This is a genomic window from Chlorobium sp., assembly GCF_021740465.1.
In the GTDB taxonomy this organism is placed as follows: domain Bacteria; phylum Bacteroidota; class Chlorobiia; order Chlorobiales; family Chlorobiaceae; genus Chlorobium.
On record NZ_JAIOZR010000011.1, the window covers coordinates 1 to 55,619 of the forward strand.

Below are 55,619 nucleotides of genomic sequence, written 5' to 3' on the forward strand. Positions count from 1 at the left end.
GATTTTCTACCCATCCACAGCGAAAAACACAGCTTTCCAGGCTCTCCTTCACCGGCCAGACATTGCCCATGCATAGACCGCATTTGCTGCACAATGGCTCGTCGAAGCGAGGTGTCTGTATTTTTGATGGTTTAGTCATGGGAAGAGGTGAGGTTTTCAACGAAACAACAGAACGTTGCATCAAAATAGGTATTTTGTTTCGAGTGATCAAGAGGCATGAGTTAAGCCCTTATTGTATGGGAGGCTCTGCTACATGATGCTTATGTTGAGAATCAGACAGTGGGCAGACAAACTCTGTCTTGCCATTTTCCCTTTCTATTTCTTCCCCCCTTCGGCGGCAATTTCAGGCATAGAGCAGCAGATATCCGACTGAACCTGACAGAGCATGCTTTCGGTTGCCTGCTGCATGATTTTTGACATAATCATATCGCTCATGAATTTCAGTGCCGGTTCCGGCATGAGATTGAGCGGGAATGACAGTTTGAAATCCAGCGATATATTTGTTTCGAAATGCACGGCTGTCCGGTTGTCGGTCTGGTGAAGAAGGAAGATTTCTGAAAAAGTCTTGCCGATGAAGGTATGGTCGTTGCTGAAAAGCAGTTCCGGGGCCGACTCGACGGTTTCCCAGATTATTTTTTTTCCAGGAGTCTCTGTATCGATGGGAGCCCGGCTTTCACCGGCGTAGCGCTTGAAAACAGCACTGTCTGTCGGGATATGCTCTTCGGTCTGCCTGACAAAAAAGATGGCTACGATCGGGTTGTTTCGAGGATCGTCGACCTCGAAGGTCCATTGAAAAACGTCGAGATCCTCTATGTAGCGGACATATCTGCAGTAAGGATTGCATTTCAGGATTTTCTCGTGATTGGAGAAATATACAGTCGATTCCTGAAGGCATGACTCAAGAACCACTAATGCTTTGCTTTTTCCTACAACTTCCATGATTACACAAAAACGTTTCCTTCTCCTCGATGTTGTTTCATGCTCTTGTTTTTCTCAGGTCAGGCGCTGGAATTCGTTTTTTTTCGCGGGAGCCCGATTCAGCTCAGGATGAATGGGCATCTGCTGCCTGAGTGTTCCTGATAAACAGGTTTACTCGCCCAACAGTTCCTTACCTGAAGATTCCAGTATGACCTTAGAATGTAACCGTTCTTGCCACTCTTGCAAAAAACTATTAACCTGACTTCACCGACCCTTTTCATTATATTTTCAGAGAGCATTAACTTTCCCCCGATGTGAGCTTGAAAAACCAGTAAAACAATGTATGGCCATGCATGATGAGTTGCCGTTCAGGATTATTTTTGCCGGGATCTACGTCGCTGGTTTCCTGATGAGAGGCTTGTTTGTCCAGCGTTTGAAACCGCAAGGGGAGCCGATAATGCCTGAAACGGGAGATCCAGGCGAAATCAGCCGTTTCAGGGTTGTTTTCCAGAAGGTAATGTTTTTTTTATGGATAGCTATCGTGGCGAGTTACACATGGTATCCTCCATGGGTTGAGGCTTTGCATTTTACGTTTCCCATATGGTTCCGTTACGGGGGCGTTATTGCTGGTGCGGTATCTTTCCTTTTTCTTTTTCTGACCATGAAAGCGCTCGGAAGATACTGGAGTCCTTTGCCCAGGATGATGGAAGGGCATAAGCTTGTAACCTCAGGGCCCTATCGTTTTATCAGGCATCCCATGTATACCGCAATGATGGTGCTTTTTATGGCTTTTATACTTATTACGGCGAATGCGGCCGTTACGTTGTTTAGCCTGATTGCCATAGTTTTGACTGTCAAATGGGCTTTAAAGGAGGAGAAAATGCTGATCGGTTTTTTCGGGGACGAATACCGGGCGTATGTTAAGCGTACGGGGGCTTTTTTGCCAGCCCCCGGAAAGATGGTTCGGCAAATCTTTTTTAACCGGAACGACCAGCCATGAGTTTTGCTGATACAACAAGAGGGAAGATCTATTATGAAGACACCGGATGGGGTGTTGGCGACGATCGGGAAGTCGTTTTGTTTTTCAACGGCTGGTCCATTTCTGCGAGATACTGGATGCCGGTAATCGATCGGCTGTCTTCGCAGTACCGTTGTGTTTCCTTCGATCAAAGCGGAACGGGCCGAACCGTATGCAGCCATTCGTGTCTTTGCTTTTCCGTCGAGGGGTTTGCCGATGAGGCGTCGGAGTTGCTTGTCCGTCTTGGCCTTCTCGGCTCCAGAAAGCTGCATATTGTTGGCCATTCGATGGGAGGTATGATAGCGACTGAAATCTGCAACAGGCATCCTGAATCCCTTGTTTCGGCTACAATTGTCAATTGTGGTATTTTCGATGATGAACTGCTCAAATCTTTCCATCATGTTCTGGTCGGCGGTATGATCGATGTTGCCATGCTCTTCAAGTGGGTATTTATTTTTGAACCGTTCAAGTCGTTGTTCATCGATCGCACCATAGGCAGGCCCATCGAACAGAAGTACAGGACTGTTTTCGTCGAGGATTTTGTGACAAGCGACAGCCGGGCTGCGACCGCTGTCGGGAAATTTGCCATAGATCCTCAAATAATAGGGCGGTATACGTCTGAAGCTGTAAAGATCGGTGCGCCGCTTCTCTGTGTGGTCGGCATGGCCGACCGAACTATCCCGCCAGAAGGCATGAAAACCCTTTATAACAGACGAATCGAGCAGAGTGCCTTCTTAACCAGGCTGGCCAGGTTCGATAATGCAGGCCATCTGCCGATGCTCGAAGTGCTTCCGGAGTTTGAGCTGGCTCTTCGCAGCCATTTTTGTGCAGCAAGCAGACTCCTCGGATAAGCAGAGAGTGCAAGCTCTTTTTTTAGAAAAAAATATTTTATACATTACATACCCATACGGGGTATAGGTATGCGCCTTGGCTGTCTGTAAGTCCTGCAACTTGATGATAAAAATATGGATGATGTTATTCTGAGACTCAAGAAGGTAGCCGGTCAGGTTGAGGCTCTCGTCAGGATGATCGAGGGCTCGCAGGGATGCGACAAGGTCATCATCCAGTTTCAGGCGGCAAAAGCCGCTCTCGACAAGACCTATTCTCTCGTTCTCGACAGGAGCCTGAAAGAGTGCATGAGCCGGAATGACTCGGAAAATGTGGGACGGATTTTAAAACTCATATCAAAACATTAACACACCATGAAGGTATACCAGGTACTGACCGGTATCTGTCTGTTCGGAGCGCTTTTCTCTCCTGACCAGGCGGCGGCAGGCAGCAGAACCGTGCGGCTTTCGCTTGAAGATGCGGTGCGCATCGCTCGTGAAAACAATTACACGATAAGGGCTGCCCGCAGCCGGGTTGACCAGGCCCAGGCGAAAATTACCCAGACCCGCCAGTCCTATCTGCCGAAAGTCACGCTGTCGGAGACCTTTTTTGTGACCAACGATCCCGGTGCGGCATTGGTTTTGAAGCTGCAGCAGAACATTGTCGAGATGGCTGATTTCAATCCGGAAAAACTCAACAACGCAAATACGATCAACGATTTCAATACGTCGCTGCAGGTGATACAGCCGATATTCAACGCCGACGCGGCGATTGGCCGCAAGGTAGCCTCGACGGCAAAAAAAGCCCAGCAGCTTATGGTTGCCAGAACGGAGGAGTCCGTCGAGCTGCAGGTCAGCCGGGTTTATTACGGCCTGATCCTCGCCCGGAAGAACATCGAGGCCGTCGAGCAGTCTATTGCGACGATGAGCGGGCACAGTCGCGAGGCAGTGAAAGCCTACAATGTGGGGCTCCTGACAAAGTCCGACAAACTTTCCACCGATGTAAGGCTTGCCGAGCTCAACGAGCAGAAGCTCATGCTTCACGACGCAATAAAGAACGCTACCGATGCCTTGAAAGTGTTGCTGAATCTTGAGCAGAACGTCACAGTAATACCTACTGGCGATTTCGTTGTAGGCAAGGGGGTGCCTTCAGTCGATGAGGCAACCGTTCCCGAAAACCGGTCCGATCTCATGGCCATGCAGACCTACCGGGAGATCGCCGAACAGCAGGGAGAAATGGCAAGGGCTTCGAGGCTTCCGAGGGTAAACGGTTTTCTGAGAACCGACCTGCACAGTGAGGACCTTTTCAGTGGCGGGTCGAGCTGGTCGATGGGTGTGAACATGCAGTGGGATATTTTCGATGGTATGGCATCAGAAGGCCGCCTTCAGGAGGCAAAAGCCCAGGAACTCGAAGCCAGATACTCTTATGAGGCGGCCCGAAGCGGCAGTCTTGCTGAGATCAGAAAAGCCGCACGGGAAATGAAAACGGCCAAGGCGAGAATTGCCGTTGCCCAGCAGGCGCTTGAAGAGTCGCGGGTGAGTCTTGATTATATCGGAACCCAGTTCAAAACCGGTATGGCCATGACCTTCGAACTGCTGATGCGTGAAGGGGCATATACCTATGCGAAGCTGCGTCTCAACCAGGCACGTCATGATTTCTGCATAGCCAGAAGCGAGTTCGACTACTACTCGGGAAAATAACGTAACAGCAGGATATTAATCTTAATCTGACGGGAAACCGAATTGAGCATTATGGACGTAAGGATGATCAGGTTGTTTCTTTTTGCCGTAATCCTCGGTGTTGTGACGGGGTGCGGAAAAGAGAATACGGAGTCAGCGAAAAGCGGGAAACCGGGTACTCCGGTTCTGGTGGAGAGCATCGTTGCAGTAGGGGGACTTTCCGGGGGGGGCGAGGAGGAGGTGCTTGCGGTTCCTGAAGGGGCAGTGTTTCATCAGGGGGTGCTGTCAGGCGTTTATGTCGTTGACGACGAGGGTCGGCTCACTGTTCGCTGGGTACGTACCGGCAGGGCCGTAGACGGATCACTTGTCATTCTCGGGGGTCTCGATGCGGGAGAGAGGGTTTTAGGCAGGTATAACCGTTCGCTCCGGGAGGGAGTGACGGTGAAGCAACAGGTTTCAGAAACAAAAGAGATTCAGTCCAATGAATGAAGGTATTGCAGGCAGGCTCGCCAAGCAGTTCATCAACTCGAAGATAACGCCACTTCTGATGGTGGCGTCACTTCTTGTGGGTATTATCGCAACGTTCATGACGCCGAGGGAAGAGGAACCGCAGATTGTCGTTCCGATGGTTGATATCTACATCCCTTATCCCGGCGCGACTCCCTCCGAGGTCGAAGAGCGTGTCGCCAAGCCGTTCGAGCGTTCGCTGACCGAAATTCCCGGTGTTGATTATGTCTATTCCACCTCCATGCCGGATTTTGCGCTGGTGACGGTTCGCTATGATGTGGGCGAGAATACCGAGGAGAGCATGGTCAAGCTCTGGGCAACCCTTATGAAGAATATGGACAAGATGCCTCAGGGGGTCCAGATGCCGCTCATGAAAAAGGTGGCCATCGACGATGTTCCGGTGCTGAACCTGACCATGTGGAGCAAGAGCAAAGATCCCTATCAGCTCAGAAAGGCAGCTATGGATGTGGCAGATGAGCTGAAAAAGACCGAGAATATCGGCGATGTCGAGATCAAGGGGGGGCTCAAGCGACAGGTTCGGATTCTTCTGAACAAGCAGAAGCTGCTGCAGTACAACGTAAGCGCCCTGCAGATCGCCCGTCAGGTTCAGATGGCAAACAGCCAGATGCCTTCCGGAGATTTCAAGCAGCAGAACAGCGAAATTCTTGTTCGCTCGGGCAGCTTTCTTGAAAGTGCGTCTGATGTCGGCAACATCGTTGTTGGTATTTATGGTGCCTCGCCGGTTTATCTGAGCAGTGTCGCGCGAATTGTCGACGGTCCGGAAGAGGTGAACAACTACAACTTTTTCGGCTGGGGATCGGCATCGGAGTCGAAAGACCGCGGCGAATATCCGGCCGTCACCCTGACTGTGGCAAAACGCAAGGGCGCCGATGCTTCGGTGCTTGCCGAAAAGGTGATTGCCAAGGTCGATCAGCTCAAGGGATCGGTCATACCGTCCTCCATTACCGTTACGGAAACAAGGAACTACGGTGAGACCGCAACGGAGAAGGTGTTTACGTTGCTCGAACACCTCATCATCGCTATTGTTGCGGTGACGATCGTCGTCGGCATTTTCCTTGGATGGAGGGGTGCACTGGTGAATTTTGTGTCCGTGCCGATTACCTTCGCCCTGACCCTTCTGGTCTATTACCTGTTCGATTACTCCCTGAACCGGGTCACGCTTTTCGCCCTGATTTTTGTGACCGGTATCGTTGTTGACGACTCGATCATCATTGCCGAGAACATCCATCGCCATTTCGCCATGAAGCGTCAGCCGAAACTGCAGGCGGCCATAACGGCGGTCAGCGAGGTCGGCAATCCCACTATTCTGGCTACATTTACGGTTATCGCCGCCGTGCTGCCAATGGTGTTCGTTTCCGGCCTTATGGGCCCGTACATGAGTCCGATGCCGATCGGCGCTTCGCTGGCCATGATTTTTTCGCTTCTTATCGCACTTATTGTAACGCCGTGGCTTTCATACAGACTGCTGAAGGTCGAGGACGAAGGGCATGCGGAGTATGACATCACGAAGACCGGCTACTACAAGCTGTTTGAAAATATTCTCTCTCCTTTGCTCGACAACAGCTTCATGCGTCTCTTTGCATTTGCCGGAGTCGGCCTTCTGCTTGCCGGTGCTATCATCCTGATACCGCTGAAAGCCGTTCAGATGAAAATGCTGCCGTTCGACAACAAGAACGAATTCCAGGTTATCGTCGATATGCCGGAAGGTACCGCTCTTGAACGGACCGCAATGGTTACCAAGGAGATTTCATCATATCTGAAAACGGTGCCAGAGGTCAGCAGTTACCAGTACTATGTCGGCACCAGTGCACCGATCAATTTCAACGGCCTTGTACGTCATTACTATCTGCGCCAGGCCTCCAACATGGCAGATATTCAGGTCAACCTGGTTCATAAGGGAGAGCGCAAGGATCAGAGTCACGACATTGCCAAAAGGGTGCGTTCCGGCGTTCAGAAGATCGCCCTGAAGTACGGGGGAAATGCAAAAATCGTTGAGATTCCCCCGGGACCTCCGGTGCTCTCGACCATCGTGGCTGAAATCTACGGGCCTTCCCAGAAAGAGCAGATTGCGCTGGCAAAAGAGGTGAAGAGAGTTTTTTCCGAGACTCCGGGAGTGGTCGATGTGGACTGGCTTCTGGAGGACGACCAGAAAGTTTACAATCTGGTGGTCAACAAGGAGCGGGCGGCTTTCCGCGGCGTTTCCACCGAGCAGATAGCCCAGACGCTGCGCATGTCGCTCAGCGGCATGGATGTAGGTGTGCTGCATACGCAGAATGTCAAGGAGCCGGTCATGATACAGGTGCGGCTGCCTCAATCCGACCGTACCTCGCTCAGGGATCTTTCCGGTATATTTGTTCAGTCACAGGGGATGGGGTCTCTCACAACCCGTCTGCGAGCCGGGGAGATGATCCCTTTGTCGGAACTGGTGAAAGTTGAGGAAAAAATCCAGGACAAGAGCATCTACCGCAAGGATCTTCGTCGGGTGCTCTATGTTACTGCAGATGTTGCCGGTGCTACGGAAAGCCCGGTATATGCCATGCTCGATATGGACAAAAAAATACAGCATATCAAGGTTCCTGGCGGCTACAGCATCAACCCGCTCTATACTGCAAATCCGGCGGTCGAGGATAAACTTGCCATGAAGTGGGACGGGGAGTGGCAGATAACCTTCGAAGTGTTCAGGGATCTCGGTACGGCTTTCGCTGTGGTGCTGGTTATCATCTATCTCCTGATTGTGGGCTGGTTCCAGTCATTCAAGACTCCGCTCATCATGATGATCGCCATTCCGCTGAGCCTTGTGGGCATTATTCCCGGCCACTTCATTCACGGGGCGTTTTTTACCGCGACAAGCATGATCGGCATGATTGCCCTTGCCGGCATCATGGTGAGAAACTCCGTGCTCCTTATCGACTTTATCCAGATACGGCGTGAAGAGGGGACTGAACTTAAACAGGCGATTATCGAATCTGCGGCTGTGAGGACACGTCCGATCATTCTTACCTCCGGGGCTGTGGTTATCGGTTCGGTGATCATGCTTTTCGATCCGATATTTCAGGGCCTGGCAATTTCAATGATCTGGGGTGGGATACTCTCAACCGTCCTTACGCTTGTGGTTGTTCCTCTGGTCTATTATATCACGGAAAAGAAATCTGAAAAAAAGGTTCAGGAGGTGAAAAAACCATGAAATTCATAGCTATTATGGGTCATGAAGAGACCCGCCCGATGGTTCGGGCCCTGTTCAGGAAATTTCAGGTGCACATGTTCAGCAATGTCTCCATCCGCGGCTGCAACTGTGATCGCAAAGAGGGTGCCAAGCAGCCCTGGTGGCCTTCCGACGAAATGATCGGCACCTACTCGTCGCTCTGTTTCGCCGTGCTCGACGACGACAAGGCGGATGCTATCATGGAAGAGCTTGAAACGAATCCCCTTGCCGTAGACCGGGATTTTCCGGCAAGGGCTTTTCTCATGAATGTCGAAAAAACCGCCTGACTGGCTCCTTCTGCACACCAATGATTGTCAAACAGTTCCGTACGGGAGGCGACAGGAATTTCGGCTACCTTGCTGCCGATGAGCATTCGGGGGAGGCTCTGGTCGTGGATGCCTCCTGGGACCCCGGCTCCATTGCCGAATACGCAGTACAGGAAGGCTACCGAATCCGTTATGTTTTTTCCACCCACGCACATGCCGATCATACCAACGGCAACGCAGCGATGGCGCGACTGAGCGGTCTCAAGCCGCTTCTTTATGGAGATACCTGCCCGTTTACGGGCATCAGGGTTGAGGATGGCGCGGTTTTTCCGCTTGGATCTCTTCACGTTCATATTCTCCATACTCCCGGTCATACTCCGGACTCAATCTGTCTCCATGCAGGGGATTCACTCTTTACCGGTGATACGCTTTTTACCGGAAAGGTCGGGGGAACCTGTTCCGGGGAGGAAGCCGCTGCAGAATATGACTCGCTGCAACGGCTTCTGAAAGAGCTGCCGCCGGCCACCATGGTTTATCCTGGGCATGATTACGGGGAGCGGCCCATCACCACGCTCGGGGATGAAAAGCGTACGAATCCTTTTCTCCTGCAGCCCGATTTCAATGCATTTCTTGCGCTGAAAAATAATTGGGCAGCCTACAAAAAAGAGCACGGCATAAAATAATTTTTGCGTCCTTCCGGCTGATTTTCTATATTTGCAAGTTGCTTTTTTGCGTGCCGGGCCGTGTAGGCCTCCCTTCCTTTCCAGATTTTTCAGACATAGTTCCCGCACTCTTCGCGAGTTGCCTTTTTTCCAATAACAATGGGCGTTTTGTCCTTTTTTTAATCAGAGGAAATTTCTATGGATCAGCTTATAACACTGAGGACACTTCCGGTTTCGGCTTTGATGCAGAAAGATTTTAAGACGATCAAGGGCAGCTGCACGGTTGCCGAAGCGCTGCAGATCATGAAGCGTACCAAGCAGAGTGGCCTGGTTGTCGAGCCCCGCAATGAAGACGACTGTTACGGCATTGTTACCGAAAAGGATATTCTTGAAAAAGTTATCGATCCCGGTGAAGACGTGCATCGCGATCCATGGAACACCCCTGTTTTTCAGATCATGAGCAAGCCGATCATCAGTATCAACCCCGCCCTCAGAGTCAAGTACGCGCTCCGTCTGATGAAGAGAACCAATGTCAGGCGGCTTACCGTCATGGAAAACGACAAGGTACTCGGTGTGCTGAACATGACCGATGTCCTTCAGGCTGTCGAAGAGCTTCCCGTACATGACGACCATGTAGCGTTGTAACCGCTTTCCGTTGTCTTGCCGTCACTCCTCTTTACAGGAGACAAATCATTCAATCTGCAGGGTACTGCCCCGTCTGTAGCCCTTCTTACATTCACTGAATCTGTTCTGCAGCTTCATAACGAGATAAGAGCGTATGAAACCATTTGATATTGTTATCGTCGGAGGCGGAGGTGCCGGTTTGTATGCGGCCATGGAAGCCATGAAAACCAATCCGGCGCTCAATATTGCCGTATTGTCCAAAGTCTATCCGAACCGATCCCATACATCCGCCGCTCAGGGTGGAGCCAACGCTGCTCTTGCCAACAAGGCAAAGGACGATACGGTTGAGCTGCACATTTTCGACACCATCAAGGGCAGTGACTACCTTGCAGATCAGGATGCCGTCGAGATACTCTGTTCCGAGGCACCGAAGATCATCCGTGAGCTCGACAACATCGGGACTCCCTGGTCGCGGCTTGACGATAACACGATTGCTCAGCGACCTTTTGGCGGTGCAGGCCGACCTCGCTGCTGCTACTGCGCTGACAAAACCGGGCATACCATTCTGCAGACCCTCTACGAACAGTGTCTGAAAAAAGGGGTCTATTTCTTCAACGAGTATTTTGCCCTTCAGCTGTCGGTCAAAGACAGCCGAATGAAAGGCCTTATAGCCATGAACATCAAGACCGGAAAGGTCGAGGCGTTTCCGGCGAGGACGGTTGTTTTCGCTACCGGAGGCTATGCCAAAATGTACTGGAACCGTTCAAGCAACGCTGCCGGCAACACAGGAGATGGACAGGCCATTGCCTACCGCGCAGGTATTCCGCTCAAGGATATGGAATTCGTGCAGTTCCACCCCACCGGTCTGAGAAAGAGCGGTCTTCTGGTAACCGAAGGAGCCAGAGGAGAAGGGGGCTATCTGGTCAATGCAGGCGGCGAGCGCTTCATGTCGCGATATGCGCCTGAAAAAATGGAGCTTGGGCCAAGAGATCTTGTTTCCCGATCGATCGAGACCGAAATTTTGCAGGGAAGAGGCTTCGACAGCCCCGCAGGCAAATATGTCCATCTCGATCTGACCCATCTCGGGGCTGACCTTATCATGTCGAGGCTTCCGCAGATTCGTGAGATGTCGATGTATTTCGAGGGCGTGGATCCGATTGAAGAACCTATTCCGGTAAGGCCAACGGCTCACTACTCGATGGGTGGCATCGATACGGACAATTTCGGCAGAACCGTCATGGAGGGGGTCTATGCCGCCGGGGAGTGTGCCTGTGTTTCGGTGCACGGAGCCAACCGTCTCGGAGGGAACTCGCTGCTCGATATTCTCGTTTTCGGTCGCCTGGCAGGACGGACTGCCGCCGAAGAGGCGCGCAAATTCGAGCCTTCGCAGATCAGCCAGGAAGAGATCAAGGATACGGAAGCTTCGCTTCGGAGCTATATGCAGCCGTCAGGTCACTTCGAGCGTTACGGCGTTCTGCGCGAAGAGCTCGGTCAGACGCTTGGCATGAATGTCGGTATCTACCGTGAGGCATCGAAGATCCGGACAGGTATCGAAGACCTCAGCGCACTCAGGGAGCGCTTCAGGCATGTTCGTGTTTTCGATACCAGCGATGTATTCAATACCAACCTTCTTCAGGTTCTTGAACTGAAAAACATGCTCGATCTTGCTGAAACCGTTGCATCAGGAGCTCTTGCACGTGAAGAGAGCCGCGGTTCGCATACGCGCACCGATTTTCCGGTAAGGGATGACGAGAAATGGCACAAACATACCCTGGCGACGCTTGAACAGGATGGAATGAAACTGGGTGAAAAGCCGGTGTCCATGGGCAGGTATGAACTTCAGGAAAGAACCTATTAACAACTACTCGATATGACAGGAGCTTTAGAACTGCATACGGAAGAGAAAAGAGATATAACCCTCAGGGTGTTCCGCTTCAACCCGCAGGTAGACAGCAAGCCGTATTTTGACGACTATACGATACAGATTGAAAAAGGTATCACGGTTCTCCGTTCTCTTAACTATATCAAAGAGCATGTCGATGCCTCGGTGAGTTTCAGGGCCTTCTGCCAGGCGGGAATCTGCGGTTCCTGCGGCATGCGCATCAACGGGATTTCAAAACTCGCCTGTACCACCCAGGTGTGGGATGAGCTTTCGAAATGCAGGGAAGCGGGCATCATCAAGATCGAGCCCCTGCGCAACATGCCGCTGATCAAGGATCTCATCGTCGATATGGATCCTCTTGTCGACAAAATGAAGCATTACTCGAACTGGATCGAGACCAGAATGCCCGAATCGGAAATCGGCAAGAAGGAGTTTCTTGTATCGGAAGAGGAGTTCCGGAAATACGACAAGGCGACCGACTGCATTCTCTGCGCTTCGTGTGTTTCGGAATGCACCATTCTCAGGGCGCACAAGGAGTATGTCTCTCCTGCGGTTCTCCTGAAATCCTACCGGATGAACGTTGACACCCGTGACGCTATCCACGACGTGCGCCTTGGTGAGCTTGTCAAGGACCATGGGGTGTGGGACTGTACGCACTGTTACCGCTGCCAGGAGACCTGCGTGAAACATATCCCCATCATGGATGCCATTCACGGTATCCGTGAGGATGCGATCGAAGTCAGGGGTGCCAGGGATACCAGCGGAGCGAAACATGCCGAGGCATTCATGGAGGATATCGAAAAGAAAGGCAAGCTTGTCGAAGCCACCCTGCCCATTCGCACCAACGGCGTTGCATGGACGCTGCAGAACCTTCTTCCCATGGCGATGAAGATGATCATGAAGCGCAGAACTCCGCCGCCGCCGCCGCTGGTCAAGCCTGCAAAAGGGATGAAAAAATTCAGGGAGCTGTTCAGGGAGATGACCGAGCACGTCAAGGCCGAACAGAAATCCCATAAAAAATAACCGTGGAGAACCGCAGTATGAAGAGGTATGCTTACTATCTGAGCTGTATCAACGAATCCATGACTAAAGAGGTTGACCGTTCCATCGATCTGTGGCAGAAGGATCTCGGCCTCGAGTTTGTAAAGCTTCATGAAAGCACCTGTTGCGGTGGCAGCAATCTCGATTATGTGAGCCCGAAGCATTTCGCGCTTGTCAATGGCCGCAATATCGCTCTGGCTGAAAAACTTGGTCTCGATCTTGTGGTTTCCTGTAATACCTGTCTGATGACCATCCGGACGGCAAAGAAAAAACTCGATGAGTCGCCGGAACTGAAACAGGAGGTGAACGAGCTCCTGAAAAAGGAGGGTCTCGAATACAGGGGGACTTCAAATGTGCGACACCTTCTGTGGGTGCTTGCCGAAGACGTCGGTTTCGAGGCTATCCGTCAGAAGGTCAAGGTGCCGCTGAAAAACTACAGGATTGCACCGTTTTACGGCTGCCATATTCTTCGCCCCTCGACAGTTCTCGGAAAGGACGATCCGCTTGAACCGAGCACTCTGGACATGATGATCGAGGCTCTCGGCGGAACGACGTTGCCCTATGAGCATAAAAACCGCTGCTGCGGTTTCCATACGCTTCTGGTTGCCGAGGAGGAGTCTCTCAATGTGGCGGCCGAAGCGCTTGAAGAGGCTATCGAGATCAAGGCCGATTTCATTGTCACCCCTTGTCCGCTCTGCCATACCGTACTTGACGGCTACCAGGCAAAAGCGCTCAAGCATGCCAATATTCACAGCTCCATTCCGGTTTTTCATCTTTCGGAGATGGTCGGTCTTGCGCTTGGTTACACGGAAAAACAGCTGGGCATCAAGCGGCATATCGTCACTTGAGCCTTTGCCGTTCCGCTCTTTTTAATGGATGAGAGCCCTTCGGCTCATCGGTAAAGTTTTCAAATAAGGCTAAAAAAATGTAGTTTTGCACTTTGAAAAAACACCCGAAGCCGGAAGCCGCGGAAGTTGCAGCGGGTAAACATGTTTTCTTAAACCTCTCAAATTATTGCATTGCATGCTCAAAAATGATCTTTTTCTCCGGGCATTGAAGCGCCAGCCGTGTTCCCGGACGCCTATCTGGGTGATGAGGCAGGCCGGTCGCTATCTTCCGGAGTATCGGGCAGTCAGAGAAAAAACGGACTTTCTGACCCTCTGCAAAACGCCTGAACTGGCTGCCGAGGTAACCATCCAGCCAGTCGATCTGATGGGTGTCGATGCCGCCATCATCTTTTCCGACATTCTTGTGGTCAACGAAGCCATGGGTATGAACGTCGAGATCATCGAAACAAAAGGAATCAAGCTGACTCCGGTTATCCGCAGCCAGGCCGATATCGACAAACTCATCGTTCCCGACATCGACGAGAAGCTTGGTTATGTGATGGATGCCCTCCGTCTTACCAAGAAGGAGCTTGACAACCGCGTACCTCTTATCGGTTTTTCGGGTGCAGCATGGACGCTCTTTACCTACGCTGTCGAAGGCGGCGGTTCGAAGAACTACGCTTTCGCCAAGAAGATGATGTACCGCGAGCCGCAGATGGCCCATCAGCTGCTGAGAAAGATCACCGAAACCATCAGCGCCTACCTCCTGAAGCAGGTCGAGGCCGGTGCCGATGCCATCCAGATATTCGACTCATGGGCAAGCGCCCTTTCCGAAGACGATTACCGTGAGTTCGCGCTTCCCTACATCAGGGAGAACGTTCAGGCAGTAAAGGCAAAATACCCGGACATTCCGGTTATCGTTTTCTCGAAAGACTGCAACACCATCCTTTCCGATATCGCCGATACCGGCTGTGATGCCATGGGGCTCGGCTGGGGCATCGATATCGCCAAGGCACGCAAGGAGCTCAACGACCGCGTGGCGCTGCAGGGGAACATGGATCCCACGGTGCTTTACGGAACTCCTGAAAAAATCAAATCGGAAGCGGCCAAAGTCCTCAGGCAGTTCGGTCAGCATACCGCAAGCTCGGGTCATGTTTTCAACCTCGGCCACGGTATTCTTCCCGATGTCGATCCGGCCAACCTGAAGCTTCTTGTTGAATTCGTCAAAGAAGAGAGCGCAAAATACCACTGAGGATATTTTTCGTCATACCGCTCCTGAACTCCGCCTGATGCTGCTCGTCGGGCGGAGTTTTTTTTGCCGTTGCCCTTTTCCTGACAAATGCCGGGGAAAGGAGTCGGAAAGATTTGCTTACTTTAAATAGGTTTTTGCTTATCTGCGAATTATTCCTGTTGAGGTTCATGACGGCAAGAAGAACATTTAAAGAGCTGGCCCGACATATCATTTTCGACAGCAGCACCATTCCATCCAAGCTGTTCGATCTTGGCCTGATAGGAGCTATCTGTGTAAGTGTCCTCGTTGTGATGCTCGATAGTGTCGCTTCGCTGCATAGGGCTTATGGAAGGGAACTCTATCTCCTTGAATGGTTTTTCACCCTGCTGTTCACGCTTGAATATTTTCTGCGTCTCTATGCGGCAAAGAGCCGGTTGCATTACGCTGTGAGTTTTTTCGGTCTCATCGATCTCCTGTCCATTCTTCCTACCTATTTCAGCATCCTGTTTCCGGGGGCACAATATTTTCTTATTGTCCGTTTTTTCCGGGTTCTCAGGATTTTCAGGCTTCTCAAGCTCGTGACCTTTGTCAGGGAAGCAGATTTTGTGACCGCTTCCATCAGGGCTTCGGGCAGGAAAATCATGGTTTTTCTCTTTTTTGTTCTGGTTCTTGTCAGCATTGTAGGAGCGATCATGTACATGATCGAGGGGCCTGAAAACGGTTTCCGGAGCATTCCCGAAAGTATCTACTGGGCGATTGTCACCGTGACCACCGTCGGATACGGGGATATCTCTCCCCAGACTCCTGCAGGCAGATTTCTTGCCGCACTTTTGATGATAACGGGTTACAGCATCATTGCGGTTCCTACCGGCATCGTTTCTTCGGAAATGTCGTCAATGCGCGGCAGAATCGTCAGGAAATCTGCCTGTCCGTCGTGTTCCGACGCGGAGCACGATATCGATGCCCGCTATTGCCGTTTCTGCGGCCGCCGGCTCGATACGGCTCCGCCAGGTGGTTAAGAGGAGTGGCGCATGCCCTGTTTTTTCCTTATATTATCAGTTTTAAACGTCGTCCCAGTGTTAAATTCTCTGTTATGACCGGCAAATGCAGATGTCCGGCGAGCCTGACCGACCGTACGCCATACGAGGAGGTTGTGCTTGACACCATGCTCTACAGCGCCAGGCTGAAGGAGAGGGTTGCCCGCCAGAACAGTGCGGTTATCGTGGCCATGGCGCGCCTTCTGGCAGCCACTTTCGAAGAGGGGGGGAAGCTGCTCCTATGCGGCAACGGGGGCAGTGCGGCTGACGCACAGCATCTGGCTACCGAGCTGACCATCCGCTACCGGAGCAGCGTGAATCGCCCGGCGCTGGCGGCTATAGCCCTGAACGCCGATACCACGGCGCTGACTGCGGGAGCGAACGACTTCGGTTACGATGAGGTGTTCCGCAGGCTGGCGGAAGCTTACGGCAGGGAAGGTGATGTGGTGCTCGGCCTTTCGACAAGCGGCAACAGCCGAAGTGTGCTCAACGTGCTGAATTACGGCCGTGAACACGGCATGAAAACCATAGCCCTGCTCGGGGGGGACGGGGGCATGATGAAGGGTGTGGCCGATCTTTCGATCGTGGTGCCCCATTCGGGGTCTGCGGATAGGGTACAGGAGTGCCATATTACCATAGGGCACGTAATCATCGATCTTGTCGAGCGGATGCTCGGCTACGGCCGCTCGAAGACATAACGTTTTAACCCACTATCATGATGAAGATAAAACAGATTGAAGGTTCTCTGAGCGCAAGCGGCATCCGTTTTGCCCTGGTTGTTTCACGGTTCAACGATTTTATCGGACAGAAGCTGGTTGAAGGCGCCCTTGACTCTATTCTCCGCCACGGTGGCAGCGAGGAGAACGTCACCATCTACCGATGTCCCGGCGCTTTCGAGCTGCCGATGGTATCCAAAAAAGTCGCCCTGAGCGGCAGTGCCGATGCGGTGATCGCTCTGGGCGTGATTATCAGGGGATCCACTCCCCATTTCGATGTCATTGCAGCCGAGGCGACCAAGGGAATCGCCCAGGTCTCTCTCGACACCATGGTTCCCGTGTCGTTCGGAGTGCTGACTACGGAAAACCTCGAGCAGGCGATCGAGCGGGCCGGAACGAAATCCGGCAACAAGGGGTTCGACGCCGCCATGACGGCGATGGAAATGGTGAATCTCTACCGTCAGTTCTGACTGCTGCCGTACCGGTCGAGATTTGTTTCGATCTCCCTTCTGGATGCCTCCATAAGGGCTTCGACAGTGCTGAACCGGGCCGGTTCGAGAGGTGTTCCGATAACGATCCGCACTTTTCCCCTGTTGATTCTCAGGCTTTTTTTCGGGGTGATCAGGTTGCTGCCGATAATGGTTACCGGCAGCAGCGGGGCACCCCCTTTCTGCGCTACGAGAAACGCACCCCGCTTGAACGGCAGGAGATCCCCCGTTTCCGAACGGGTTCCTTCCGGAAAAATATGCACCGAACGTCCGTTTTTGAGTACATCGGCCGCGGCCAGCAGGCTTTTCAGGGCCTCCCGGTTCTGACCCCGCTTGATCATCACATATCCCGACCGCTTGAGAGCCCATCCGAAAACCGGAATCCTTCCGAGCTCCTCTTTTGCCACAAAACGCAGGTTAAGCCTCATGGCCCCGAGAAGCAGCGGGATATCGGCCATACCGGCATGGTTGCTGATGACCAGATAGTTCCGGTCCGTCCGGTAGTTTTCCGCGCCGATCACCTCGATGGCGATACCGAACACTCTGGCGCTGAATCGGCCCCACCAGGAGGCCAGACGGGCAAAGGAGTCTCCGGTGCGCTCGAATATGCTCACAACGAGCGCGCCGGACATGCCGATGAACATGACCGGGATGATGATGAGAAAAAAAAGCAGTGTGCGCAGGTTCATGCGTTTGTTCCCCCGGTTACCGGTCGAGATGTTTCAGGAAATCGGCAAGCTCCCTGTAGTCCGTGCCGATCAGGTTCGCCTTTTTCTCTTTTTCGAGCACCACCCGAAGCCGTTCGGGAATCTCGATCTTTCGTTCGAGGGCCTCTTCGATCACTTCGAGGAACTTTGCAGGATGGGCCGTTGATAGCACGATGCCCGGCGACCTGTTGCCGCTCTGTTTGCGGTACTCTTCGAGCGCGTGGAAGCCGACGGCGGTATGCGGATCGACAATGTATCCGTAGCGGTTGTAAATATCGCGGATGGCTGCGGTTGTGTCTTCATCGGAAACAGAAATCCCGGTGATGTCGGAGCCCATCGCCCGGTAGTCGTTGTTGTAGAAATGCCGGAGCCTGGCGAAGTTGCTCGGGTTGCCCACATCCATGGCGGTCGAGAGCGTCGCTATGGTCGGCCGCGGTTCATACCGGCCCTCTTCGAGATAGCGGGTGACGCTGTCGTTGGCGTTCGATGCGGCGATGAAATGCCCGATCGGGAAACCCATCATTCTTGCAAGCACTCCGGCGGTAAGGTTGCCGTAGTTGCCGCTCGGTACCGAGAAAACCGGGTTTTCCATGCCGTACTCCGCCTTCAGGTGGAGCGATGCCCACGCATAATAGAATGACTGCGGTATCAGTCGGGAGATATTGATGGAATTTGCCGAGGTCAGGGTAAGCAGCTCCCTGAGTTCGGGGTCGACGAAGGCCTGCTTGACCAGCCGCTGGCAGTCGTCGAAATCACCCTGAACTTCCAGTGCATGCACATTTCCTCCCGCGGTTGTAAGCTGCTGTTCCTGCAGTCGGCTGACCTTGCCCGAAGGGTAGAGCAGCACGACCCTTGTATTGGGGATGCCCTGGAACCCGTAGGCGACCGCGCTGCCGGTATCGCCGGAAGTCGCGACCAGAACGGTGATGAGCTTCCTCTCTTCCGAGGCGAAGTATCCGGTAAGGCGGGCAAGAAACCGGGCGCCGTAATCCTTGAAGGCGAGGGTAGGGCCGGAAAAGAGCTCTTCGATGAAAGTGCCCTTTTCAAGTTCGACGAGAGGCGTTTCGAAGGGGTAGCAGCTGTCGATGATATCGCCGAGATGATCGAGCGGAATCTCTCCGCCTACGAATTTTTTTGCGATGGCGAAAGCGATGCTCCTGAAGTTCCCTCCTTCGAGCAGCTCCAGTTCCGGCAAGGAGAATCCGGGGACACCGGACGGCACGTAGAGTCCCCCGTCGGGAGCGAGCCCTTCAAGCGTGGCTTTTTTTATGGAGACCGGAGTGGATGTCTTATTGGTGCTGAAATAGATCATATGTGCTTGTGAAAAACAGTAAGAATTACAGTATTCTGGCCCCTTCGCTGCAGATGGGCGATACCCACATATCGGAATCGAGGTTTGCTTTTGAAGAGCGGAACGCATGCTGCATGGCAAGGCCGGCCTCTTTTGCGTTTTTTTCCGATGACGAAAATGCGAACAGGGAGGGTCCCGAACCGGCAATGCTGCAACCCAGCGCTCCTGCTTCAAGGGCGGCATGCTTGACTTCGAAGAATCCCGGAATGAGCGGTGCGCGTTTTGGCTCGGCTATCACATCGACCAGCGAGCGGCCGATCAGTTCATAGTCCGAAGTGAGTAGTCCCGTGATGAGCGCACCGACGTTTCCCCATTGCTGGATTGCTGTTTTCAGCGGTATGGTACGGGGAAGAACCGAGCGTGCGAACGAGGTGCGGAGTTCCGTATGGGGATGGACCAGCGTGCAGAAGAGATCTTTGGGCGAAGGTATGGTAATGAGATCGAGCGGCGTATAGCTGCGGATAAGCACGAAATTGCCGAGGATGGCAGGTGCGGCATTGTCGGCATGCGCCGAGCCGCAGGCCACCCGCTCTCCCTCTATGGCGAAATGCACGAGCTCCATTTTTGTACACGGCTGGCCGAGGAGTTCATTTGCGGCGATCAGCGCTGCTGCAGCGCTTGCCGCGCTGCTGCCCATGCCGCTGCTGAGCGGCAGGTTCTTTTTCAGTTCAAGAGCGATATGTCCCGAAAAATCGATATCCTTGTGTGTCCGGATATATTCGAGAAATTTCAGGACGACAAAGCTGGATGTATTTTTCTTCGGATCGAGAGGGAGGGCTCCGCCGTCGCCGGTAATGCTGGTGATGGAGACCGGGCAATCCTCCTTTTTTTCGTCAAGCAGGGTCAGGGTCACTTCATCACCGGGCTCGGTAATGGCAAATCCCAGCACATCAAACCCGCAGGCAACATTGCCGACTGTGGCGGAAGCAAATCCCTTGACCGTTTTCATACTGTTCGCTATAACTTCTCTTTGTCTGGTTAGTCTTTATTCTGTATTGTATTCTGTACAGGGCAGGATTGCCGGAAGCCGTAAAAGCGCGGTCATCAAATTATGCAGAGAATTTGAATAACTAAAAGCTTTTCGTTAAATTTGGCTTTTATTTTTTGAATGGTAAAAGACCGGGTCAGATTTCAAAAGAAGGTAAGCAGAATCTTTCTCTTTTCTTAAAAACAAATAACCAAGCGAATACGATATGTCTACAACAGTCAGGCCTGATGAGGTTTCATCCATACTTCGCAAGCAGCTTGCCGGTTTCGAGTCCGAGGCGGAAGTTTATGATGTGGGAACAGTGCTGCAGGTTGGTGACGGTATTGCCCGTGTGTACGGTTTATCACAGGTTGCAGCAGGTGAGCTTCTCGAGTTTCCCAACAAGGTAATGGGTATGGCTCTGAACCTTGAGGAAGACAATGTCGGCTGCGTATTGTTCGGTGAATCAAACACGGTAAAAGAGGGCGATACGGTCAGAAGAACCGGTATTCTTGCGTCGGTTCCCGTAGGCGAGGCCATGCTCGGCAGGGTTGTCAACCCGCTCGGCGAGCCGATAGACGGCAAGGGCGCCATCGAAACGGAAATCAGGGTGCCTCTCGAACGCAGGGCTCCCGGCGTTATCTTCCGCAAGTCGGTTCATGAACCGCTCCAGACAGGCCTGAAGGCTATCGACTCCATGATTCCGATTGGTCGCGGACAGCGCGAACTGATCATCGGTGACCGCCAGACCGGAAAAACCGCTGTTGCCGTCGATACCATCATCAACCAGAAAGGGAAAGGGGTTTTCTGTATTTATGTTGCCACAGGACTGAAAGGCTCGACCGTTGCCCAGGTGGTCAACACGCTTGAGAAGTACGGAGCAATGGAGTATACCACCGTAATTTCCGCAACGGCGTCGGATCCCGCTCCTCTGCAGTTCATCGCTCCGTTTGCCGGCGCTGCGCTCGGCGAGTACTTCCGCGATACCGGCCGTCATGCGCTGGTTGTCTACGACGATCTGTCGAAACAGGCCGTGGCCTACCGTCAGCTTTCCCTCCTGCTCCGTCGTCCCCCGGGACGCGAGGCATACCCCGGCGACGTGTTCTATCTGCACTCCCGTCTGCTTGAACGGGCTGCAAAGATCACCGACGACATCGAAGTCGCCAGAAAAATGAACGATCTTCCCGATGCCTTGAAGCCGCTGGTCAAGGGCGGAGGAAGCCTTACCGCGCTGCCTGTCATCGAAACGCAGGCCGGTGACGTTTCGGCATACATCCCGACCAACGTGATCTCCATCACCGACGGTCAGATATTCCTTGAGTCCAACCTCTTCAACTCCGGCCAGAGACCGGCCATCAACGTCGGTATTTCGGTATCGCGCGTCGGCGGCGCCGCCCAGATCAAGGCGATGAAGAAGGTTGCCGGTACGCTTCGTCTCGACCTTGCCCAGTTCCGTGAACTCGAGGCTTTCTCCAAGTTCGGTTCCGATCTGGACAAGACCACCAAGGCTCAGCTCGACAGGGGTGCAAGGCTGGTTGAAATTCTCAAGCAGGGCCAGTATATCCCGATGCCCGTCGAGAAGCAGGTCGCCATCATCTTCCTCGGTACCCAGGGACTGCTCGACGCTGTCGAGGTGCCTCATATCCGTCGTTTCGAGGAGGAGTTCCTCAGCATGCTCGAGCACAAGCATCCTGAAGTTCTGAAAACCATTGCTGAAAAAGGTTCGCTTGAAGCCGACACGGCAAAACAGCTGAAGGAGGCCGCCGAGAGATTCGTCAGCTCTTTCAACCAGAAAGTGAAGCCCTGAAGCGCATTGAAGAGCAAGTAAGCATATAATTTATTAACAGACCCTAATACATGCCGACATTAAAGGATATACGTGTACGAATCAAGGGGATAAAATCCACGCAGCAGGTTACCAAGGCCATGAAAATGGTTGCGGCGGCCAAGCTGCGCAGGGCGCAGGAGAGGGCTATCATGGCCCGCCCCTACGCAGGCAAGCTGAAGGAGATGCTTGGCTCCCTTTCGGCGAAAGTGGACACATCGCTCAATCCCCTGCTTTCGAGCCGTCAGGATGTTAAAAAAGTACTGGTGATTCTGATCGCAGCCGACAGAGGTCTGTGCGGAGCCTTCAATACCAACATCATCAAGCTGGCCCAGAAGGTGGTTACGGAAGACTACGCCGCCCAGTACAAAAACGGCGGTGTGAGCCTGATCTGCGCAGGAAGCAGGGGGTTTGACTATTTCCGAAAACGGGGATTCTCCATTGTCAAGGGGTATCCTTCCGTGTTCCAGAACCTCGATTTCAGCGTTGCCAGAGAGATTGCCGAAACCGCTTCTGCAATGTACCTGCGCGGTGAAGCCGACAAGGTTATTGTTGTGTACAACGAGTTCAAAAGCGTGCTTGCGCCTGTCCTGAAAGCCGAGGACCTGCTTCCCATCGCAGCTGAAAGCACAGGAAAGGAGAACAGCGGCGATTATATCTATGAGCCCTCTCCCGCGGCTATCATCGATGAGCTTGTACCCAAGCATCTGAGCACCCAGGTCTGGAGAATGATGCTCGAATCCAGTGCCGCCGAGCAGGCAGCAAGGATGACGGCAATGGATTCCGCAACGGAAAACGCCAAGGAGCTGCTCAGAACCCTCAATATCAGCTACAACCGCGCCCGTCAGGCAGCCATTACCAAAGAGCTGAGCGAGATCGTGGCCGGCGCTGACGCCCTGAAGAACTGACAATGCTCTCTGTTGACCGAATGTGTTGTTTAAAGGCGCCCGCATGGGCGCTTTTTTTTTACGCGGTTCGGTTTTTAAGGGTGATGGGGTTGAAGCCTATCGGGAAATGATGTTTATTTCATAAGTCCGTTTTTCTCGACGGCAAGTTGTATTTTTTACGGACGCTGCTATACTGTTTTTTCGTGAATCTATTGTTCCGGCGCCCAAGGAGCGTTTGAGAGATTTTTGAGGGACCTAATGCGTTAATGAAAGCATGAAGATATACAAGTTCGGCGGGAGCTCGATCGCATCAGCGACAAAAATCAGCAATGTAGCCGGTATCATCCAGAAGGAGTCGAGCCGGACACCACTTATCGTCGTGGTTTCGGCGATTTGGAAAGTAACCGATATGCTTGCCGAGATCGCGGTATTGGCAGGGAAAGGCGATGCGGCTTACCGTGAAAAACTTGAAGGGATAGCTGCATTGCACAGCGGTATCGTCCGTGAACTGTTCCGCGATGCAGTCTCAGCAGAAGAGCCCTGGCTTCAGGAGCTGCTTGCCGAGCTGAAGGATGTGTTGCATGGAGTGTTTCTGCTGAGGGAGCTTTCCGATAAAAGCCTGGCCCTTGTGTTGAGTTACGGTGAGCGGCTTTCGTGCATGATTGTCAGTCGCTATCTGCATGTTTCGGGAACGCCGGCAGAGTGTGTCGATGCTCGCAGCCTGATTGTGACCGATGAGAACCATTGCTATGCCAAAGTCGATCGTCTGGCTACCGGCAAGCGGATTCGCGAGCGGTTCAGCGTATTCGATTCACTGCCCGTTGTCACCGGTTTTATCGCCTCCGCTCCGGATGGAAGCGTGACCAACCTTGGCCGGGGCGGATCCGATTTTACGGCTACAATTCTCGGTGCCGCCCTGCATGCCGAGGAGGTGTGGATATGGACCGATGTTGATGGTTTCTACAGCGCCGACCCCAAGCGGGTGACTGATGCACAGGTTATTCCCGAGATCAGCTATGTCGAAGCGCTGGAGCTTTCCCACGCAGGAGCGAAAGTGCTCCATCCACTTGCAGTGCAGCCGGTCATGAAGGCAGGTATTCCTCTGCGGATAAAAAATTCATTCAATCCGGACAGTCCTGGCACCAGAATTGGCAATGAATCCGGCACGCAGGAAGGACGGCCGGGAACGGTTACCGGTTTGACCTCGATCAACCATGTGGTTCTGCTGAGTCTTTCAGGGAGCGGCATGGCAGGTGTGCCCGGAACTGCCTCACGTCTTTTTACCTGCCTTGCCCGGCACAGCATCAACATTATCTTCATCTCCCAGGCATCTTCGGAGCAGTCCATCAGTGTGGCTATTATGCCCGCACAGGCGATGATGGCCAAGAAGGTGCTCGAAGAGGAGTTTGTACGCGAAATCGATGAGCGCCGGATAGATCCCGTCAGTGTTCGCCGCAACCTGGCAATGGTGGCCGTGGTCGGCAACAAGATGTCCGGTCATCCGGGGGTGTCGGCACAGCTTTTCGAGACGCTCGGCAAAAATGGCATCAACGTGATCGCCGTCGCTCAGGGAGCCAACGAGATGAACATCTCGCTCGTCATCGAAAGTGGCGACGAGGACAAGGCGCTCAACTGCATCCACGAGTCCTTCTTCCTGTCGATGCGCAAGGTGCATGTCTTCATCGCCGGCACCGGAACTATCGCTAAAAGTCTTATCAGCCAGATCCGGCAGCATCGCCTGACCCTGCAGAACGAGATGGATCTTGACGTCGTGGTATGCGGGTTGGCCAATACAAGAGTTATTGTCATTGATGGTGAGGGCGACAGGAAAGATATGGATTACTGGTATGACACTATACATGAAATGCATGAACGCTCTCCACTTGATGGCCGTGCCAGTATTAATGAGTACATCGGGCTGATCAAGGAAGCGAATATGCACAATACAATTGTGGTTGATTGTACTGCAAGCATGCAGGTTGCCGAAAAATATCCCGAGTTGCTTCAGGCAAACATCTCCGTGGCCACGGCCAACAAGCTCGGCATGGCCGGGGATTGGGCTCTGTACCGCAGGATCATTGAGGCCCAGCGATCAAGCAACGCGAAGTTCCTGTATGAAACCAACGTCGGGGCGGGACTTCCGATCATCAGTACGCTCAACGATCTGAAGAACAGCGGTGACCGGATACTCTGCATCGAGGGGGTGCTGTCGGGCACGCTGAGCTTCATTTTCAACGAGCTGCGCAGGGGTGGCCGGTTCAGCGAGATAGTCAGGAAAGCGAAAGACGCCGGTTATACCGAGCCCGATCCGAGGGATGATCTTTCGGGCGCTGACTTTGCCAGGAAGTTGCTCATTCTTGGCAGGGAGCTTGGCTATAAGCTGGATTACGCCGATGTGGAGTGCCAGAGCCTGGTACCAGAATCGTGCCGGGGCGAAATGACCCCCGCCGAATTCCTCGACCGCCTCCCGACCATCGATGACTGGTATGCCGCCGAGATGGAAAGCGCCGCCAGCGAGGGCATGACCATCGCCTATACCGGCGAGCTCAAGGAGGGTAATGCGAAAGTGGGATTGAAGCGCGTTCCAGTCGATAGCCCTGTGGCCGGACTGAACGGCACCGAAAATCTGGTGGTCTTTACCACTGACCGCTACCTCAGGACGCCTCTCGTGGTCAAAGGGCCGGGAGCAGGAGGTGAAGTGACCGCAGGAGGGGTATTCGCCGATATTCTGCGTATAGCAAGTTATCTGGTGTAACGGTAAACATGGTTGCTGAAATCGTTTCAATCGGCGATGAACTGCTCAAAGGCGGAAAGGTCAACACCAATGCCCCCTTCATCGCTTCCGCTCTCGGAGAGATCGGTATACCGGTTTCAAGGATCGTTGCCTGTGCCGATGATGAGGATGCAATAGGCGAGGTGTTTTCGGAATCCCTTTCCAGGGCGGATATTGTTCTCGTAACCGGAGGTCTCGGGCCGACCCGTGACGACCGGACGAAAAAAGCCGCCATGCGGCTTCTCCGGAGAGGCCTTGAAGAGAGTGCCGAAGCGTACGGGAAGCTTTCCGCCTGGTTTTCCGGAAGAGGCCGTTCCCTTCCTGAAAACATGCGCGACCAGGCAATGATTCTGGAAGGATCACGGCTTGTTCCAAACAGTGTGGGAACGGCGGCAGGCATGATTGTGCCCTGCGGCGAACGTTTTCATAACAGCCATCTTGTGCTGATGCCGGGCGTACCGGCCGAAATGCAGGCCATGATGCGCAACACGGTCATTCCTTTTTTTGCCTCCGGGAGCACGACGGTCATACGGCATACGCCCGTCAAAACGGTCGGTATCGGCGAAACCATGCTTGCCGATCTTATCGAAGCCGTGGAAGATGCCCTTCCTGAGGGAACAACCCTCGCCTATCTTCCGCATACGGCAGGCGTAGATCTTGTTGTCAGCACCATCGGTCCCACAAGGGAAATCGTAGAGGAGGACAACCGCCGGGTGGTCGAGGCCGTTCTGTCCAGGGCGGGTCGCTTTGTCTATGCAACCGGCGAGGCAACCCTCGAAGAGACGGTCGGCAGGATGCTTGCCGAAAGCCGCAGGAGCATCGCCGTCGCCGAATCGTGTACCGGCGGGCTTGTGGCAAGCCGCCTGACCGATGTTCCGGGTTCATCAGTATATTTTATTCAGGGTGTGGTGTCGTATGCCAACCAGTCGAAGGAGCGGTTGCTCGGCGTTTCTCCGGAAACCATCGAGCGGCATGGTGCGGTCAGCGAAGCCGTTGCCGAAGAGATGGCTCGTGGCTGTCTTGTGGAGAGCGGTGCCGATGTCGCCGTTTCAACCACAGGTATTGCCGGTCCTTCCGGAGGTACGCCGGAAAAACCGGTGGGGACGATCTGCATCGGTATCGCCGGAAAACTTCCTGACGGCGGTATCGACTCAAGGGCGGCGACATTCCGGATGTACGGCACAAGGCAGCAGAACAAGCAGCGTTTCAGCGAAGCGGCTTTACGGGAAGTATGGAAGTATCTTCAGGAAACAGGGGAGTGACCGGCTGAAGGTTTTTTTAGCCTGCTGCGGCAGGGCGGTTGATGTTTACTCGGGGAAACCAGCAGCGATAAACGTATATACAGGGTTGTAATGGCAAAAATTTCAAGATTACCGGATACGGTTGCCAATAAAATATCGGCTGGCGAGGTTGTTCAGCGGCCGGCTTCGGTTATCAAGGAACTGCTCGAAAATGCAATCGATGCAGGGGCTTCCAGGATAACCGTCATGGTAAAGGATGCAGGCAAGGAGCTTATCAGGGTTATCGATAACGGCTCGGGCATGAGCCGTGAGGATGCACTGCTTTCGGTCGAGCGTTTCGCAACCAGCAAGATTTCGGGAGTCGAGGATCTCGATACCCTGATGAGTCTCGGGTTCAGGGGCGAAGCGCTTGCAAGTATCTCATCGGTTTCCCATTTCGAACTGAAAACCCGGGAATCCTCATCCGCGCTTGCACTCAGGTTTCGTTACGAGGGAGGATCGCTTCTCGAGGAGAGCGAGGTTTCCGGTGAAGAGGGGACTTCGGTCAGCGTAAAGAACCTGTTCTACAACGTACCGGCCCGCCGCAAGTTCCTGAAATCCAATGCGACGGAATTTCGCCATATTTTCGAAACTGTCAGGGCGCTTGCGCTTGCCTACGGCGATATCGAGTGGCGTATGTACAGCGATGACGAAGAGCTGTTTCATTTCAGGAACCCGGATATTCGCGAACGCCTCGACTACTTTTACGGTACCGATTTTTCCGAAGGTCTGCTTGCCATCACCGAGGAGAACGATTATCTATCGATTCACGGATTTATCGGAAAGCCGGGAATGATGAAGCGTCATAAATCCGATCAGCTTTTCTATATCAACCGTCGGATTATCCAGAACCGCATGCTCTCCCAGGCGCTTCAGCAGGCATATGGAGAACTGCTCGCGGAGCGACAAGCCCCTTTTGCGATGCTTTTTCTCGGGATCGAACCTTCGCGTGTCGACGTCAACGTACATCCGGCAAAACTCGAAGTGAAATTCGAGGATGAGCGCAGTGTGCGCAACATGTTCTATCCTGTTATCAAGAGGGCTGTACAGCTCCACGATTTTTCGCCCGATCTGTCGGCAGCTCCCCTTCAGGGAGCGCCTGCCGGGGAGCTCCGTCAGGAGGACGAGGCGCTCTACCGCAGGCTCATGTACCATGAACGTCCGGGGAGGATGTCAACGACGGATGAGCTCTATGAGGGTTTCCGGGAGAACTCCCTTGCATCCGGTTCCCGGCAGCGGCACGAACCGCCACGGCAGGAGGAGATTTTCCCTGTGCGTGAAGCCGAAGAGCGGTGGCGGAAATCGAGCGTCGCGTCTGCCGGCGATGAGGTGCTGACGACCGTTCTCCAGTCGCGTTTTCAGGATGACGACAGTGGCACGGAGCCGGGAGGCGCCGAACCGAAAATCTGGCAGCTGCACAACAAATATATCATCTGCCAGATCAAGAACGGCATGATGATCATCGACCAGCATGTCGCCCATGAGCGGGTGCTCTATGAAAGGGCGCTGGATGTGATGAACCAGAACGTACCTAACTCCCAGCAACTGCTGTTTCCGCAGAAGGTTGAACTTCGTCAGTGGGAGTATGAAGTGTTCGAGGATATCCGCGACGATCTCTACCGTCTCGGCTTCAATCTCAGGGATTTCGGGTCGAGAACCGTTATGATCGAAGGGATTCCCCAGGATGTCCGCTCGGGAACGGAGGTCACCATTCTGCAGGACATGATTTCCGGCTATCAGGAAAACGCCTCGAAGCTCAAGCTCGAAAAACGGGACAACCTGGCGAAGTCCTATTCGTGCCGTAATGCCATCATGGCCGGCCAGAAGCTCAGCCTTGAAGAGATGCGCTCCCTGATCGACAATCTGTTCGCTACAAGGGTTCCCTATTCATGCCCTCATGGGCGGCCGGTCATCATCAAGCTGATGCTCGATCAGCTCGACAGGATGTTCGGACGGACGTAATCCTCCAGGTTGCATGTTTCTGTGAAAAAAACTACATTCAGACGCATACCCTTGTAGCTCAGTGGATAGAGCAACAGTTTCCTAAACTGTGGGTCGGCAGTTCGAGTCTGCCCAAGGGTACCTGTGGTTATTCCCGACACCTTGCAGAACCCAACGAAAGCCGGCAGCCCCATCGGATAACCGATGAGGCTGCTTTTTTTTGTCATTGTCCCAAGCCGGGCCGGAGCGCATTCTTCCGCCGCCATCCTACTGGCAGTTGCTTCCGCCCTGTCCTGCTCCGGCCCCCGATTCCGCTCCTTTTCCCATGTTCGGATTATACTGATCCCAGACCCAGGCGGCTACCGCCTTCAGCTCCGCATCGCTGAGCGCCATCGGCGGCATCAGGCCGAAACGGGTAATGGCTTCGGGATCTACCTTCGAAGAGGCCTTCGAGGGTGTTTTCATGAATGCCGCCATATGGCTGACTCCTGCGGCTTTCGATGCGAACTGCCGGTGGTAGGCCGATGCGATCGGCACGATAGGCGGAGCGCTTTTCGGGGGTGGATTCACCGAGTGGCAGACGCTGCAGTTTCTCTCAAAGACCGCTTTTCCATCGGGAACCGTTGTTGCGCTTTCTGCCTCAGGGGTGCAGACCAGCAGGGATACCAATACAGTCAGTAACCGTTTCATGATCGTTTTTCCTTGTTTTGCGTATCTGGATGTTATGGAACCGGCATGAGCCCGGAATCTGTAAAAAGTAAAGATTTTTTTCTTTGCCGGATAATTTTCGCTCCTCCGGGCGTCATCTTTCCGATATTTGGTATCTTGTTCCTCATATAACGGTTAACCCATCCAAAGCATGAATGATGAAGCTTCTGAGAAACATCGTTGTTATCGTCTCTCTTTTTCTTGTCGTCGACATCGCCCGTTACCTCGTTTATCCTGATGTTGGACGTCTTGTGACGGAAAATCCTTCCACTACCGCGTTCATGGAGTACCGTGAAGAGCAGTGGAAAAGCGAGGGGCTCGACGACAGGAAAATCCGCCAGCGGTGGGTTCCGCTCGACCGGGTATCGCCAAACCTGGTAAAGGCCGTGCTGATCGCCGAGGACAACAAATTCTGGGAGCATAAGGGGTTCGACTATGAAGCCATTGAAAAGGCGATCGAAAAAAATATCGAGGCAAAGAAGTTCGAGTCCGGAGCGAGCACCATCAGCCAGCAGCTGGCCAAGAATCTCTTCCTTTCACCATCGAAAAATCCTGTCCGGAAAATCAAGGAGGCTATCCTGACCTGGAGAATCGAAAAGAGCCTCACGAAACGCAGGATTCTTGAACTGTATGTGAACGTAGCCGAATGGGGGGACGGCATATTCGGTATCGAAGCTGCGGCCCGCCACTATTTCGGCGTCAGTGCCGCCGGCCTTTCCGCTCAGCAGGCATCGCGTCTGGCCGCAGTGCTGCCCAATCCCCTGGAGTATTCACCGGTCAACCCTTCCCGATACGTGAGGAGCCGGGCCCTGCACATCTACGCCATCATGCGAAAGCGGGGTATCGTGGTGCCCGATTATCAGGAGGTTATGGCTCCTCCACCCGATACCACGAAAGTCGATTCCGTCGTTGTCGGGGTTCCGGACTATCTGATCGAGCAGGCCGAATCATCCGACAGCACGGGTATGCGTGCACCTGAAGAGGGGAAACCATCTCCGGGCGGCGGTGGCGTCGGGGAATCGGAAGGAAGTGGCGAACCGGTGCGGGACGACGCATCAAATCCCTGACGGCTCAGGATAACCTAAAGTCAAAAAACCGGAGGATACAACTATGGCTCTGCATCTTGGTGAGGCAACAGGCATCGTCATGCGTACCAGCGCATATCTTTTCTACCGGGCAATGGTCTACGGCGTGCTGGTTGCAGTTGTGGCGGTGTTTCTCGGAATTCTCGTGCTGATCGGCAGCGTGTTTGGAGGCGGTGCGGCGGCCGTGCTCTTTTTTCTTGCACTTCTCGGCGGCGGATTCGGCTTCAGGCTGATCCGTGAGTATGTGCTCTATCTGCTGCAGGCCGGTCATATAGCCCTTATTACCGAAATTGTAGAGAACGGATCGCTTCCTTCGGGCATCTCCCAGACCGCATGGGCAAAGGAGAGGGTAATGGGTTATTTCAGGGAGGTCAGCGTGCTTGCCCTTGTGGATCAACTCATAAAAGGGGTGCTGCGCTCACTCAATCGCACTCTTTTCAACGTTATGCAGGCGCTTCCCATACCGGCGCTTGAAGGTCTGGCTTCGATCGTACAGCGGGTGGTCAACTTCAGCCTCACCTATATCGACGAATCGGTGATCGCCTACACCTTCCGCACAAAGAACAGCAACGTGTTCGATGCGGCAAAATCTGGAATTCTCATCTACTGCCAGTCCTGGAAACCAATCCTGAAGAATGCAGTCGCCCTTACAGTACTGAGCTATGTTTTTGTCGCGATAACGACGATTGTCTTCATGATCCCTTTCGGAGCGGCCGCGCTTTTTCTTCCTTCCTCCTGGTCATTTGCAAAGTTCGCCCTTTTTGTTCTGGCTCTTTTTCTCGGCGTATCGGCAAAATGGATACTGTTCGATCCCGTTGCCTGCACCTCGACCCTTCTGACATTTCTGAAAGAGGCTGAAACCACAAAACCTGATCCGGCATGGGAGGCGAGAATCGAGGCTGTGAGCGACCAGTTCCGCACGCTCAAGGAAAAAGCTGCCGGTATGGCAACGGGAACAGCGATCAATAACGGATGAATCATTGATTGCCCGGTTATTGCAGGGAATAGTACTTTGTTTTTGTATGTTATCTGCGCATATACTTAATTAAAAGCAGCGACATGTGACGGAAACCGTCAAACTGACACGACTTTTCAAGGCTCTTTCGGTTACAACTCGGTTAGAAATGATCGAATTGCTGAAACACCGGTCTCTTTGCGTGAATTCCATTGCCAAAACCCTCGGTATCACTTCTGCAGCGGTGTCGCAGCACCTCAGGGTACTCAGGGATGCCGATCTGGTAGTGGCTGACAGGAGAGGGTATTTTGTGCACTACCGGGTAAATCGTGAAGCTCTTGACCGGATGAAAGACGATGCCGTGCGGTTTTTTCAGCATGAAGATGGCTGAATATCTGACCGGATGCCGATAAGTGTCTTTGCCAAAACCTGTCAATCAATATCATGGAGTACAATTATCATGACACAGGAACAGACGAGCTGTGAAAAGCCTGAAATGCTGAAAGGAAAACCCGAAGAGTGCTCGCCTCAGCAGGTTGAGGAGTGTCACGGAGCCCGGCAGGAGCATGTCTGCCAGACTCCCGCGAACCAGGCTGAAAAGAAAAAATGCTGCTGCGGATCCTGAGCCGGATGATGCATCTGTTGCAGTAAAGAGCCTATGAGCACCATGACGGGTCCGGCAATCAGGGCGAGGGGTCTGAAGAAGCGGTTCGGAGAGGTCCGTGCTGTAGGGGGGATCGATATCGAGGTCTCAAAAGGGGAGCTGTTTGGCTTTCTCGGCCCGAACGGTGCGGGAAAAACCACTACCATGAGTATGCTTACGGGGCTGAGCCGTCCCGACGCCGGTTCGATCGAGATCGGGGGTATCGATTGCAGTCGCAACCCGAAAGCCGCACAGCATCTGATAGGTGTTGTCTCCGACGAAAGCAATCTCTATCCCGAACTGAGCGGGTTCGACAATCTCTGCTTTTCCGGCGCTCTGTACGGCATGCGCCGCCAGGATCGGAGCCGGAAGGCTTCGGAGCTGCTTGAGCTGTTCGGTCTCGTCGATGCCTCGTCGAGAAAGTTCTCCGGATATTCCAAAGGCATGAAACGCAGGCTGGTGATTGCCGCTGCGATCATGCACAGTCCGCCGCTGCTGTTTCTCGATGAACCCACCTCCGGCATCGATGTCGAGAGTTCCCGCATGATACGCCAGCTGCTTACCGGTCTGCACCGGCAAGGCGTCACCATTTTCCTTACGACCCATTTCATCGGTGAGGCAGAGCGGCTGTGCGACAGGATAGCATTTATTGCCAGCGGAAGGATTGTGCGTACCGACACCGTTGAACGGCTGCTGCAGCCGGTTCAGGGCCGCTATGCCCTGACGGTTTCACTTTCGGGAGGGTGCCCGATTCCGCTTGGGGAGCTCGAAGTGGCTTTTCCGGGACTCGATTTTCAACTGCAGGCCCCCGATGAGCTGAGGGTCGAGTCAGGAGAACCCCTGAAAGCCGGTTCCCTGGTCCGTTTTCTCGAAGACCGGGGAGTGGAGGTGATAGAGGCAAGGAAAAGAGTGCTTTCACTGGAAGATGTTTTTGTGGAGATAACCGGAATCGGAGCTGGTAGCATGCTGAAGGAAAAAGAGGGGAGGTGGAGGTAATGAAAACGTGGATAGCCTTCTGGAGTATTGTCCGTAAAGATATGAAGGCATATTACCTCAAGCCTCCTAATGTTAGCTGGGGCCTGCTTTTTCCCCTTGCATGGACAGGCATGTTTCTTATCCGTTCCGGTCAGGATACGCATTCGCTGCAATCCGTGCTTCCAGGCATGATCGCCCTGTCGGTGCTGTTCGGAACCAGTTCCATGCTTGCTGTTGCCGTGACCTTCGAGAAAAAGGCCAGGGCGTTCGACCGGCTGCTCCTCTCGCCGATTCCGCTTGTTCTTCTCATGCTGGCCAAAACCTCCGGAGCGATCCTGTTCGGCATGTTCAACGCTCTGGTGCCGGTTCTGCTCGGATTCTGGTTTGCCGATCTTTCCGGTACCGACTGGAGCATGGTTGTGCCGGCCGTGTTGCTTATAGCCGTTGTCTCAACTTATCTCAGCCTGCTGCTCGCCATTCTGGCTACCGAGGTGTTCGAGGTTCAGACCCTTTCCAACTTCGTCCGCTTTCCCATGATATTTCTCTGCGGGCTGTTTTTTCCGGTCACTGCCCTTCCCTGGTTTCTCCAGCCGTTATCGTTCATGCTTCCCCTCACCTATGGGGTGGATATCCTTCACGCGGCTATCCAGGGAGAGCAGATTCTTCCCGCGGCACTCGATTTTGCCGCTCTTGCCGGGTTCTGCCTTTTGCTGTTCTCGCTCAGTCTTCACAGCATAAACAGACACTGGATAGGGTAGCCGGGCCTCTTTCGCCGATGAACTTTCAGCAGATAATGACGGTAAGTAGAGATATATTGCATCATTCAGCAAGCCTCTGCCAGCAACCTGAAAATTTGTATATCATGGGATATTCATTCCAAACAAGGCATTTTCGGGCATCTGCTCCCATACTTTTTTTTATGCTTCTTTTCATGGCGGCGGGGTGCTCGGCACCCTATTCGAAACCTGATGGAGGCCGCCCCTCTTCAGCTCCCAAGCTCATCGGCACAACATGGAGGGCGGTTGAAATTCTGGGCCGCAAGGCATCCTTTTTTGCCGGCCAGAAAATGGATGCGCATCTCATTCTGCACAGCGGGGGACGTCTCGGTGGTTCGACGGGCTGCAACAATGTCAACGGTGTTTACAACCGTAATGCCGGCAAGCTTTCCTTCACCTCGCTCGGGACTACGCGTATGGCCTGTTCTCCCAATATCATGGAGCAGGAACGGCGCTTTCTGGGAGCCATGCGCAGTACGGCAGCATACGAGATTTCCGGCCGCAGGCTGATTCTTTTTGACAGGGGAGGGAGAGCCGTTATGGAGCTTATTGCAGTAAGGTGAAGGGGGGCAGGGAGTGTTTCGTGATGTTTCGGGAACGGGTGGTGCTTCTGAGGCGTTATGATGAAGCAATTGCACTAATTCGGGATTTTTGTATATTACGACAATCCATTTTTTTGAACAGGGAATGTTTTTTTCGGGAAAGCAATGCACCAGAAGAACCTGAACAGTTTTGCGGCAGGTCTCGGTCTGCTACTACTCCGGAGCGGGAGGGCTCTTGGGGGAGGTGCGTTTTAGTTCGTTTTCTGCAGGAAAAGAACTGTTTATAAAGCCGCCGGCCTCTCAGGGCTCGCGGCTTTTTTCGTTTCGAGGATTAAAAGATTAAAAAGAGGACAAGCAGGCATGAAAAAGAAAGGGATGAATTACCGGAAGTACACTGCCTATCCCGCAGTGGACATTGTCGGCCGGACCTGGCCGGACAACACCATAAGCAAAGCCCCGGTCTGGTGCAGCGTCGATCTGAGGGACGGCAATCAGGCGTTGCCGGTTCCGATGAGTGTGGACGAGAAGGTTTCGATGTTCCAGCTTCTTGTTTCCATCGGTTTCAAGGAGATAGAGGTCGGTTTCCCCTCGGCATCGGCCACGGAGTTCGCTTTTGTCAGAAGGCTTGTCGAGCAGCAGCTCATTCCCGATGACGTCACCATTCAGGTGCTGACCCAGGCAAGGGAGCATCTCATCAGGAAAACCTTCGAGGCTGTCAGGGGCACCGAGCGCGCGATCGTGCATTTGTACAATTCGACCTCCCGGCAGCAGCGGGATGTGGTGTTCCGGAAGAACAGGGAGGAGATCAAGGCCATTGCCGTGGAGGGGACGAAGCTCGTGCGCCGGCTGAAAGAGGAGAGTGGTAATGCAGGCATACGGCTCGAGTATAGTCCGGAAAGCTTTACCGGCACCGAGCTGGATTATGCGCTTGAAGTCTGTCATGCGGTGATGGACGCATGGGGAGCCGGCCCGGACGACAGGATCATTCTCAACCTGCCTTCAACTGTAGAGATGTCGAGGCCGAACATCTATGCCGACCGTATCGAATGGTTCTGCCGCAACATCAAAAACCGTGACGCCGTTCTGATCAGCGTGCATGCGCACAACGACCGCGGAACGGCGGTCGCTACAGCCGAATTCGCCCTTATGGCCGGAGCCGACCGGGTCGAAGGCGCCCTTTTCGGCAACGGAGAGCGGTGCGGTAATATGGACATCGTTACCATGGCGCTGAACCTGTTCAGCCAGGGGGTAGATCCCGAACTTGATTTTTCCGATCTTCCGAGAATCCGGGAGGTTTACCGGAAGTGTACCCGCATGGATGTGCATGCGCGTCACCCCTATGCCGGGGAACTGGTTTACACTGCGTTTTCGGGTTCGCACCAGGACGCCATCAGCAAGGGCATGAAAGCGCATCAAGGTTCGCAGGACGGCATATGGGATGTTCCCTACCTGCCCATCGATCCTCAGGATGTGGGGTGCAACTACGAGGCTATCGTACGCATCAACAGCCAGTCCGGCAAGGGCGGCGTTGCCTACGTGCTTGAGCAGGATTACGGTATCCAGATTCCGAAATGGATGCAGCCCGATTTTGCCGAAGCGGTTCAGGCCGTTGCCGATCGTACCGGCGAGGAGTTGTCGCCGGAGCGTATTCACGAACTTTTTCACCAGGAGTACGTGAAGCTCAAGGAGCCGTTCGTGCTGAAAAAGTGCCACATCAGCTGGGACGACGAAGATCCCGAGCGTATCGACGAAGAGGCGACCATCATTACCTGCACGGTTCAGATGAAGGAGAGGGAGTTCGGCATAGACGCCAAGGGAAACGGTCCCGTCGATGCGTTTGTCAAGGGTTTCATGGAGGTGAGCGGTCTTGATTTCAGCGTCGAGAATTATGCCGAGCACGCCATCGGGCACAGTGCCGGAGCACTTGCGGTAGCCTACATCAGAATCGGCTGTTCCGACGGCAGGGTATCCTACGGTGCCGGCATCGATTCCAACATCAGCCTTGCCTCGATCAAGGCCATTGTCAGTGCCCTGAACCGTCTTCCATAAAGGCGTGCCCGAATCTGCGGCAGTATCCGCCGCAGATTCGGGGAGGGTTGCGTTTTTTTTGTATCTTAAATGGAAATAATTTCTATTTAAGATATGCTCAAAGCCCTTGATCTGATCAGGAACGCCGGCCTCAAGGCAACACCCCGGCGCCTTGCGATCATCTCCCTTTTTCGTGAAAGCCTGAGGCCGCTTTCGCCACTCGAGGTGCAGGCTGCCCTGAAGGCGGAGTTCAGCCGGTGCGGATTGCCGGGAATCTACCGGAACCTCGATACACTTGCGGAGTGCGGTATTCTGTTCCGTCTGGCAGGTTTCGGTCGGGAACGGCGCTATGCCCTCTGTTCCGGATTCGGCCAACACCATTATCACCATATTATCTGCGTTTCCTGCGGCCGGATCGGCCGGATCGACGAGTGCCGGTACCCCGACGGGATGATGGTCGGCGGATACCGGGTGCTTTCCCATATCGCGCAGTTCGAAGGAATCTGCCCCTCCTGTCTTTCAGAAACAAACAACGGCAATCATGATTCAGAGAACGGTTACCCTCCTGTCACTATTCCTGCTTCTGCTGCTCCAGAACGGCTGCAGCACATCACCTGATAGCGGCAGGCTTCAGATTGTGGCTTCGATAGCACCGCTGGCATATTTTGCTGAAAGGATCGGAGGCGACCGTATCGCCGTATCGGTCATGGTCCCGCCGGGGGGCAATCCTCACAGTTATGAACCAACTCCCAGGCAGATGTCTGCGCTCTCCGACGCCTCACTGTTTGTCAAGGCCGGTTCGGGGGTGGAGTTCGAACTGGACTGGATGCCTCGAATGCTTTCGCTCAATCCGGAGCTTCGGGTCTGCGATGCTTCAGAGGACGTAACCCTCATTCCCGTGAATCGGGAAGAGCCTGCCCACGAAGAAGAGCACCACGGTGATGCCGATCATCACCCCCACGGCAGCTTCGATCCGCACTACTGGCTCTCTCCTGAAAACGGCATCATCATCGCCCGTAATATCGAAAAGGCCCTGGTGCGTGCCGATCCTTCTCATCGGGAGCGTTATTCCGCCAACACCGATGAACTTGTCGCAGAGCTGGAAGCGCTGCGGCTCGATATCCGTAACCGGCTTGCTCCGCTGAAGAATCGCAGCTTTCTTGTGTTTCACCCTGCCTGGGGATACTATGCAGCCTCATTCGGGCTGAAACAGATAGCTGCCGAAGAGGAGGGCAAGACGCTCACTCCCCGTCAGCTGCAGGAAGTCATAGAACATGCAAGAGCGGCCAACATCCGGGTGGTTTTCGTTTCGCCGCAGTTCAGTACGCTTCAGGCTGAAGCCATCGCGCGCGATATCGGCGGAGTGACCGGAACGGTCGATCCGCTTGCCCGCGACTATCAGGAGAATCTCAGGCAGGCAACCGGGGCGTTTCTGAGGGCCATGCAATGAGGCGCGAGATTGTCCGCTGCCACAGGCTTGGCGTGGAGCTTGGAGGGGTAAGGGTGCTCAGGGATCTCTCCTTCTCGGTAGACGAAGGCGATTTTCTGGCCATTGTCGGCCCTAATGGAGGCGGCAAAACCACGCTTCTTCGGGTACTGCTCGGACTGCAGAAGCCGAGCGAAGGTCACGCTGAGGTGTTCGGCGCCGCACCGGGAAGCTATCCCGAAAAGATTGGTTATGTTCCCCAGCGGCTTTTTTTCGACCGTGATTTTCCTCTCGGCGTCAGGGAAGCCGTGCTGATGGGGCGCATGGCGTTGAAAACGCCCTTTCAGCACTACAATAAAACCGACCGCGCCGCGGCCGAGGAGGCGCTGCGGATTGTCGGGCTTGGTGCGATCGGGAACCGCAGGATCGGCGCTCTCTCAGGGGGCGAACTGCAGCGCGCCCTTATTGCGCGTGCTCTTGCCGGAAAACCCGAACTGCTTCTGCTCGATGAACCGACGGCAAGTGTCGATCCTGAAATGAAAACATCTATTTACGATCTGCTCGACAAGCTGAAAAAAAGCGTCACCATCGTTCTGGTGACCCACGATACCGGTACGGTCAGCCGTTTTGTCGGGAGGGTGCTCTGCCTGAACTGCAGCATGGTGATACGTGAAAACCCTGCGGGCACTCCGGGAGGAGATGCCGCCCAGCAGGTCTATCCCTACCCTGTCGATCTGCTGGTTCATCATCCTTCCGAACGGCCTGAATCCAACAGTCAAATCCTGAGGCCATGAACGGCGATATCCTTGCCTTTGAATTTTTTCGCAATGCGGTGTTTGCCTCCCTGCTCGCCAGCATAGCCTGCGGCATCGTCGGCAGCTACGTCGTGGTGAAAAAAATCGGTTTTATCAGCGGCGGGATAGCCCATACCGCCTTCGGCGGCATAGGGCTCGGTTACTATCTCGGCATCAATCCGCTCTTCGGGGTCATCCCTTTCAGTCTCGGAGCCGCAATCGCCATAGGCCTGCTCGGCAGGAAGGCGAAGGTTGCCGAAGATACTGCGATCGCAGCATTCTGGGCTGTAGGTATGGCTGTGGGCGTCATTCTTATCGGCCTTACTCCAGGATATGCCCCTAATCTGTTCAGCTACCTGTTCGGCAACATCCTGACGGTTCCGACGGGCGACCTCTGGATGATCGCCATGCTCGATCTGCTGATCGCCGGCGTGACCTGGACTTTCAGCAAGGAGTTTCTGGCACTTTCTTTCGATGAGGAGTACGCAGAGGTTTCCGGGGTGAAAACCACCCTGTTCTATCTGTTGCTGCTCTGTCTCATAGCTCTTACCGTAGTTATTCTGGTCAGGATTGTCGGCATCGTGCTGGTCATTGCCCTTCTTACCATACCGGCAGCTATAGCAAGGGTTTTCAGCCGCAGCCTTGGCGGGATGATGTTGCTTGCCACACTGCTTTCAGCGTTTTTCAGCCTTGCCGGGCTTTGGATTTCCTACGAGCTCGATCTCGCCTCCGGAGCGACCATCATCATTCTTGCCGGAGGAGCATTCCTTATGGTCCATGCAGGCCGGCTGGTCATTTCCTCCTGGCAGGCACGATGACCACCGGGCATTGTGCCCTGCGCACGACGCCTTCCGATACGCTGCCGATCAGCAGATGATAGAGCGCTCCGTGACCGTGTGATCCGAGAATGATCATACCCACTCCGAACCGCTCCGCCGCTTCGATAATTGCTTTTACCTCGTCGTTGTGCGCGAGATGGGCGGATACCTCGAGTCCCTGCGATTCAAGGATTTCGGCGATTTCGTGCAGCTGTTCATGGGCCCGGTTTTCGGGGAGTGCTTCCTCCTTCGATTCAGGTTTTTCCTGAGCAGGCAAAAGAGTTTCAAGGTTGTTCTCCATATCGAGTACCGGTGTTGCCGGTGCGACGACATGAAGCAGAAAAACCTTTGCCCGGAGTGCTGAGGCAAGAGTGCCGGTATGCGTGATGAGTTCTTCGGTGGTTTCCGAGAAATCGATGGCAACAAGCAGGTTCATGGACGGTTTTCTCCGCTGAATGGCCGGCACTCCCGCAGGGCTTTCTGCATGGATGCCGGGTCGTTGATGTTACTGAGGGCGCGGCTGTCGGAAAGTGTTATTTCCCCGATGCGCCAACCATCGAGGAATGCCTGCAGCGAATGGTTTCCTTCTGCATGGCCGGCAAGCAGTGCCGCTCTCGATTTTGGCTCATAACAGGCCAAGAGCGGTTCGAATTTCCCGGATCCGGCATGCCTGAACGCGGTGGCGAATCGAAGCGGCATGCGGTTTTCCAGAAGTTCGCAAAGCAGGGGGGCATCGAGAAACGGCATGTCGCAGGCTACGGCAAGCCAGGCTGTTTTCGGGTGGTGATGCTGTGCCGACAGCAACCCTCCGGCTGGTCCGGTTTCAAGGTAACGGTCGGTAATGACCGGAAGTCCGAAGGATGCGTAGAGTGCCTCCTGATCGCTGCGGCAGGAGAGGAAAACATCCCGGCAGTGCTCTTTGAGGAGTGCCGCCGTATGCAGAATCTGGTTTTTGTCGTGATAGGAAAGCAGGGCCTTGTCGGTACCCATTCTCCGGCTTCTTCCGCCTGCAAGGATCAGGCCTGAAAGGGGTGTTTCCGAGACTTTTTCCGCAAGAAACGACTCTATGAAGGCGGTGATGGTGTCGATGTCGTCGCGATGGAACACGGGAAGATTGTGCCGGTTCGCGATCGGTTTCGCTTCCTGGTCGGTCGAGACGAGTGCAACAGGCTGCGGTAAGGCGCCTGCGTCAAGCAGATCGAGAATTTTTCTTTCCCGGTCAACCATCAGCAGCTTCGGCAACGGCAGCTCCTTGAGTCCTTCGACAAGCAGCAGGTCGCAGTCCAGAAATACCATGCGCTCGGAAATCTGCCGGTTTCCGGTTCCTGCGATGACCGCTTTTTTCTCCGGGTCGGAGATCATGACGGTTCCGGCTCCGGCCTTTTTGAGCGTATGGGAGTCCTTCCCCTCACGATCGATATCGAACCGGTGGCATCCGTGCTTGTAGTAGCCGACCGAAAACCTCTTTGAAAGACGGTTTACGACTGCAGCGGCAAGGGTTGTCTTTCCGGTCCCGGAAAACCCCGAAAGCGCTATTTCAAAGGGATGAAAAAGCATATGCGATATTTGCAGTTCCGGTGCCGTTCGACACTGCAGCGGGACAGCCTTGCCGGGGTACAGGGAGATGCGCTGTTGTTATGCTTTTGCCTGTTTTTTTTCCTGCAGAATCATGATGACGGCTGCAGCAACGCCGGGCAGCCATCCGAGCAGGGTGAGAATGCCTGTCAGCATGATGGTTCCTGCCTCCTTGTTCATGACAGCGGCAGGGGGAAGAATAAAGGCAAGTATCCAGCGGCGAATGTCCATAACGGGCTCCGGGTTTCGATTTTTACAATGGTAAAACCGCTGAAATTTAATACTTCTCGGAACAACAACCAACGCAAAACCGATATGGAGCGGTTCCGTGCGATCTTCTGCTCACGGTATGTTGTTTTTTAGTGTTAAAGTTTTAAATTAGAGTCCCCTTCGAAATGATCCTGAGTGATAACAATTGTATACTCACGGTTTTTTGAACATAAATTGAAATATTTTGCATAAAACAGTTCATCCCGACGTGGTTTTGGATGATGTTGATGAGGTAATCGACGAACCGAACTTTAATAACCCCAATACCTCACCCGATCCGCCAAGTCCCTACGCCGACCTGGAAAAAAAGTACCGCAAAAACAGGTTCAACAAGAGCAGGAACAAAAATTCTTCAGATCCTCAAGGCTATAACAGCACGCTTGCGCCCGCCTCGTCCAAAGCTTCGAGAGGCAACAAGGTTCAGAAAAGAAAATCAACAGGAAAACCTTCCTCGAAACCAGCCCGTTTTTCTCCGGGAAAACGCAGCTCATAAGAGCCCGCATAACGGTCCGCCAACCCGCATGAGAGGGCCTATGGGTTTTTTTGTGCTGATGCTCGAGTCAAGGGGGGCCCAGCCTTTTTTTATCGTATGCACTTTGAAATTCAGGCACACCGGGGTGCGAGGGCTTTTTTTCCCGAGAATACCGTTCAGGCCTTCTGCAAGGCTGCGGATCTGGGCGTGAGGGTTATAGAACTTGATCTTCTTGTTACCGGAGATCACCAGCTTGTTGTTTCCCACGATCCGTGGATCGGCGCTCCGCACTGTACGGCTCCTGACGGCAGGCCGCTCGAAGAGAAAGATCGGGAGTGTTTTTTTCTGTACAATATGCCCTACGCTGAAATTTCAGCTTTCGGTTGTGGCCTTCCAGACCCGCACTTTCCACAACAGCAGGGTATTGAGGCCTGCAAGCCGCTGCTATCCGATGTATTTCGCCAGGTGGATGCCCATATGCTTGCCCGTCGTCTTCCTGGCAGGATGATTTTCAACATCGAGCTTAAATCATGGCCCGGCAGGGATAAAGAGCTGCATCCTCCGCCGGAGGTCTACGCATTTCTCGTCGTCGAAGAGATCCGCCGGAGCGCCATGGCGTCGAGAGTCCGGGTTCAGTCGTTTGACGGCCGCCTTATCCGGGAGGTAAGGAGGCGTTATCCGGAGTTGTGTTACGGGCTTCTTGTCGATGAAGAGTCCCGTTTCGGTAACCTCACCGTGGAGACAGGTTTTGTTCCGGCCTATGTCAATCCGTATTTTTCACTCCTGAGCTCCGAACTGCTCGAAAGGCTGCATAGCGAGGGAGTTCGTGTCGTACCCTGGACGGTCAACACTCCGGAAGATATGCTTCGCCTGAAATGCATGGGAGCCGACGGCATCATCACCGATCATCCTGAACTTGCGCTGCAGCTCAAAGAGCTCTTCGCATGAAACCAATTTATTCCGAAAAAGAGGAGCGCTATGGATTTTACCCATCTCGACGAACACGGCAATGTCGCCATGGTCGATGTTTCGCCGAAACCCGGAAGCCAGAGAACCGCAAAGGCATCCGGGTCCATATCGATGTGCCCGGACACCATTCGTCTGCTCGTGGAAGACGCCATTCCGAAGGGAAACGTCCTCACCGCGGCCAAGATTGCGGGAATTCAGGCCGCCAAACAGACCGCCCATCTCATTCCGCTCTGTCATCAGCTGAATCTGTCATGGGTGGAGCTCTCCTTCGCCTTGCTTGAAGACCGCATCGACATTTCAGCAACGGCCAGAACCCGCGAGGCAACCGGTGTGGAGATGGAGGCGCTTACAGCCGTATCGGTGGCCGCCCTGACGATTTACGACATGTGCAAGGCCCTCGATTCCACAATGGAGATCGGTTCCATTCGTCTTGACGTGAAAACCGGAGGAAAAAAGCAGCTCGCCGTGGGGTACCGGCCAAGAACATCCATTCTCGTGCTTTCCGATTCCATAGCCGCCGGCAAAGGAATCGACCGTTCGGGAAAAGTGCTGCAGGAGGGTCTTGAAGCTGCCGGTTGTCCTGTCCAAGAGCTTCGGATCATCGCCGACAGGAAGGAGGATATAGAGTCGGTTGTTGAAGAGTGGGTTGCCGGGGGGGTCGAGCTGATCGTGACTTCCGGTGGCACCGGTCTCGGGCCAAGGGATGTTACGGTCGAGGCACTGCAGCCGATGTTTACCAGAAAACTTCCGGGAATCGAGCAGGCACTGTTCAACTGGGGACAGGGAAAAACAAAAACCGCAATGCTTTCGAGGCTTGCGGCCGGCATGATCGGTGACTCGCTCCTGATATGTCTGCCCGGTAGTCCGGGCGCTGCGGCCGATGCGCTTGAGGTGCTTGTTCCCGCTGTATTCCATGCTTTTGCCATGCTCAAAGGGGAGGGCCACCAGTCATGATTACCGTTCAGGATGCTCATCGCATGATAAGGGAGTCCGTTGGAGAACTCCCCCTTGAATATCAGCCGCTTTCTCGGCTGCAGGGCCGCGTTCTGGGTGAAGATGTTGTCGCTCCGTTTCCTCTGCCCCGTTTCACCAACGCCGCAATGGACGGTTTTGCCCTCCGGCGCTCCGATATCGAGGGTGCATCGCAGGATACTCCGGTCAGGCTGCAGGTCGTTTCGGAGGTCGCCGCCGGCGCCATGCCCGGAGTGCCCGTTTTACAGGGAAGCTGTGCGCAGATCATGACCGGAGCGCCGTTGCCGGATGGCGCCGATACGGTTGTAGCTTTCGAACAGACCAGCGGATTCGGCAGCCGGGAGGTCTCGATTTTTTCCGCTCCGAAACGGGGCACCAATATCCGTTACGCCGGAGAGGAGGTCGCCTGCAGCAGCGTGCTTTTGCGACAAGGAACGCCCGTTGCTTCTGCGGAGATCGCCGTGCTTGCCACGCTGGGCATCGAGGGTGTGCTTGCCGGAGGCGTGCCGAGGGTGGCTCTCGTCACGGTAGGCGATGAACTGCGGATGCCGGGAGAGGCGCTTGAGGGAGCGGCCATCTACAACAGCAACCGTTTCATGCTGCAGGCCCTTTGCCGCGCGTGGGGTATCGAGCCCACGCTGCTGCTTCATGCGCCTGACGACAGGGCGGCCCTGCGGGGCGTGCTTGCCGAGGCTCTTGCCGGCTGCGACATGCTGGTGACTGCGGGAGGCATTTCAACCGGCGAATACGATTATGTTCAGGAACTGCTCGGCGAAACCGGCGTCGCCGCACGATTCTGGAGGGTCGCCCAGAAACCGGGAAAACCGCTATATTTCGGGACGACCGGCGACAACCGTCCGGTTTTTGCCCTGCCGGGAAATCCGGTTTCGGCGATGACCTGTTTTCATGAGTATGTCGTTCCGGCCCTCTGTCTGCAACAGGGGCGCGCGGTTCCCGAGAAGATTGAGGCTCTGCTTGCCGAACCCTTTCCCGCCGATAAAAAACGGTATCGCTTTCTGCCGGGTACCATCTGGCAGGAAAACGGACGGTTGTACTGCAGGGTTTCCCGGAAGGTGGAGTCGCATATGATCACCTCTCTTGCCGGCGCCGACGGCATCATCGAATCCGGCCCCGCTCCGGATGCGCTTGCAGCAGGCAGCGCGGTGACCTGCTCGCTGTTTCCCTGGTCGGGAGTCCGGCGCTCCGCCGGGCTGGTTTGAGGGCAGAGTGGCTACGGCTGCTGCAGGCGGAAGAAAAGTCGTTTCCCCTCGTTGCGGAGCCGCTCCTCTTCCACCGCTGAAGCTCCAGCTGGACTGAACATCAGGTGATCGATCGATTCAAGCAGTTTTAAAAGTTCTCTGCAGATCTCTTCCGCTACCCCTTTTTCCAGAAGTGCGGCACCGAGCTTTGGCCTGGTGAGGCTTTCCGGCCTCAGGACGCCCTTTTGCCCGATGACGCGGTAGAGCGCGGTTTTGATCTCCTGCGGAGTTTTGCTGTCGTACGAGAGTTCCTCCCGGCTTCGGTCAGCTTGCCGCGCCCCTTTTCCCTGCAGCTTTTTTCTTGCGAGTCTCAGCAACAGAAAGGCCAGAAGTGCGACAATGGCTATTGCGGCAGCAGGCAGGGTAAAAAGCGGGTTTTTTACGGATTCTGCCGGCACGCTATCCGGCAGCCTCACCTTTTTCCCGGTATTTTCGGCAGGCACCACACTGATTGCGACCTGGCCGGAGGCAACTGTCCGGTAGCGGTTTTTCAGGGGATCGAAATAGACGAAACGGGTCTCCGGAATGGTGACGTTTCCGGTTTGGTCCGGGTAGAGGGTTATTCTTGTGGAGAACGAACCGGATGAACGGCTCTTGCTGCTGTCGAGACTCAGTGTCGAGACCGGAGGCCTCTGGTGAAATGCCGGCGGGAATACGGGCTTCGGAGCGGTGAATGCCGTGAGGTTGCCGGTTCCCGCAATCGTCAGGGTAATCGTAACCGGATCGCCGGCTCTGATGGTTGTGCGATCGGCCGTGAGCCCGAAAGAGAACGAACCTACGGCACCCGTGAATCCCGCTGGAACGGGCTTCGGCAGCGGCCTGGCGCGGATCAGCATATCAGGAGCGGCAAGCACGATGTCGCCGCTCTTGTCGAGTGGAGAGCCGTCGGGAAAAAGGCAGCGGAGGCGGTATCCCCTGATATTGATCGTTCCGGGCTGCAGGGTAGAAACCCGGTACTGCCGGACAAGCGCACTCCGGTAGAGGGTACCCTCGATGGTTACCGGTATGCTTTTGACATAGCGCCCGGGGTCGATCTCTTCAGCCCTGAGTCCGTCGAGCGCAGGAGCCGACAGGTCGGAAACCTGAGGGGCGTCGCCGGTGAAACAGAGTGTGTAGGAGAGGATGACCTCCTCTCCGGCGTAGGGTGTGGTGTTGGTGACGGTTGTGCGTATGAATGGCGCTTTTCCTGTCGGAACCCGATCCCCGTTCGCGTTCGCCGCAAGACAGAAGAGGGCGACAGCCGTCATCATGAGAACGCTCAGCATGGATCGGACGGTATTGCGCATGGTACCCTTCCGCAGTTTGTTATTTCATCAGTTCGCGGGAGCGTGCCGCCGCCGCCGATACGGTATCGACGAGAATTTGCCTTATGTTGCGCTCCTCCATCACTTTCAGGCCGGCTTCGGTGGTACCTCCGGGAGTGGTGACCTCCCTGATCAGTTCTTCGGGACTTCTGTCGCCCGAGAGGAGCATTTTTGCGGCGCCGAGCATGGTCTGCGCGCTCAGGAGAAGGGCATCCTCCCGTGAAAGCCCCCACTGCACGCCGCCCTCGGCAAGGGAAGCGATGATGTGGAACATGTAAGCAGGGCCGCTGCCCGAAACCGCGGTGGCCGCATCCATGAGCCGTTCGTCGCCGAGCACCACGGTTCTGCCGATAGCCCTGAACAGCTCTTCGGCAAGCGTGATATCCCCGTCCGTCGCAGCAGCGCCACGACACAGGGCGGTCATGCCTTCGCCGGCGAACGCAGGAGTGTTTGGCATTACCCTTACCACTCGCGTTCCTTCGGCGGTCTGCCGCCGGATGAATTCCGAAGAAATGCCGGCAGCCACGCTCAGAAGCAGATGCCTCTGGGTGAGAAATGGTTTCAGCTCGGCGAGTACGCCCTCTATCTGGTAAGGTTTTACCGAAAGGACGATCACCTCCGCTTTTCCGGCAAGCGTTTCGATGGAAGGGCACGGCTCGACGGGGTAGGCTTCCGATATGCTTTCGATAGCCGCAGGAAGGGTGTCGTAGCCGAAGATGTGGACATTCTCTTTTTTTGCGAGTCCGGCAATCAGCGCACGGGCGATTCTTCCGGTGCCGATAAAGCCGGTATGGAGTGTGTTCATCGATTGACTGTGATGGTTAAAACAAACAATAACGATATGTACGCTTTTTCGCTGTTTTTTCCATCAGCCAAACCTCTCCTTTACCGGTATCGAAGCTTGAAGAGGAGAATGACGAAGAGCAGGAGCAGGGAGACGCTGTTTGCCGCTATCATCGGCAGGTCGTTTTTCTCGAGGCCGTAGAGGAGCCAGAGTACGATCCCGATATTCATGCTTACAGCCCAGACGAGGCTGATGTCGCGCGTCTGGCGGGTCGCCATGATTTTCACCGCCTGCGGCAGGAGCGCGAGCGTGGTGATGATGCCTGCTGCGAAACCGAGCATCTCGCTTGAGTAATAGTACATCCGTTCTCCATTGTTGGCTTGAAGTGCGCAGGTGAATATACGACGTGCTGCTTCTCGCCTGAAATACTTGTAGTGCAAAAATCGGGATGGCGGGAGGAATAAACGACAAAAGGCGGGAGATGGTGCTCCCGCCTTTTGTTGGCAATGCGTGCGATACGATTCTTATTTGCTCAGGTTGACCATGTACTCGACGGCGAGTTTGACCTCGGCGTTGGTGAGTTTCGGGTTGCCGCCCTTGGCAGGCATCATGCCTTTCTTTCCCTGGTAGCCGGCGACGGACTTGTTTACCAGAACGGTCATGCCCTGTGCGATGCGAGGAGCCCAGGCCGGCTTGTTGCCGGTTTTCGGAGCACCCATGATGCCGTCCTTGTGGCATGCTGAGCAGTTGGCGTCATAAACGGCTTTGCCGGTAGCGGCGTTGGCATCGGTCAGGCTGAAAGCGATCATAAACAGCGCGCAGAAAGCAGCAGATACGAAACGAGACATAGAGTTCTCCCTTGCAAGAATTAATGATTGTTGATGATTGGTTGTGTACCGGTTGTGCAAAAAATCTCAAGATGAGTATGTTAGCATTTAAAATCCGGCCTTCCAAATGCTTGCGGAATTTTTATGCACATATAGTTATACAGTGGCATTTAAAAAACGGAGCAGCGCCGTGGGACGTGCTCCGTTATTATTTGCCTGAATCCGAAACAGTGCCTGAAGCGGCTTATTTGGAAATTTCGGCCAGATAGGCTACGGCACTTCCGACCTCTTCGTCGGTCAGGTCTGCGTTTCCGCCCTTTGCCGGCATCATGCCGCCCTTACCGGTGAATCCCTCGATGGATTTTTTCGTCATGACGTCCACGCCCTGAGCGATACGGTCTTTCCATGCGGCCTTGTCGCCGGGTTTCGGCGCGCCCATCATGCCGGCATCGTGGCAGCCGTTGCACCCTTTCGTTTCGTAAACGGTTTTACCGGCGGCAAGTTTCGGGTCGGCAGGCGTTTCCGCTGCGGGGGCTTCCGCAGGTGCGGCGGCTTCGGCCGGAGCTGCGGCTTCCTCTTTGGATTCGGGGAATTCGAGCTTGGCAGGCGGTTTTTCAAGGCCGCATGCGCCAAGGCAGAGCATGCCTACAGCGAAAACAGGCAGAAAGCGTTTCATAGTGTGTTCTCCGTTGGAAAGGGTTGCGATGTTTGTGACAGGAATAAAAAGGTAACGGCTATAATTTTATGAATAATTTACCGTATGGCAAAATGGTTTTTTGTTCAGGGCTGCGCCCCGGCAAGCTGCTTATGGAGATCGTTGCGCGACAGGCCGTAGAGATGGGTGTAGAAGAGGTTGAAAAAGAGTACCGCGGTTTTGGCGCTTGGGGCGCCGAACCCTCTGTGAATGGAACTGGTTGTGCTGAATATCTCCCTGGTGAGTTTCGAGTAACTCTCCACAAAGGCGTCGAGCGGAATGTTTTTCGGCAGGTAGAGCATCTCCTGGCCGAAGGTATAGCGGAACGCGGTGATGTCGGTCGGGTCGAAGAGCAGGCGACCCTCCTCCCTGAGCCGGTCGAAAACCCTCGTGCCTGGAATGGGTCTGAGAATATTGATGCCGGGAACATCGAGCTTCGTCTCGTCGATGAAGTCGAGAATCGCCGCCGGAGTATCGAGGGTATCGCCGTCGAGTCCGTAGATGAAGCTGCCGTAAAGACTGATACCCGCACTCCGGATGTTTTTTATTGCCGCCACCAGCTCCGTTGACCTGTTCTGTGTCTTGCGGTGCGCATCACGGCTTTCCGGCTCGATGCTTTCGATACCGACAAGCAGGGCACGGCAGCCGGATCGTGCAAGGGTTTCCAGCAGCCGGGGCTGCTGGCCCAGCGTCGTGGTCGCCTGGCCGAACCAGCTGATTCGGTAGGGAATCAGGCGTCGGAAGAGCTCTTCGGCATAGGTCGGGTCGGCATTGATGGAGTCGTCGACAAAAAAGAAAATGCGTCGATCGTGCCGGAGGAACCGGGCAACCTCACCGACAATATCGTCGATCTTTCTTCTTCGCAGCGACCGGCCGTTGAGGACATGGACGTTGCAGAAATCGCAGTTGTAAGGGCAGCCCCGCCCGGTTTGTATGAGATTCGTTGTAAAGTAGCGGTTTTTCAGCAGCGCATTTTTGCTCACCGGGCGTGGCTCTTCAAGATCGGGAAAGCGGTCGGAACTGTATTCTGATTTCAGATTACCGCTTTTCAGGTCTTCGAGCACCGTTTTCCAAAGGTCGTCGGCCTCTCCGTGCACGAGGATATCGGCGTGAACACGGCAGGAATCAGCAAACAGGGTGACATGCGCTCCTCCGAGAGCCACGGTGAGATTTTTCTTCCGGAGCCTGTCGGCAAGCTCGAAGGCTTTTCTGGCCATACCGGTCTGTACGCTTATGCCCACCAGATCCCAGTGCTCCGCCTCCGGAAAATCCTCGAAGCGCATGTCGCACACTTGCTGTTCGACTCCCGACACCTCGATCGAGCTGAGAATCATGAGTGAAAGTGGCGGAATGGCGAACTGGCTTCGCTTGATAAGTTTTCTCACAGAGTTGTTGAACCAGTACAGAATCGGGCTTTTCTCCGGTTCGGCGTAGAGCGACCGGGCACCGTCGACACCGCTTTCGGAAGGGATAAAGACCAGCAGGACTTTTTTTGAAACGTTCATGGGGCTTCCTACCAGTCCTTGAGGTTTTTGCCGGAATCGCTTTCCCTGGCGCGGCTCAGCGGAATTTTCCGCATCAGGCTGTTTTCCTGAAGCCGGGCGTTTTCAAGAATCCGCTCTGCAGTCTTCATGAGTTCGCTGCCTGCAGGATCACCGTTTTTCCGGCTGTTTTCCGGCTGTCTTGAAGACGAGGACCTCGGTGTTTCAAGCATGCGGAACACTATTTCGTAATTGATCCGCGCATCGGTGTCGGCCGGATCGGAACGCAGTACGGCAGTGTAGCGAAGGAGTGCCTGCCGGAGCAGTTCTCTTTTGAGCACCAGGTTTCCTGTGGCGATACCTTCCATGGCAAGGGAGGTTCCTTCATTGTAGATCGAGGGATTGTGCAGATGTTTTGCCCTGGGGTTCAATGCGATGCTTCGGTAGATCCGGCGAGCTTCGGTATGTTTGCCCTGGCGGACAAGGGCACCGGCAAGGTTGAAGAGGGCCGGGGACGATCCTTTTTTTCCGGGGGGAATATCCGGCAGGGTGCGGTAGAGCTGTTCCGCCTGGAAATACTCCCCTTGCATATAGAGCGAGTTGCCTTTCTGCACCGTGCGGTACTCCCGGAACTCCCCCGACATTGAAAAAGTCGCGGCAAACAAGAGGAAAAGGGTGTGCAGGGTGATCATTTGCAGGATCTTTTTTCTGCAAGATAGAGCGGGAAGAGCAAAGTCGGAAAAAGAAAGCTGCTTTCAGGTGCCGGATTGCTGAAAAGAAAAAGCCGCCAGGCTTGAACGGGCGGCTTTTTCCTGTGAGTTCCTTCAGGAGTGCGCCGTCAGTTGCCGAGGAAGGCTTTCTGAACCGCGCTGACTCCAGCGCCGACTTCGAATTTAAAATTGATCTCCTTCAGGGCGCGCTCCAGGCCGCCGATAACGGTCAGCATGTCGAGCTCGTCGTAGAAGCCGAGGTGGGAGACGCGGAAAATCTTGCCTTTGAACTCGTCCTGACCTGCGGCGACGGTGATGCCGTTCTTGTTTTTCAACGCCTTGTTGAACGCCGACCAGTCGACGCCCTCGGGGAGCCAGACCGGGGTGACGGCAAAAGAGGGGGAGTTGCTGAACAGCTTCATGCCGAGCGCGCTGCACCCCTGCCTGCATGCCGAGGCGAGGCTTTCATGACGTTTCCAGATGTTCTCGATGCCTTCGGCACGAATCATCTGCAGGGCCTCGTCCAGTCCGATAACCAGGGATACCGCCGGGGTGAATGGAGTGTCTTCGGCGCTGTGCGCTTTCAGGGCCTTTTTCAGGCTCAGATAGAACTGCTGGGTGTGGGTATGGGCGTTGATGATATCCTGAGCCCTTTCCGAAATCGCAACCAGGGCAAGTCCCGGAGGCATCATGAGTCCTTTCTGTGAACCGGTGATGCAGATGTCGGCACCCCAGTCGTCGAAATGGAACTCATGGGCTCCGATAGCGGTAATGCCGTCAACGAGAATGAGTGCATCCGACTTTTCCCGTATAACCGAGCAGAGCGCCCGAATGTCGGCTGCCGTGCCGGTTGAGGTTTCCGAATGGGTAAGACAGACCCCTTTTGCATCGGGATGCTCCCTGAGCAGTTCGGCCATTCGTTCCGGCTGGATGGCGCTGCCCCACTGTACTTTTTCCTCGATACAGTTGCCTGTAAAAACCCGTACCAGCTGGCCCCAGCGTTCGCCGAATTTTCCGGCGTTAACGGTAATGACCTTTTCTCCGGTCTTGAAGAGGCTCGAAACAGCGGCTTCCATGCCCCCGGTGCCTGAACAGCTGAGCACCACAACGGGCTGGGTTGTTCTGAAGAGATACTTGAGGTCCTCGTGTACCCGGGTAAGGATTTCCATGAACTCGGGGTTCCTGTGATGGATAATCGGAGCGGCCATGCGAAGCATGACGTTTTCGGGCACAGGGGTGGGTCCCGGGGTGAATAGTCTTTTTTTCATCTCTTCAGAAAAAGGTTTGTGTGGTTAAAGAGATTGTCTTCGTTCAGTTTTTTGCCCTGTCCATCATATCGGTGAACTGATCGAACAGGTAGTGAGAATCGTGAGGCCCAGGCGCAGCTTCGGGATGGTACTGTACCGAGAAGCAGGGCAGCGAACGGTGCCGAACCCCTTCTACCGTCTGGTCGTACAGATTCAGATGGGTCATTTCGAGGTCTTCGGGCAGCGAATCCATTTTGACGGCGAAACCGTGGTTCTGCGAGGTGATCTCGATTTTGCAGTTTCCGAGGTTCTTGACCGGATGGTTGCTTCCGTGATGGCCGAACTTCAGCTTGTAGGTTTCGGCGCCCAGAGCCAGTGAAAGAAGCTGGTGGCCGAGGCAGATGCCGAATACCGGCAAAGGCCTGGTCGTACGGTTGTAATCTGCAATCGCCCGGATGGTCTCGATGGCGTACCCTACAGCTGCCGGATCACCGGGGCCGTTGGAAAGAAAGACCCCGTCGGGTTTGAGCCTGATGACCTCCTCGAACGGCGTTGCCGCGTTCAGGACGGTCACCCTGCAGCCGCAGTTCTGCAGAATCCGCAGAATGTTGGTTTTGATGCCATAGTCGAACGCCGCGACATGGTAGCGGGCGTCCGGTTTGTCGAGGACGTAGCTTTTACTTGCAGTCACGGTTTTTACCAGATCCTGTCCGGTCATCTCCTCGATGGCGAGCGCCTTCGCCTTCAGGCTCTCCGCATCGGAGTCCACGGCGGAGATCACGCCCCGCATGGCCCCTTTTTCACGGATTTCACGGACAAGCTTGCGGGTATCGATGCCGGCAAGTCCCATCACCCCGGCTTGTTTGAGGTAGTTGTCGAGGCTGTCCGAGGCTTCGAAATTGCTGTAGGTATGCGATACTTCACGCACGATGAAGGCCGAGGCCCACACTTTCGACGACTCGTTGTCATCAGGGGTGACGCCGTAATTGCCGATCAGCGGATAGGTCATCACCACCATCTGGCCCGCATAGGAGGGGTCGGTAAGAATTTCCTGATAGCCGGTATGCGAAGTGTTGAAAACAACCTCGCCGCTCGCTTCTCCGATATGGCCAAATGCTGTCCCCCTGTAGACCGACCCGTTTTCTAATACCAATAGAGCTGGTGTCTCTTGCATTATCGTTCGTTATTCCTTCGTAGTGGTAAGTTTGTCTCCCGATTCCTGTTTTTCGACGTTGGCGATCGCCGTGCGGTCGAACTTGATTTTCAGGTTGTCGCCGACCTGCAGCAGAACGGTTTTCTTTTCCGTATCGATGCCGGCAACCGTACCGTGAATGCCGCCGATGGTAACCGCCCTGTCGCCTCTCTTCAGACTGTCGAGCACCTTTTCCCGATCCTTCTGTTTTTTCTGCTGTGGACGGATCATGAAGAAGTAGAAGACAACGAAAATCAGCACCAGGGGCACCAGCTGAATGAAAGGATTCGGGTTCTGGCCTCCGGCGGGAGGAGCGAAAAGCAGCAGTGATAAAATGAAATCGTGCATGATGAACAAGTAGAGTATGTGAAAAATGGCCGTACGAATTCTAATGTACGGTATTAACCTGACTATGTCAATGACGCCTTGCGGGTACGGACGCCAAAGCTCGAAAACGGTGCGACATCGTAGCGGTTTTTCCTGACGAGGCCTTTTTCGTACATAAGCCCGGCCAGCGAAGCGATCATGGCTGCATTATCGGTCGAGTAGACCGTTCCCGGGAGATAGAGTTCGATGCCGTGGCGCATGCATGCCTCTTTCATGGCGTTTCTCAGGGCAGAGTTGGCACTTACCCCTCCTGCTACGGAAACGGCCCCGACCCGGTAGTGCTGTGCCGCGGCCAGGGTTTTTTCCACCAGAACACTGACGATGGCATGCTGAACCGATGCGGCGATATCCTGCAGGTGTGCCCTGATGTACTCTTCCGGATGTTTCTGCAGCCAGGTGAGCACCGAGGTTTTCAGGCCCGAAAAACTGAAATCGAAGTTTCCCCGATAGTTTCTGCTTGTCTGCGAGCTCGATGTCAGAGCTCTGGGGAATTCGTGAAAGTGCCGGTCGCCGCCGGTCGCCAGCCGGTCGATAACCGGTCCTGCGGGATAGGCGAGGCCGAGCATCTTGCCGGTCTTGTCGAAGGCCTCACCTGCAGCGTCGTCAAGTGTTCTCCCGATAACCACATAGGAGAGATCCTCCTGCACGACAGAGAGAAGCGTATGGCCTCCGGAGACGGTCAGCGAAACGAACGGTCCTTCGGGTGAACGGTGTTCGGGAGATTCAGGAATGAAGGCCGAAAACATGTGGGCCTCGATATGGTTCACCGGAACGAAGGGTATTCCGAGGGAGAAGGCCATTCCCTCGGCGAAACAGAGACCTACCATGACAGCGCCGATAAGGCCGGGGCCGGCTGTGGCCGCTATGCAATCGAGCTCATTTTTCGTTATATTGGCTTCAGTTACTGCACTGTCAACTATGGAAACAATCATCCGTTCGTGTTCTCTCGAGGCGAGTTCCGGGACAACTCCTCCGAAACCGGTATGGCAGCGCTGTGAGCTGACGATGTTCGAGGCTACCCTCCTGCCGAGCAGGATGGCTGCGGAGGTTTCGTCGCAGCTGGTTTCTATTCCTAAAATATTCATGGTATAATTTTCTCTGGACGTATGGCAAAAGCTAACAAACCGGTAAACAATAGCAAACCGAGGCTCAAGGTGAGCTTTCTGGGCGTGCTCATGATCCTTCTCGGGGCGGATCTCGTTCTGCTTCTGGCTCCCGAGGTCGGCATCCTGAACAGCGGCTTCTATATTCCGGACATCTACACCTGGCCGGCCCTGATAGCAGGAGTCGCCCTGCTTGTTTTCGGTTTCAGGCATCTCTACAAAAAGCCGTGATCGAAAAAGCCGGGCGGGATTGTGCAGTCGGTTTTACAGCAACCTTTTAACGGGCGGAAGATATGCAGCATGCAGCAGGGCTCGAGGAACTGGGCCGGGATATCAGGGAGGCGTCGAGGTTTCTCGAACGCGCAGAGGAGCAGATTTCATCCCGGATCATCGGTCAGAAAGAGGTTGTCCACCGGGTTTTCATAGCGCTGCTCGCCGGAGGCCACATTCTGCTCGAAGGGGTGCCGGGACTGGCCAAAACCCTTATCGTGCGCACTTTCGCCGCCGCCATGAACCTGCAGTTTCAGCGCATCCAGTTCACTCCCGACATGCTCCCTGCAGATCTTGTGGGCACCATGGTCTACAGCCCGAAAGATATGGAGTTTCACCCTCGCCAGGGCCCGCTGTTCGCCAATGTCATTCTTGCCGACGAAATCAACCGCTCGCCGGCCAAGGTGCAGTCCGCCCTGCTGGAAGCCATGCAGGAGAAGCAGGTCACCATCGGCAGCAGCACCTTTCCGCTTCCCGAACCCTTTATGGTACTGGCTACGCAGAACCCTATCGAGCACGAAGGCACCTATCTTCTGCCCGAAGCGCAGATCGACAGGTTCATGATGAAGGTTATCGTCGGTTATCCATCCTACGATGAAGAACTCGAGATCATGCAGCTTGCGGCGGCTTCGGGAACCATGCCTGAGGTCAAGCCGGTTGTCGACGCGGGTGATA

Annotated in this window: 58 protein-coding genes and 1 tRNA gene (1 of these 59 running past the window's edge); 40 read left to right on the forward strand and 19 right to left on the reverse strand. The window is 54.4% G+C overall.

Annotated elements, in window-relative coordinates; all coding sequences use genetic code 11:
- On the forward strand, positions 1-257 hold a 257-nt coding region (locus tag K9G39_RS06485), incomplete at its 5' end, for a hypothetical protein (RefSeq protein WP_292004119.1).
- 58 nt (positions 258-315) lie between these two features.
- Here the strand turns inward: K9G39_RS06485 and K9G39_RS06490 are convergent.
- Positions 316-939, reverse strand: a complete 624-nt coding sequence (locus K9G39_RS06490; RefSeq protein ID WP_076792367.1) for a DUF1997 domain-containing protein — start codon at positions 937-939, stop codon at positions 316-318.
- 322 nt (positions 940-1,261) lie between these two features.
- Here K9G39_RS06490 and K9G39_RS06495 point away from each other — a divergent pair, with 322 nt between their 5' ends.
- The 16 genes from K9G39_RS06495 (at position 1,262) to ribE (ending at position 16,929) form a co-directional block, all read left to right on the forward strand.
- Positions 1,262-1,918 (forward strand): isoprenylcysteine carboxylmethyltransferase family protein, encoded by a 657-nt coding sequence (locus K9G39_RS06495; protein WP_292004120.1) that lies wholly within the window; start codon positions 1,262-1,264, stop codon positions 1,916-1,918.
- A complete protein-coding gene (locus K9G39_RS06500) occupies positions 1,915-2,787 on the forward strand; it encodes an alpha/beta hydrolase (RefSeq protein WP_292004121.1) in 873 nt (290 codons plus the stop codon). Before K9G39_RS06495 ends, K9G39_RS06500 begins: the two co-directional genes overlap by 4 nt.
- A 114-nt stretch (positions 2,788-2,901) precedes the next feature.
- Positions 2,902-3,132: a metal-sensitive transcriptional regulator gene (locus tag K9G39_RS06505; protein WP_292004122.1), complete on the forward strand. Its 231-nt coding sequence runs from the start codon at positions 2,902-2,904 to the stop codon at positions 3,130-3,132.
- Between the two features lie 6 nt (positions 3,133-3,138).
- Positions 3,139-4,464, forward strand: a complete 1,326-nt coding sequence (locus K9G39_RS06510) for a TolC family protein (protein ID WP_292004123.1) — start codon at positions 3,139-3,141, stop codon at positions 4,462-4,464.
- Between the two features lie 51 nt (positions 4,465-4,515).
- Positions 4,516-4,932: a hypothetical protein gene (locus K9G39_RS06515; protein ID WP_292004124.1), complete on the forward strand. Its 417-nt coding sequence runs from the start codon at positions 4,516-4,518 to the stop codon at positions 4,930-4,932.
- Entirely contained in the window at positions 4,925-8,155 is a 3,231-nt protein-coding gene (locus tag K9G39_RS06520) for an efflux RND transporter permease subunit (RefSeq protein ID WP_292004125.1), read from the forward strand. Before K9G39_RS06515 ends, K9G39_RS06520 begins: the two co-directional genes overlap by 8 nt.
- Positions 8,152-8,460: a hypothetical protein gene (locus tag K9G39_RS06525; protein ID WP_292004126.1), complete on the forward strand. Its 309-nt coding sequence runs from the start codon at positions 8,152-8,154 to the stop codon at positions 8,458-8,460. Before K9G39_RS06520 ends, K9G39_RS06525 begins: the two co-directional genes overlap by 4 nt.
- 20 nt (positions 8,461-8,480) lie before the next feature.
- On the forward strand, positions 8,481-9,122 hold the full coding sequence (locus K9G39_RS06530; RefSeq protein WP_292004127.1) for a hydroxyacylglutathione hydrolase family protein: 642 nt from the start codon (positions 8,481-8,483) through the stop codon (positions 9,120-9,122).
- A gap of 177 nt (positions 9,123-9,299) precedes the next feature.
- Complete coding sequence (locus K9G39_RS06535) at positions 9,300-9,746, forward strand: CBS domain-containing protein (RefSeq protein ID WP_292004128.1); 447 nt, start codon at positions 9,300-9,302, stop codon at positions 9,744-9,746.
- Positions 9,747-9,879: 133 nt separating this feature from the next.
- The gene (locus K9G39_RS06540) at positions 9,880-11,583 is read left to right on the forward strand and encodes an FAD-dependent oxidoreductase (RefSeq protein ID WP_292004129.1); all 1,704 of its coding nucleotides are present in this window, start codon (positions 9,880-9,882) and stop codon (positions 11,581-11,583) included.
- A 12-nt stretch (positions 11,584-11,595) separates the two neighbouring features.
- A complete protein-coding gene (locus K9G39_RS06545) occupies positions 11,596-12,630 on the forward strand; it encodes a succinate dehydrogenase/fumarate reductase iron-sulfur subunit (protein WP_292004130.1) in 1,035 nt (344 codons plus the stop codon).
- A gap of 17 nt (positions 12,631-12,647) precedes the next feature.
- Positions 12,648-13,496 (forward strand): CoB--CoM heterodisulfide reductase iron-sulfur subunit B family protein, encoded by an 849-nt coding sequence (locus K9G39_RS06550; protein ID WP_292004131.1) that lies wholly within the window; start codon positions 12,648-12,650, stop codon positions 13,494-13,496.
- 175 nt (positions 13,497-13,671) lie between these two features.
- Positions 13,672-14,727, forward strand: coding sequence for a uroporphyrinogen decarboxylase (hemE, locus tag K9G39_RS06555; RefSeq protein ID WP_292004132.1), 1,056 nt, complete (start codon positions 13,672-13,674; stop codon positions 14,725-14,727).
- A 167-nt stretch (positions 14,728-14,894) separates the two neighbouring features.
- The gene (locus tag K9G39_RS06560) at positions 14,895-15,725 is read left to right on the forward strand and encodes an ion transporter (RefSeq protein WP_292004133.1); all 831 of its coding nucleotides are present in this window, start codon (positions 14,895-14,897) and stop codon (positions 15,723-15,725) included.
- 74 nt (positions 15,726-15,799) lie between these two features.
- Positions 15,800-16,441 (forward strand): SIS domain-containing protein, encoded by a 642-nt coding sequence (locus K9G39_RS06565; protein ID WP_292004134.1) that lies wholly within the window; start codon positions 15,800-15,802, stop codon positions 16,439-16,441.
- A 20-nt stretch (positions 16,442-16,461) separates the two neighbouring features.
- The gene (ribE, locus tag K9G39_RS06570) at positions 16,462-16,929 is read left to right on the forward strand and encodes a 6,7-dimethyl-8-ribityllumazine synthase (RefSeq protein WP_292004195.1); all 468 of its coding nucleotides are present in this window, start codon (positions 16,462-16,464) and stop codon (positions 16,927-16,929) included.
- Here the strand turns inward: ribE and K9G39_RS06575 are convergent.
- From K9G39_RS06575 to K9G39_RS06585, 3 genes are read right to left on the reverse strand one after another with little or no spacing between them, the layout of a single operon-like run.
- A complete protein-coding gene (locus tag K9G39_RS06575) occupies positions 16,920-17,636 on the reverse strand; it encodes a lysophospholipid acyltransferase family protein (protein WP_292004135.1) in 717 nt (238 codons plus the stop codon). The two genes, ribE and K9G39_RS06575, sit on opposite strands and share 10 nt — an antisense overlap.
- A gap of 16 nt (positions 17,637-17,652) precedes the next feature.
- Positions 17,653-18,966 carry a threonine synthase gene (gene thrC, locus K9G39_RS06580; RefSeq protein WP_292004136.1) on the reverse strand — a complete coding sequence of 438 codons (1,314 nt, stop codon included), beginning with the start codon at positions 18,964-18,966 and terminating at the stop codon, positions 17,653-17,655.
- 25 nt (positions 18,967-18,991) lie between these two features.
- Positions 18,992-19,954 carry a homoserine kinase gene (locus tag K9G39_RS06585; protein ID WP_292004137.1) on the reverse strand — a complete coding sequence of 321 codons (963 nt, stop codon included), beginning with the start codon at positions 19,952-19,954 and terminating at the stop codon, positions 18,992-18,994.
- A gap of 244 nt (positions 19,955-20,198) precedes the next feature.
- On the opposite strand from K9G39_RS06585, the gene atpA reads away from it, so the two are divergent.
- The 6 genes from atpA (at position 20,199) to K9G39_RS06615 (ending at position 28,819) form a co-directional block, all read left to right on the forward strand.
- Positions 20,199-21,779 carry a F0F1 ATP synthase subunit alpha gene (gene atpA, locus K9G39_RS06590; RefSeq protein WP_292004138.1) on the forward strand — a complete coding sequence of 527 codons (1,581 nt, stop codon included), beginning with the start codon at positions 20,199-20,201 and terminating at the stop codon, positions 21,777-21,779.
- Between the two features lie 50 nt (positions 21,780-21,829).
- Positions 21,830-22,705 (forward strand): F0F1 ATP synthase subunit gamma, encoded by an 876-nt coding sequence (locus K9G39_RS06595; protein ID WP_292004139.1) that lies wholly within the window; start codon positions 21,830-21,832, stop codon positions 22,703-22,705.
- A 253-nt stretch (positions 22,706-22,958) separates the two neighbouring features.
- Positions 22,959-25,439, forward strand: coding sequence for a bifunctional aspartate kinase/homoserine dehydrogenase I (gene thrA / locus K9G39_RS06600; protein WP_292004140.1), 2,481 nt, complete (start codon positions 22,959-22,961; stop codon positions 25,437-25,439).
- Between the two features lie 8 nt (positions 25,440-25,447).
- Complete coding sequence (locus K9G39_RS06605; RefSeq protein ID WP_292004141.1) at positions 25,448-26,719, forward strand: competence/damage-inducible protein A; 1,272 nt, start codon at positions 25,448-25,450, stop codon at positions 26,717-26,719.
- A 90-nt stretch (positions 26,720-26,809) separates the two neighbouring features.
- On the forward strand, positions 26,810-28,699 hold the full coding sequence (mutL, locus tag K9G39_RS06610) for a DNA mismatch repair endonuclease MutL (RefSeq protein WP_292004142.1): 1,890 nt from the start codon (positions 26,810-26,812) through the stop codon (positions 28,697-28,699).
- Positions 28,700-28,746: 47 nt separating this feature from the next.
- Positions 28,747-28,819, forward strand: a tRNA-Arg gene (locus tag K9G39_RS06615).
- Between the two features lie 126 nt (positions 28,820-28,945).
- Here K9G39_RS06615 and K9G39_RS06620 read toward each other — a convergent pair.
- A complete protein-coding gene (locus K9G39_RS06620; RefSeq protein WP_292004143.1) occupies positions 28,946-29,368 on the reverse strand; it encodes a cytochrome c in 423 nt (140 codons plus the stop codon).
- Positions 29,369-29,544: 176 nt separating this feature from the next.
- Here K9G39_RS06620 and mtgA point away from each other — a divergent pair, with 176 nt between their 5' ends.
- The 12 genes from mtgA to K9G39_RS06680 all read left to right on the forward strand — a co-directional run bounded on the left by mtgA (position 29,545) and on the right by K9G39_RS06680 (position 39,428).
- Positions 29,545-30,453, forward strand: a complete 909-nt coding sequence (mtgA, locus tag K9G39_RS06625) for a monofunctional biosynthetic peptidoglycan transglycosylase (RefSeq protein ID WP_292004196.1) — start codon at positions 29,545-29,547, stop codon at positions 30,451-30,453.
- 43 nt (positions 30,454-30,496) lie between these two features.
- A complete protein-coding gene (locus K9G39_RS06630; protein WP_292004144.1) occupies positions 30,497-31,447 on the forward strand; it encodes a hypothetical protein in 951 nt (316 codons plus the stop codon).
- 85 nt (positions 31,448-31,532) lie between these two features.
- Positions 31,533-31,817: a metalloregulator ArsR/SmtB family transcription factor gene (locus K9G39_RS06635; protein WP_292004145.1), complete on the forward strand. Its 285-nt coding sequence runs from the start codon at positions 31,533-31,535 to the stop codon at positions 31,815-31,817.
- 69 nt (positions 31,818-31,886) lie between these two features.
- Positions 31,887-32,051 carry a hypothetical protein gene (locus K9G39_RS06640; protein WP_292004146.1) on the forward strand — a complete coding sequence of 55 codons (165 nt, stop codon included), beginning with the start codon at positions 31,887-31,889 and terminating at the stop codon, positions 32,049-32,051.
- 33 nt (positions 32,052-32,084) lie between these two features.
- Positions 32,085-33,065 carry an ABC transporter ATP-binding protein gene (locus K9G39_RS06645; RefSeq protein ID WP_292004147.1) on the forward strand — a complete coding sequence of 327 codons (981 nt, stop codon included), beginning with the start codon at positions 32,085-32,087 and terminating at the stop codon, positions 33,063-33,065.
- Entirely contained in the window at positions 33,065-33,802 is a 738-nt protein-coding gene (locus tag K9G39_RS06650) for an ABC transporter permease (protein ID WP_292004148.1), read from the forward strand. Before K9G39_RS06645 ends, K9G39_RS06650 begins: the two co-directional genes overlap by 1 nt.
- A 161-nt stretch (positions 33,803-33,963) precedes the next feature.
- Positions 33,964-34,383 (forward strand): META domain-containing protein, encoded by a 420-nt coding sequence (locus K9G39_RS06655; protein ID WP_292004149.1) that lies wholly within the window; start codon positions 33,964-33,966, stop codon positions 34,381-34,383.
- Positions 34,384-34,722: 339 nt separating this feature from the next.
- The gene (gene leuA / locus K9G39_RS06660; RefSeq protein WP_292004150.1) at positions 34,723-36,411 is read left to right on the forward strand and encodes a 2-isopropylmalate synthase; all 1,689 of its coding nucleotides are present in this window, start codon (positions 34,723-34,725) and stop codon (positions 36,409-36,411) included.
- 93 nt (positions 36,412-36,504) lie between these two features.
- Positions 36,505-37,008: a Fur family transcriptional regulator gene (locus K9G39_RS06665; protein ID WP_292004151.1), complete on the forward strand. Its 504-nt coding sequence runs from the start codon at positions 36,505-36,507 to the stop codon at positions 37,006-37,008.
- Entirely contained in the window at positions 36,932-37,840 is a 909-nt protein-coding gene (locus K9G39_RS06670; RefSeq protein ID WP_292004152.1) for a zinc ABC transporter substrate-binding protein, read from the forward strand. Before K9G39_RS06665 ends, K9G39_RS06670 begins: the two co-directional genes overlap by 77 nt.
- On the forward strand, positions 37,837-38,610 hold the full coding sequence (locus K9G39_RS06675) for an ABC transporter ATP-binding protein (RefSeq protein WP_292004153.1): 774 nt from the start codon (positions 37,837-37,839) through the stop codon (positions 38,608-38,610). The genes K9G39_RS06670 and K9G39_RS06675 overlap by 4 nt, the downstream gene beginning before the upstream one ends.
- On the forward strand, positions 38,607-39,428 hold the full coding sequence (locus K9G39_RS06680) for a metal ABC transporter permease (protein WP_292004154.1): 822 nt from the start codon (positions 38,607-38,609) through the stop codon (positions 39,426-39,428). Before K9G39_RS06675 ends, K9G39_RS06680 begins: the two co-directional genes overlap by 4 nt.
- Here K9G39_RS06680 and K9G39_RS06685 read toward each other — a convergent pair.
- From K9G39_RS06685 to K9G39_RS06695, 3 genes are all read right to left on the reverse strand, one after another.
- Complete coding sequence (locus K9G39_RS06685; RefSeq protein ID WP_292004155.1) at positions 39,403-39,864, reverse strand: universal stress protein; 462 nt, start codon at positions 39,862-39,864, stop codon at positions 39,403-39,405. The genes K9G39_RS06680 and K9G39_RS06685 overlap by 26 nt on opposite strands.
- A complete protein-coding gene (gene mobAB / locus K9G39_RS06690; RefSeq protein WP_292004156.1) occupies positions 39,861-40,985 on the reverse strand; it encodes a bifunctional molybdenum cofactor guanylyltransferase MobA/molybdopterin-guanine dinucleotide biosynthesis adaptor protein MobB in 1,125 nt (374 codons plus the stop codon). Before mobAB ends, K9G39_RS06685 begins: the two co-directional genes overlap by 4 nt.
- A 78-nt stretch (positions 40,986-41,063) precedes the next feature.
- Positions 41,064-41,234 (reverse strand): YqaE/Pmp3 family membrane protein, encoded by a 171-nt coding sequence (locus K9G39_RS06695; protein ID WP_292004157.1) that lies wholly within the window; start codon positions 41,232-41,234, stop codon positions 41,064-41,066.
- A gap of 628 nt (positions 41,235-41,862) precedes the next feature.
- On the opposite strand from K9G39_RS06695, the gene K9G39_RS06705 reads away from it, so the two are divergent.
- From K9G39_RS06705 to glp, 3 genes are read left to right on the forward strand one after another with little or no spacing between them, the layout of a single operon-like run.
- Positions 41,863-42,693, forward strand: a complete 831-nt coding sequence (locus K9G39_RS06705; RefSeq protein ID WP_292004159.1) for a glycerophosphodiester phosphodiesterase family protein — start codon at positions 41,863-41,865, stop codon at positions 42,691-42,693.
- A gap of 30 nt (positions 42,694-42,723) precedes the next feature.
- Positions 42,724-43,668 (forward strand): bifunctional molybdenum cofactor biosynthesis protein MoaC/MoaB, encoded by a 945-nt coding sequence (moaCB, locus tag K9G39_RS06710; protein WP_292004160.1) that lies wholly within the window; start codon positions 42,724-42,726, stop codon positions 43,666-43,668.
- Positions 43,665-44,906: a gephyrin-like molybdotransferase Glp gene (glp, locus tag K9G39_RS06715; RefSeq protein WP_292004161.1), complete on the forward strand. Its 1,242-nt coding sequence runs from the start codon at positions 43,665-43,667 to the stop codon at positions 44,904-44,906. Before moaCB ends, glp begins: the two co-directional genes overlap by 4 nt.
- 11 nt (positions 44,907-44,917) lie before the next feature.
- Here the strand turns inward: glp and K9G39_RS06720 are convergent, their stop codons facing one another.
- The 11 genes from K9G39_RS06720 to tsaD all read right to left on the reverse strand — a co-directional run bounded on the left by K9G39_RS06720 (position 44,918) and on the right by tsaD (position 54,656).
- Positions 44,918-46,210, reverse strand: a complete 1,293-nt coding sequence (locus K9G39_RS06720; RefSeq protein WP_292004162.1) for a BatD family protein — start codon at positions 46,208-46,210, stop codon at positions 44,918-44,920.
- A gap of 40 nt (positions 46,211-46,250) precedes the next feature.
- A complete protein-coding gene (gene proC / locus K9G39_RS06725; RefSeq protein ID WP_292004163.1) occupies positions 46,251-47,054 on the reverse strand; it encodes a pyrroline-5-carboxylate reductase in 804 nt (267 codons plus the stop codon).
- 80 nt (positions 47,055-47,134) lie between these two features.
- Positions 47,135-47,395, reverse strand: coding sequence for a SemiSWEET transporter (locus K9G39_RS06730; protein WP_292004164.1), 261 nt, complete (start codon positions 47,393-47,395; stop codon positions 47,135-47,137).
- Between the two features lie 162 nt (positions 47,396-47,557).
- A complete protein-coding gene (locus K9G39_RS06735) occupies positions 47,558-47,881 on the reverse strand; it encodes a c-type cytochrome (RefSeq protein WP_292004165.1) in 324 nt (107 codons plus the stop codon).
- Positions 47,882-48,104: 223 nt separating this feature from the next.
- Entirely contained in the window at positions 48,105-48,536 is a 432-nt protein-coding gene (locus K9G39_RS06740) for a c-type cytochrome (protein WP_292004166.1), read from the reverse strand.
- Positions 48,537-48,640: 104 nt separating this feature from the next.
- Positions 48,641-50,059 carry a radical SAM protein gene (locus tag K9G39_RS06745; protein ID WP_292004167.1) on the reverse strand — a complete coding sequence of 473 codons (1,419 nt, stop codon included), beginning with the start codon at positions 50,057-50,059 and terminating at the stop codon, positions 48,641-48,643.
- Positions 50,060-50,067: 8 nt separating this feature from the next.
- Positions 50,068-50,727: a hypothetical protein gene (locus tag K9G39_RS06750; RefSeq protein ID WP_292004168.1), complete on the reverse strand. Its 660-nt coding sequence runs from the start codon at positions 50,725-50,727 to the stop codon at positions 50,068-50,070.
- A 146-nt stretch (positions 50,728-50,873) separates the two neighbouring features.
- Positions 50,874-52,013 (reverse strand): alanine--glyoxylate aminotransferase family protein, encoded by a 1,140-nt coding sequence (locus K9G39_RS06755; RefSeq protein WP_292004169.1) that lies wholly within the window; start codon positions 52,011-52,013, stop codon positions 50,874-50,876.
- A 43-nt stretch (positions 52,014-52,056) separates the two neighbouring features.
- On the reverse strand, positions 52,057-53,166 hold the full coding sequence (gene carA / locus K9G39_RS06760; protein WP_292004170.1) for a glutamine-hydrolyzing carbamoyl-phosphate synthase small subunit: 1,110 nt from the start codon (positions 53,164-53,166) through the stop codon (positions 52,057-52,059).
- A 9-nt stretch (positions 53,167-53,175) separates the two neighbouring features.
- Positions 53,176-53,532 carry a preprotein translocase subunit YajC gene (yajC, locus tag K9G39_RS06765; RefSeq protein WP_292004171.1) on the reverse strand — a complete coding sequence of 119 codons (357 nt, stop codon included), beginning with the start codon at positions 53,530-53,532 and terminating at the stop codon, positions 53,176-53,178.
- A 62-nt stretch (positions 53,533-53,594) separates the two neighbouring features.
- Complete coding sequence (gene tsaD, locus K9G39_RS06770; protein ID WP_292004172.1) at positions 53,595-54,656, reverse strand: tRNA (adenosine(37)-N6)-threonylcarbamoyltransferase complex transferase subunit TsaD; 1,062 nt, start codon at positions 54,654-54,656, stop codon at positions 53,595-53,597.
- A gap of 21 nt (positions 54,657-54,677) precedes the next feature.
- Between tsaD and K9G39_RS06775 the strand changes: the two genes are divergently transcribed.
- Together K9G39_RS06775 and K9G39_RS06780 are read left to right on the forward strand one after the other, a co-directional pair.
- Positions 54,678-54,905 carry a hypothetical protein gene (locus K9G39_RS06775; protein WP_292004173.1) on the forward strand — a complete coding sequence of 76 codons (228 nt, stop codon included), beginning with the start codon at positions 54,678-54,680 and terminating at the stop codon, positions 54,903-54,905.
- A gap of 62 nt (positions 54,906-54,967) precedes the next feature.
- Positions 54,968-55,619 carry the 5' portion of a MoxR family ATPase gene (locus K9G39_RS06780; protein ID WP_292004174.1) on the forward strand. Its footprint extends 347 nt past the window's final position, so 652 of the gene's 999 nt are visible here — the first part of the coding sequence; it begins with the start codon at positions 54,968-54,970; the stop codon falls past the right edge of the window.

What these genes read in the sequence shown, in the direction of transcription:
- K9G39_RS06640 (WP_292004146.1), top strand. Translation starts at nt 31,887, where the DNA reads ATGACACAGGAACAGACGAGCTGTGAAAAGCCTGAAATGCTGAAAGGA.
- K9G39_RS06545 (WP_292004130.1), top strand. Translation starts at nt 11,596, where the DNA reads ATGACAGGAGCTTTAGAACTGCATACGGAAGAGAAAAGAGATATAACC.
- K9G39_RS06560 (WP_292004133.1), top strand. Translation starts at nt 14,895, where the DNA reads ATGACGGCAAGAAGAACATTTAAAGAGCTGGCCCGACATATCATTTTC.
- tsaD (WP_292004172.1), bottom strand. Translation starts at nt 54,656, where the DNA reads ATGAATATTTTAGGAATAGAAACCAGCTGCGACGAAACCTCCGCAGCC.
- K9G39_RS06745 (WP_292004167.1), bottom strand. Translation starts at nt 50,059, where the DNA reads ATGAACGTTTCAAAAAAAGTCCTGCTGGTCTTTATCCCTTCCGAAAGC.
- K9G39_RS06595 (WP_292004139.1), top strand. Translation starts at nt 21,830, where the DNA reads ATGCCGACATTAAAGGATATACGTGTACGAATCAAGGGGATAAAATCC.
- K9G39_RS06720 (WP_292004162.1), bottom strand. Translation starts at nt 46,210, where the DNA reads ATGCTGAGCGTTCTCATGATGACGGCTGTCGCCCTCTTCTGTCTTGCG.
- K9G39_RS06565 (WP_292004134.1), top strand. Translation starts at nt 15,800, where the DNA reads ATGACCGGCAAATGCAGATGTCCGGCGAGCCTGACCGACCGTACGCCA.
- K9G39_RS06510 (WP_292004123.1), top strand. Translation starts at nt 3,139, where the DNA reads ATGAAGGTATACCAGGTACTGACCGGTATCTGTCTGTTCGGAGCGCTT.
- thrC (WP_292004136.1), bottom strand. Translation starts at nt 18,966, where the DNA reads ATGATCTATTTCAGCACCAATAAGACATCCACTCCGGTCTCCATAAAA.
- ribE (WP_292004195.1), top strand. Translation starts at nt 16,462, where the DNA reads ATGAAGATAAAACAGATTGAAGGTTCTCTGAGCGCAAGCGGCATCCGT.
- K9G39_RS06680 (WP_292004154.1), top strand. Translation starts at nt 38,607, where the DNA reads ATGAACGGCGATATCCTTGCCTTTGAATTTTTTCGCAATGCGGTGTTT.
- K9G39_RS06665 (WP_292004151.1), top strand. Translation starts at nt 36,505, where the DNA reads ATGCTCAAAGCCCTTGATCTGATCAGGAACGCCGGCCTCAAGGCAACA.
- K9G39_RS06655 (WP_292004149.1), top strand. Translation starts at nt 33,964, where the DNA reads ATGCTTCTTTTCATGGCGGCGGGGTGCTCGGCACCCTATTCGAAACCT.
- K9G39_RS06500 (WP_292004121.1), top strand. Translation starts at nt 1,915, where the DNA reads ATGAGTTTTGCTGATACAACAAGAGGGAAGATCTATTATGAAGACACC.
- K9G39_RS06650 (WP_292004148.1), top strand. Translation starts at nt 33,065, where the DNA reads ATGAAAACGTGGATAGCCTTCTGGAGTATTGTCCGTAAAGATATGAAG.
- K9G39_RS06750 (WP_292004168.1), bottom strand. Translation starts at nt 50,727, where the DNA reads ATGATCACCCTGCACACCCTTTTCCTCTTGTTTGCCGCGACTTTTTCA.
- K9G39_RS06520 (WP_292004125.1), top strand. Translation starts at nt 4,925, where the DNA reads ATGAATGAAGGTATTGCAGGCAGGCTCGCCAAGCAGTTCATCAACTCG.
- K9G39_RS06535 (WP_292004128.1), top strand. Translation starts at nt 9,300, where the DNA reads ATGGATCAGCTTATAACACTGAGGACACTTCCGGTTTCGGCTTTGATG.
- K9G39_RS06755 (WP_292004169.1), bottom strand. Translation starts at nt 52,013, where the DNA reads ATGAAAAAAAGACTATTCACCCCGGGACCCACCCCTGTGCCCGAAAAC.
- K9G39_RS06685 (WP_292004155.1), bottom strand. Translation starts at nt 39,864, where the DNA reads ATGAACCTGCTTGTTGCCATCGATTTCTCGGAAACCACCGAAGAACTC.
- K9G39_RS06775 (WP_292004173.1), top strand. Translation starts at nt 54,678, where the DNA reads ATGGCAAAAGCTAACAAACCGGTAAACAATAGCAAACCGAGGCTCAAG.
- K9G39_RS06575 (WP_292004135.1), bottom strand. Translation starts at nt 17,636, where the DNA reads ATGAACCTGCGCACACTGCTTTTTTTTCTCATCATCATCCCGGTCATG.
- K9G39_RS06735 (WP_292004165.1), bottom strand. Translation starts at nt 47,881, where the DNA reads ATGTCTCGTTTCGTATCTGCTGCTTTCTGCGCGCTGTTTATGATCGCT.
- K9G39_RS06530 (WP_292004127.1), top strand. Translation starts at nt 8,481, where the DNA reads ATGATTGTCAAACAGTTCCGTACGGGAGGCGACAGGAATTTCGGCTAC.
- K9G39_RS06525 (WP_292004126.1), top strand. Translation starts at nt 8,152, where the DNA reads ATGAAATTCATAGCTATTATGGGTCATGAAGAGACCCGCCCGATGGTT.
- K9G39_RS06740 (WP_292004166.1), bottom strand. Translation starts at nt 48,536, where the DNA reads ATGAAACGCTTTCTGCCTGTTTTCGCTGTAGGCATGCTCTGCCTTGGC.
- yajC (WP_292004171.1), bottom strand. Translation starts at nt 53,532, where the DNA reads ATGCACGATTTCATTTTATCACTGCTGCTTTTCGCTCCTCCCGCCGGA.
- K9G39_RS06695 (WP_292004157.1), bottom strand. Translation starts at nt 41,234, where the DNA reads ATGGACATTCGCCGCTGGATACTTGCCTTTATTCTTCCCCCTGCCGCT.
- K9G39_RS06495 (WP_292004120.1), top strand. Translation starts at nt 1,262, where the DNA reads ATGGCCATGCATGATGAGTTGCCGTTCAGGATTATTTTTGCCGGGATC.
- atpA (WP_292004138.1), top strand. Translation starts at nt 20,199, where the DNA reads ATGTCTACAACAGTCAGGCCTGATGAGGTTTCATCCATACTTCGCAAG.
- K9G39_RS06490 (WP_076792367.1), bottom strand. Translation starts at nt 939, where the DNA reads ATGGAAGTTGTAGGAAAAAGCAAAGCATTAGTGGTTCTTGAGTCATGC.
- hemE (WP_292004132.1), top strand. Translation starts at nt 13,672, where the DNA reads ATGCTCAAAAATGATCTTTTTCTCCGGGCATTGAAGCGCCAGCCGTGT.
- mtgA (WP_292004196.1), top strand. Translation starts at nt 29,545, where the DNA reads ATGAAGCTTCTGAGAAACATCGTTGTTATCGTCTCTCTTTTTCTTGTC.
- K9G39_RS06630 (WP_292004144.1), top strand. Translation starts at nt 30,497, where the DNA reads ATGGCTCTGCATCTTGGTGAGGCAACAGGCATCGTCATGCGTACCAGC.
- K9G39_RS06675 (WP_292004153.1), top strand. Translation starts at nt 37,837, where the DNA reads ATGAGGCGCGAGATTGTCCGCTGCCACAGGCTTGGCGTGGAGCTTGGA.
- K9G39_RS06540 (WP_292004129.1), top strand. Translation starts at nt 9,880, where the DNA reads ATGAAACCATTTGATATTGTTATCGTCGGAGGCGGAGGTGCCGGTTTG.
- K9G39_RS06705 (WP_292004159.1), top strand. Translation starts at nt 41,863, where the DNA reads ATGCACTTTGAAATTCAGGCACACCGGGGTGCGAGGGCTTTTTTTCCC.
- glp (WP_292004161.1), top strand. Translation starts at nt 43,665, where the DNA reads ATGATTACCGTTCAGGATGCTCATCGCATGATAAGGGAGTCCGTTGGA.
- K9G39_RS06730 (WP_292004164.1), bottom strand. Translation starts at nt 47,395, where the DNA reads ATGTACTATTACTCAAGCGAGATGCTCGGTTTCGCAGCAGGCATCATC.
- leuA (WP_292004150.1), top strand. Translation starts at nt 34,723, where the DNA reads ATGAAAAAGAAAGGGATGAATTACCGGAAGTACACTGCCTATCCCGCA.
- proC (WP_292004163.1), bottom strand. Translation starts at nt 47,054, where the DNA reads ATGAACACACTCCATACCGGCTTTATCGGCACCGGAAGAATCGCCCGT.
- K9G39_RS06605 (WP_292004141.1), top strand. Translation starts at nt 25,448, where the DNA reads ATGGTTGCTGAAATCGTTTCAATCGGCGATGAACTGCTCAAAGGCGGA.
- K9G39_RS06550 (WP_292004131.1), top strand. Translation starts at nt 12,648, where the DNA reads ATGAAGAGGTATGCTTACTATCTGAGCTGTATCAACGAATCCATGACT.
- mutL (WP_292004142.1), top strand. Translation starts at nt 26,810, where the DNA reads ATGGCAAAAATTTCAAGATTACCGGATACGGTTGCCAATAAAATATCG.
- thrA (WP_292004140.1), top strand. Translation starts at nt 22,959, where the DNA reads ATGAAGATATACAAGTTCGGCGGGAGCTCGATCGCATCAGCGACAAAA.
- moaCB (WP_292004160.1), top strand. Translation starts at nt 42,724, where the DNA reads ATGGATTTTACCCATCTCGACGAACACGGCAATGTCGCCATGGTCGAT.
- K9G39_RS06505 (WP_292004122.1), top strand. Translation starts at nt 2,902, where the DNA reads ATGGATGATGTTATTCTGAGACTCAAGAAGGTAGCCGGTCAGGTTGAG.
- K9G39_RS06645 (WP_292004147.1), top strand. Translation starts at nt 32,085, where the DNA reads ATGAGCACCATGACGGGTCCGGCAATCAGGGCGAGGGGTCTGAAGAAG.
- K9G39_RS06670 (WP_292004152.1), top strand. Translation starts at nt 36,932, where the DNA reads ATGATTCAGAGAACGGTTACCCTCCTGTCACTATTCCTGCTTCTGCTG.
- carA (WP_292004170.1), bottom strand. Translation starts at nt 53,166, where the DNA reads ATGCAAGAGACACCAGCTCTATTGGTATTAGAAAACGGGTCGGTCTAC.
- K9G39_RS06585 (WP_292004137.1), bottom strand. Translation starts at nt 19,954, where the DNA reads ATGAAAACGGTCAAGGGATTTGCTTCCGCCACAGTCGGCAATGTTGCC.
- K9G39_RS06620 (WP_292004143.1), bottom strand. Translation starts at nt 29,368, where the DNA reads ATGAAACGGTTACTGACTGTATTGGTATCCCTGCTGGTCTGCACCCCT.
- K9G39_RS06515 (WP_292004124.1), top strand. Translation starts at nt 4,516, where the DNA reads ATGGACGTAAGGATGATCAGGTTGTTTCTTTTTGCCGTAATCCTCGGT.
- mobAB (WP_292004156.1), bottom strand. Translation starts at nt 40,985, where the DNA reads ATGCTTTTTCATCCCTTTGAAATAGCGCTTTCGGGGTTTTCCGGGACC.